Genomic DNA, 57,671 nt, shown 5'->3' on the forward strand with positions numbered 1-57,671 from the left:
ACATACCAATAACTGTTCAGTCCTTGATTATTAAAACTTCCTGCGTAATTAATATTGCTGCTATCTGTAAAGTTTGTAATGCTTCCTGTCTTTTGATCCCACGTTACAGTAACCTTTCCATTTGAAATACTATTATTAGTAACAGAAAAAGGTTTTAAAGAAGACGGTTTAGCTTTTACAATGGTATAGCTTGCTGATCCTAATGGCGGAATATCCTTTGCGATAAACACCATAGCTCCGTCTTCAAGTCTTTGTAAAGGAATTTGATGACCTGCAGCATCTTGAATAGCATTCCCCAATGTTGTTACCGGAATGGTCACCGGACCAGTACGAACCCATGATGAGGTATTGAAAACTGCAATGGTTTTGGATGCAGGATTGGTTATAGGTTGTAATAAATTCGTTTCCAGCTTGTCTGCAAGGGAGCTACCATCTAGAGAAAATTGTTTTTTAACCTGCCATTGGTCTTTCACGAAAGGAAGATCAGGAGCTGTAATACTGTTAAAAGCACCCCACGTATGCTCGTGGAATAAGATCACATTTCTCCATGCTTCATAAAAACTTTGACTGTCATATTGGGTAGGATTGAGCATCGAGTAGAGGGTCGTCAGTTGTTGTAGTTTCAGACTGCTATTTCTGTTAATTCCTTCTTCTTTCGCAGTGGACATCGCTCCATCTTCCCAATGTGGGCTGATATCTCCTTTTACTACTGGAATTTGATTACCATATTTCTTTTCAAATACTTCAAACATTTTTTCATTGGTACTGAGTACAATTTTTGGTGAAGTATATTTTTTATTCCATTCATCTACGAACTTAGATATTGAAGGATCTATAGGACCATTATCAGAAACAATATTATATCGCCACTGTACCATATCATAGGGATAATTGGTTTTAGTGAGATCATCGAGATATTCGGCTATTTTTCTCTGTCCATTTTCAAATACGCCTCCAGGATGAATACCATGCCATGAAGAATAGCCTCTACCGGCTGTCCAGAAAAGTATCTTTTCCTTACCAGATGGTGATTGCCACCATACAGGTTTGTCGCCCCAGTTTTTTACAAAGTTTCCGACACGGTCACCTAAATAAGGATTGGTTTTCCCCAGATAGTTCGGTCCACTTGAAAAGTATTTTACACCTGAAGAAGTAAGTGCCGGTACTAAAGACCATGCAAAGCCCGGAACGTCTGACATCATGGCGCTGTTGATCTTTAATCCATATTCTTTTTCGAGCTTTTTTGCATACTCTGTATAATGGTAAAGCTCCTCCGGTTGACTAAGCCCTGTTAAGATATTACCATACATTGCCGAAAGGCCAATATTTCCTTCTTTCACTGCTTTTACAAATGATTTTTTATCCTCAGGAGTTGCTTTTCGCATGAAATTTTCTACATCCCATAATGCTTCGACATTATATTTGAAACGGGCTTCTTCCGGCAGATTTTGGGTTTCCCCGATCATTTTCAGAGCATCGTATATATTTTGGGTATGGATCCTTTCAACTTCTGACTGTAAATGGGAATATCCCACATCGGTATGAGAATGATGAATAAAATATAACGTTCGGGGAACAATGGCTCCGGCTTCAATGGTTTTACGAAGAAGTTCTTTTTTACCGGAAGTAACCGTTAGCTGTACATTTCCTCCTTCTTGTGCTAGTTCTACAGGAATATCAAAAGTTTTAATACCATCCGGCATAACAAAAGAAAAAGAATCGTTGTTATTTATTTTTGCCGTAATTTTTTCCTCAGCACCAAAATGTAAGGTGGTCAATGTAATAAGGCGCTTGCCATCTTTTAAGATAAAAGGGGTAGGAGAAGCATCCATTTTCTCCTGAAAAGTAAATTTATAAGTCATGAACCAATCCCTGCTATCCTGTGCCTGCCCAACAAGCTTCAGACGTAATGGTTTTCCAGGTGTTACTTTATTTGATGGAACCCTGAGATAAGCAATACCATAAGAATCTTTCAACCCATCCATTTTGGTCTGATGAAATACGAATGCCGTACTATCTGTCGCTTTGGAAATCCAGTCCGGGTGTTGATTGGAAGGGTAGGTAGTAAGTGTTACCGCTTTTTGATCGTTAATATATAAATCAAAGTGACGAATACCTCCGCTGCTTCCTGACGAATGGGAGACCAGCCAGCTAAAATAGACATATGGACTATTGTTTTTTTGTGGAGCAGGTGCCGTTTCCCACTCAATGGCTTTGGCGCCATCTGTTGTACGGGTGAGCAAAGCACGCGTTGCATGATCGGGGAAAGCTGAGAAATAATCAATATTCTCGCCACTTATTTCTTTAGCATAACCATTGATCGTTGGTATACTACCGAAATAGGGCGTTTTTTTTTGGCTAAACACAAAATTGCCTGTCATAAGAAAGGACATCAGCAAAAGAAGATACTTGTTGTACATGGACTTCATTTTATGGTTGTATGTTAGAATGTTTGAACATATTAATATTTAAAAAAATAAATCCTGAACTAAGAAGATTTATTAATATCTATAGTGTAGGTAAATTTGTCTGAACGGTAGTAACCGATATTGTATTCTACGGGCTTTCCATTGATGTCATAAACAAAACGTTCACGCTTCAGAACCGGAAAAGTAGCTGGGACTTTCAGTTTTTTTCCGATCACAGTTCCTGCCTGACAGGCGCTGATATTTTCCCGGGACCGATGGACTACAACTCCATGGTTTTCCTGTAACATGCTGTATAATGGCAAATCAAAATTATCACTTTTATCCACACCAATTCTTGGATGAAAGTAACTCTCAAAATAAACGATCGGATCACCCGATTCTTCTCCTTTTAATTTAGAAAGCCTAAATACTTTCTTATCAGTAGAGCAATTAAAAAAGTTGCATAATTCTTCATTAGGCTGTACACTATCTGTCTTCAGGGATTGATTGATCACATGAATTCCTTTCTCCTGCATTTCCCTTGTAAAACTGTACCAATGATCCAGTCCTGTTGTCAGACTTTTCTTTTCAGCGACTTTTGTTCCTACTCCTTTTTTTCGGATAATCAATCCCTCATGCTCCAGCTTATTGGTTGCTTGGCGGATGGTATTCCGGGATACTCCCCAAAGATTAGCCAAGTCAACTTCCTTCGGTAATAATGCTCCTTTTTTATAAGCCTCAATCTTGATAAGCTTACGGAAAAGTTCTTCTACCTGTACATGTAAAGGAAGTTTGCTGTTATGATCTATAGTGAAATCCTGAGTTGGTATGTTCATACATATAAGAAAGTGTAAATATATAAATTTTTTAATGTAAATGGTTTTTTTTGTTGTGAAATTGCAAAATCGCGGATTTGTAAAACCGCTATCGGCAACATTTAACAAATATCTATATTGCCAGAGTGTCAGGACTTTTTCAAAACAAAAGCAGCATCGATATCGATGCTGCTTTTGTTTTGAAAAAGTCAGTAATATTCTAGAAGGTCACATCCAGACCAACATAAAAATTAGCCTTCATGATAGGAGCATATACCATTCCGCCATCAAAATAATTTCCAAAAGGGTTTTTAAAATCTACAATCGCATTCTTCTGATAGTAAGACGTTAAGTTTTCACCTCCAAGATAAGCTCTCAGTTTTTTATTGAAATTTCGGGAGATCTGTGCATTTAAAATCGCATATGATTCAGAGTATCCAGGCAGTCGGAATTCAGATGGATTGCTGGATGTATCGGGAAGCCTTTGTTTTCCAACCCAGTTTATAGTCGTATCAAAGCTCCAGAAACCTCCTTTTTCACTCTTGTTGGTAGAATAGGCTAGATTCACGAATCCACGGTTTTTAGCCATAAAAGGGATTTCTCTTCTTCCGCTAAGATAATCAGCCTGAACATCATAATACTTGTAAGCCGCTTTTACCTCAAAGTTTTTTAAAGGAATGAAATCCCATTGCACTTGTAAACTGTTGGCAAAAGATTTTCCTTCAAGATTGTAAAATAACAACTGTTGAGGTGATCTGTCAAGGTCGACCATTACCTGATTCTGAAAATCTGTTCTGAAAAAATCAGCGACGATAGAAGACTTTCTTCCGAAAATTTTAAACTCCTGTTGTAAGCTTGCTCCATAATTCCATGCGATTTCTGGCTTTAACCCATAAATATCTCCACCATTCTGTATGATTTGGATGGTACGGTTCGAAGCGAAATACTGTTGATTTTCGGCAAAAACAGAAGCTGTTCTGAATCCTCTTCCCGCTGACAATCTTAAAATCGTCTGTGGAGTGAAATCGTATTTAAAATTAAGTCTCGGCGTAAATTGGGTTCCCGCGAGATTATGAAAATCTATCCTTGCGCCTGCTACTAAAGTATATTTTAATCCTGTTAAAGTATATTCAGCAAAAGCCCCTGGTACGATTTCATTTCTTTTATAGGGAGTGGTAAGATAAGTTTCATCATAGCCATCGTACATAAAACTCGCTCCGGCTTTATACTTATGGTTCGTGTTTCCGATGATACTTTCAAAAATTAAATTAGAATAAAAAGTATTCTGCTTACCTGAATAATTTCTCAATCCGAAAAAACTATCCTGCTGATGATATACATATTGATTCATCCAGCCTATGCTTTGATAAGGTTTTCCTTTAAAAACATAACCAGTCTTATTCCATACCTGAAACCTTGAAATATCAATTCCTACTCCATAAGCATTTTGCTTGTCCTGAGCCAGTCTTTTATCAAAATCAGTCTGTCCTGCAGTTCTGTTATCTTTCACAAAATTAATTCCGAAGTGAGAGCCAAATCCGGACTTTTCAAGATCATTATAATTAAGAAGGTAAGCAGCATTGATCTGTGTTCCTTTTGGGCGATCAAGGAATCCGTCGTCATTCATGTCTGTATTTCCAAAAGTTCCGTTTCCATGCAAGAGGAAGGTTTGTGACCATTTCTCGTTGATCGGGGAAACACTTGTAATATTAGCTTCTGCTCTTCCATTGAAATCAGAAAAAAGATTCAGAGATGTTTCAGGAGTTTTTGCATTTTTCAGAAGTTCCGTATTGATTTGTCCGGTAATACTTTCGTATCCGTTAGTTACGGTACTTCCTCCCTTGGTTAATTGGATACTCTCGATCCATCTTCCCGGAATAAAATTTAATCCATAAGCAGATGCCAGGCCTCTGATTTCCGGTAAAAGCTCTTTGGTTAAGCTCGTATATTTCTGATCAAGACCCAACATTTTAAGTTGTTTCGTACCTGTAACGGCATTGCTGAAAGAAACATCTACTGTAGCATTGGTTTCAAAGCTTTCAGATAAATTACAGCAGGCCGCTTTCAATAATTCTTTCTTATCAATATTAAAAACCAAACCTGCTTCATTTTTACTTAATGAAGTCGAAGCTTTGGAGGCCGATAACTTTATTTCTTCAATCTTTTTCTCATGATTCTGAACCTCTATGGATGTATTATTTGAGGAAGAGGCTATTTTTGTTTCTTCTTCAAAATGTACATTCGGACCCTTTTCTCCTAATGCGACAGTTCTGTCATAAAGGCAGCATGACGGCAGGCCATTATACACACTGTCGGTGGAGGTATATTTTTCGTTGTCATGCCCAACGTCAGCGATCTTTTTTAAAATTTTATCAGCTGAGGTTTTATTGCTGTCAAAATTTAAAACAACAGTTTGTGTTTCGGGGCTCCATTCTGCAGAATTGGCTCCGGCGTCTTTTGCTGCTTTTTCAATTCTTGCTTTACATGAGGCACAGTTTCCTTTGACATAAAATTCATTATCTGCTTTAGATTTCTGAACCTCTGTATTTGTATTTAAATGGGAAGGCTGAAGTGTTCTTTCATAATGACAGCACTCAGGAAGACTCTGATATACGTCATCAGATGCTTTGAACTTCTCATTGTCATGTCCTGCCTCTGCTACTTTTTTTAGAATCTCATCCGCTGAAACATTACCTTCAGTTTCTAAAGTTAAAGTTTGAGAATCGATAGAATATCTTGCTGCTTTTGCGCCTGCTTTTTTGGCTGTAGTTTCTATTCTTTCTTTACACATTTCGCAGTTTCCTTTTACCTGAAACTGGCTTTTAAGATTTTGGGCGAATATAAAGGGTGCAGACAATAAGCATAATCCAAGAACGAGCCTGGAAATAAATAATTTCATTTTGTTTAAAATTTAGATTAATTAAAAAACAGTCCATTAGCAGTCTAATGAACACACGTGTATTTAATTAAGCTAGCTTGGGCGGTTCCCAAATCTCTTTTAAACGATCCGAAAGATGAGGATCACAATATTGGAAAAGTAATTTTTTATTGGCTTTGTAATAGGATAACTCAAATAGAAAGGCTTTTGAAAAAGGAGTTTCTATATATGAAAAACAAGCCACACAAGTTGAACAGCAATCATCGTCACATGATGATTTTGATTTCTCATGCTGTTTGGTAGATTTAGATTGATGATTTTTGCAACAATCCTTCTTTTTAGAATCTGATTTACAGCAAGTTTCCTGAGTCGCTTTTAGTAAGAAGTTATCTTTAGGAATTAAGAAAATCCCTAGACAGAAAATAATGGTTAAGATCTGAACTAACTTCACGAGGGCAAAATTACAAAAATTATGGTAAAGGATCGCCTACTTTTACAGAACAATTATGGAAAGGTTCTCCATGGGCAGGATTTAACTTTGGTTTATCACCACTTGCCAGAGTTTGTTGTGGTGCGGGAGTAGGAGTATTCTGTATAACATTCTGAACCGGTTGAGGAGCTGGTGCTGGTTTGCTATTTAAGGGCTGTCCTACGGGAATATCACATCTGTGACCAGGTTGTCCATGGGGTGGATTCATCCCCGGAGCTGTTTTTACCGCTTTTCCGGTTTTACTATCCACAGTAAATTTTCCAGGTTTCATAGAATTTGGATCGATCTGGATCGTCTGGGATCCATTATTATTTACAACAACATTTTGAGTGGCCTGAGCTTGGGCCTGGGCCGGTTTGCTATTTAAAGGCTGCCCTACAGGAATATCGCATCGGTGTCCCGGTTGTCCATGGGGAGGATTCATGCCTGTAGCACTGACAGGAGCTGGTGACGCTGTATACTGTGGAGTACTTTTGATACCTGCCTGATCCAGAATTGAAGTTTTTGGTGTATTATTAACGGCAACAGCCGGTTGTTGAATAGCTGCCTCTTCTTTAATGTAAGTCGCTCTTTCATCTTTTTTACAAGAAACTGTACATAGAGAAACAGCAATAAGACCTAAATATATATTTTTCATATCCTTTCGTATGAAACAAAATTAGCAAAACATTTTCAATTGTTTTGCTAATTTTATATTTATAATCTTGTTTTAGAATTAATTCTTAACCAAAAGTCTGAATCCTTCTCCGTGAACGTTGATGATCTCTAAACCTTCATCGTCTTTCAGAAGCTTACGAAGTTTAGCAATATAAACGTCCATACTTCTTGCTGTAAAGTAGTTCTCTTTTTTCCATATCTTTCTTAATGCCAGGTCTCTAGGCATAAAGTCATTTCTATGGATGCAAAGAAGTTTCAGCAATTCATTTTCCTTAGGAGAAAGTTTGTATTCTTTGTCACCTACTCTTAATTGTCTTAGCATAGAATCAAAAAAGATATTACTGATCTTAAATTGCTCCTGCTCTTCATTTTCAAGGGTAGAACTTCTTTGAAGGATTGCTTTGATTTTGTATAAAAGCAATTCGGTATCAAATGGCTTTGTGATATAATCGTCTGCTCCCAGTTGATATCCTTTTAAGATATCTTCTCTCATGTTTCTCGCAGTCAGGAAAATGATAGGTGTATTTTTATCTATTTTTTTAACATCTTCTGCTAATGAAAACCCATCTTTTTTAGGCATCATAACATCGAAAATGCAAATGTCAAATTCATTTTCTGTGAATTCTTTGAGCCCCTGCTCTCCATCGGTTGCAAGAGTTACTTCAAAATTATTGATGGTTAAATAATCTTTCAATACAGCTCCAAAACTCTGATCGTCTTCTACTAATAATATTCTGTTGCTCATAATTTTAAAAATTAAAAATTAATAATAAGAATGAACTTACTCACTCTCTCTTCTTTTATATTTTGTTATTTGGTTTGTCTTTTTATTTGTTCCAACTGTTCTTTTAAGTCATTGGAAGTTTTATCGTAAACATACTTCCTTCTCCTTTGTGGGACTCCACGATAATTTGCCCTTTATGGAGTTCTACAATTTTTTTCACGTATGATAATCCTAAACCTTGTCCTTTTACATTATGGATATTTCCGGTTTCTTCCCTGAAAAACTTCTCAAAAATTTTTGTCTTATTCTGGGTTTCCATTCCCATTCCTTTATCAGAGATTTCGATCACATAGAAGTTCCCTTCGTTCTTTGTTTTAATCTTGATATCCGGTGTGTCAGGAGAATATTTATTGGCATTATCCAGTAAATTCACCAGCATATTGGAAATATGGAATTCATCAATTTTAAAGGTGTATTTATCGGCTGTAAACTCCTGTGTTAGCGAACCATTTCTTTGCGCAACAATGAGGTTGAAAGATTCTGTTGTTTTTTTGATCAGTTCCCTTACATTCGTTTCCTTTAAAAACAGGTTAACTTCATTTCTTTCAAGCTTGGACATATTGAGGACATTCTCCACCTGTTTTTTCATTCTCAGGTTTTCCTGCTTGATGAGGGTGGAATAATACCTTACTTTTTCCGGATTGGTAGCAATTTTGTCATTCGCTAAAGAATCTGTAGCCACGGAAATAGTAGCCAGCGGAGTTTTAAACTCGTGAGACATATTATTGATAAAGTCGGTTTTTATTTCTGCCAGCTTTTTTTGTCTCATCATATAGTTAATAGAAATAATATAGATCCCTAATATGGTTAATAAAGAAAGAAAGGTTCCCAGTAACATGGGCCAGTTATTCATAGCCAAAGAGTACTCTTTTTTAGGAAAAACCAAAGCAAGACTATACAAGGTTCGTTCTTTTTTATCGGTAAATAGGGGATAGCTATACGTGTTACTATCCTTTTTGTCTTTATAAACTTTATTGAAAACAGTGGTTAGTTTATTATTTTTATCGGTAACACCAAAGCCAAATTTAGCCGTAATCCCTTTCATTCTCAGTTCCTTTGCCAAAACAGAATCTAATATTTTATCATCTACTCTTTTTGTGATCGGGAGATTGTTTCCATATACTTTGGCGAACTCTTTCATAGAATAATCACCACTTTCTATATCCTGGTTGATATCAGCGGTAAGAAGTTCACGGTTGGTGGTGTCTCTTTTTAATTTGTATGCTGCTTCATCAGTATATAAGGTGGTCAGATTGAGCGAATCCCCTTTTTTAGAAATGGGAAGCTGTGTTTTTTCGATAATATTTTTGGAATAAATAATCTGTCTTTGAGCGCCGGAATCTTCAACTTGCTGAATAGTCGTTAAAGAAGGCTGGTTATTATTTGAAACGACATTTTTTCTGAAATTTTTAAAATCATCATTCAGATATTTTTCCACTTCAATTTCGGAGATATTCTTAGATGTACTTTCTAATGCAGCATACACTTTGTTGGAAAAGTCCTGTTCTAAAGCTCCATAATACCCTTTCAGCCAATAAAATTGGAGTGTAACAAAAACAATCAGTGAGATTGTCATAAACACTGAAATTATTGGGATGAATTTGTTATTCATTATCTTATTTTAAGTTGTTCGGAATGATGAGTGTTAAAATTAATTGTTTTAAGACTTGATAAACAAAAAACGAGCCAAAAAATTGTATTTTTTTTCTTAAAACGATGTTTTTTAACATTTTTTTATAAATTCAAAATTATTTGTCCTATGGAAAGCCTCATCCACAAATAAAGAAGTAAGTTTGTTAAAAATAATTACGTATGGAATCAGGTATCATTTTTAACAAAGATTTTGACTCAAGTAGTGTTTATGTCATGAATATTTATAACACCGATGTTTCAAAAGTGTGGGATTATTTTACCAAATCTGAATTGTTAGATCAATGGTGGGCTCCAAAACCATGGAGATGTGAAACCGTTAAGATGGATTTTAAAGAAAATGGGATATGGCATTATGCAATGGTAGGTCCTGAAGGGGAAAAAATGTATGGACAGGTGAAATATGGAGAAATTATGGAGCACCGAAGTTTTGATGGAGTTGATGCTTTTTGCGACGAAAACGGAAAGATTAATGAAGATTTCCCTCAGTCACAATGGTTATTCGGATTCACAGGAATAGAGGAGGGAACAAAAGTGACCATCAATATTCATTTCGCTTCACAGGAGGCCATGAAAAAGCAGCTTGAAATGGGTTTTGAAGAAGGATTTAAAATGGGACTGTCTCAATTATCAGAAATTTTAAAATAAGATAACCGTATCAAAGGAGCTATAGCTAGAATAAAAAATGTGGCAATTAAGATCATTTTCAATTGCCACATTTTTAGTTTTCAGCTCTAAAGCAGTTCTTCATCCTGAAAATATTGAATAATTGCCTTTTTCATCAGCAATGTCTGTTCATTCGTTCTTAATTCCGGAAGATCTTCCAGTTTTTCAAACTGTGGCCACCCATCTTCATAATGTGTAAATTTGTAATAACCAAAAGGTTCTAATAATCTGCAAACAGCAATATGAAGGATGTTTAATTTATCATCTTTTGAATATTTCTGATGACCACTTCCCAATTCCTGAAGACCAATTAGAAATAATAAAGTTTCAATCGGTGGGTTGGCTTCAGTCTCGAAGTTATCTATAAAAAACTGTTCTATCTTTTTCCAATATCCGGCTTCGTTAATCATAATTTATAATTGATAATTTATAAATGATGCAAAAACTAGGTCTTTAGCATCTTTCTGTATGAAGAAGTTGCTTTTAGGACTTCTTCTGTTTTTATTTTTAAATTTAATAAAATTTCAGGTTTCACATATCCAAGCTCTTCAATCATTTCAAGCCAAAAGAGAGTTTCATCTGTTTCCTCTATCACAATTGATATTTTGGAATATCTTTCTGCGTTTGATCTTAGCTCTACACATTGCTCTGTAATTGGCCGCCATTGACGTAGAAGAGCGATATATCTGTTTTCTGATTATGGCAAAAGCTTCTTGATAAGGAAGGTTTGATAATTCATTGATAATGCTAATGGCTAATTGTTTTGTTTTTGAGGCAAAAAGTTGATTGTAATCTGCATTATCCATCATTTATCATTTATGAATTATCAATTATTTTTATCAATCATCAGTAAAAACGCATATTCTAATGCGTCCTCTTTAAGGGATTCAAATCTTCCGCTTGCTCCACCATGTCCTGAGCTCATATCTGTTTTGAAAAGTAAAAGATTGTCATCGGTTTTTAACTCTCTTAGCTTTGCGACCCATTTTGCGGGCTCCCAATACTGAACCTGTGAATCATGAAAACCGGTTGTGATCAGCATGTGTGGATAGTCTTTTGCTTCTACGTTATCGTATGGAGAGTATTCTTTCATATAATGATAGTATTCTTCGTCATTTGGATTGCCCCACTCATCATATTCTCCTGTTGTTAAAGGGATGGTTTCATCAAGCATCGTTGTTACAACATCTACAAAAGGCACCTGTGCAACAATACCATTGAATAAATTTGGCTCATAGTTTACAACAGCTCCTACTAATAATCCACCTGCGCTACCACCCATAGCATAAAGATGCTTTGAGGAGGTATAATTTTCCCGGATCAGATATTTTCCGGCATCTATAAAGTCATAGAATGTATTCTTTTTAAACAACATTTTTCCATCTTCATACCATTCTCTTCCCAAATATTCTCCACCGCGGATATGAGCTATAGCATAAATAAAACCTCTGTCCAAAAGAGAGAGTCTTACATTTGAAAAGCTTGCATCTACAGTGTGCCCGTAACTTCCATATCCATATAATAACAATGGAGTATTTTCAGATTTTTTAGTATCTTTATGATAGACCAATGAAATAGGGATCTTTACTTCCCCGTCTCTGGATTCAGCCCAGATTCTTTCTGAAATATAATTTTCAGGAAAGAATTTCCCACCCAAAACTTCTTGTTGCTTTAGAAGAACAGTAGTTTTGTCTTTCATATTATATTCATAAGTAGAGCTTGGCTGTGTTAAAGACGTGTATCCATAACGTAGAATTTCCGTGTCAAACTCCAGATTGATTCCAATATAGGCAGTGTAGGTAGGATCTGAAAAAGGAAGATAATAAGAGGCTTTGGTTTTTTCGTCTATAATTTTTATTTGCAACAATCCCTGCTCTCTTTCTTCCAGCACAAGGTAATCTTTAAATATCTCAAAACCTTCCAACAGGACTTCAGCGCGGTGGGGAATTACATCCACCCAGTTTTCCATTCCACAATTGTCAATTTTAGCTTTTACAATTTTGAAATTAAATGCGTCATCAGCATTGGTAATGATATAAAATTCATCTTCATAATGCTCAACCGAATATTCCAGATCTTCTATTCTTGGCTGGATGACCTTCCAGTCTGCAAAAACATTATCAGAAGGGATGAAGTGATGCTCATCTGAAATAGTACTGGAGCTGGCAATGAAAATATATTTTAAAGATTTGGTTTTGAATACATTGACGTCAAATGTGTCATCTTTTTCGTGGAAAATTAAAATATCTTCTGAAGATTCCGTTCCTAATTTGTGTCTGAAGACCTGAAATGCACGTAAGCTTTCATCTTTTCTGATATAGAAAACATGTTGATTGTCATTAGCCCAAACTGCTTTCCCGGTTGTGTTCTCAATTTTGTCAGAAAGAATTTCTCCTGTCTCCAGATTTTTAAAATTGATCGAATAGATTCTTCTTCCCACGTTGTCAGATGAAAAAGAGGCTAACTTATTGCCAGGGCTTACCGCTACGCTGCCAACTTCAAAAAAGCTTTCTCCTTCTGCAAGGATATTGACATCAAGTACAATCTCCTCCGGGTTTTCCAGGCTGGTATGTTTTCTGCAAAAAATAGGGTATTCCTTTCCTTCTTCATAGCGAACCATATACCAGTATTCATTAAAAAAATAAGGAATTGATTCATCATCCTTTTTATAGCGGGATTTCATTTCTTCATAAAGTTCTTCCTGAAAAGTTTCAGTTTCCTTCATCATGAAATCTGCATAAGCATTTTCTTGTTCAATATATTGTGTGACTTCAGGATTTTCTCTTTCATTGAGCCAGAAATAACTGTCAGTTCTTTTATCTCCGTGTTTCTCGAGTAGTTTTTCTATTTTTTTTGGCTGGGGAGCTTTCATCCTGATATTTAATTTTTATTTGGTCGTATTGAATGCTGTTATATATTTCTTTTTAATAAAGAATTTTACAAAGACATTTTATTCAATATTAATTTTTGTTCAAATTTAGCTAAAAAAAAGCCATCTTTTCCTTTATTGAAAAGACGGCTGTTGTATGTAAGATATTAAAAACTATTTATGAAGGCTTTTAATATATTTTTCAAGTGCCATTGTCATGGATGGGGTTTCCTTAGTAGGAGCCATTACATCTACTCTTAACCCTGCTTCTTCAGCTGCATTTAAGGTAGTGTTTCCAAAGACTGCAATTTTGGTTTCGTCCTGTTTAAAATCTTCAAAGTTCATTTGAAGTGACTTAATTCCTTGTGGACTAAAGAATATCAGCATATCATAATCTTTGATTTTGATATCGCTCAGATCACTGCACACCGTTCTGTACATAATCGCTCTTGTCCAGTCAATATTCGCAGTATCCAATGTTTTGATCGTATCAGGACTTAAAACATCTGAAGATGGTAGTAAATATTTCTCTGTTGGGAATTTTTTGAAAAGAGGTAAAAGATCTGAGAAGTTTTTCTCCCCAAAGCTGATTTTTCTCTTTCTGTACACGATGTGTTTTTGAAGATAGTTGGCAATTGCTTCAGACTGGCAGATGTATCTCATCGTATCAGGAACCGCAAAACGCAGTTCTTCAGCGAGTCTGAAATAATGGTCTATTGCATTCTTGCTGGTAAATATAATGCCAGTGTACTGCGTTAGATCTATTTTTTGTGTTCTAAGTTCTTTATTGTCAACCCCCTCTACGTGGATAAACGGACGGAAGTCGATCTTTATTTTTTCCTTCTTCGCAATATCCAGATATGGAGAAGACTCACTAGGCGCTGGTTGAGAAACCAATATAGACTTTATTCTCATCATTGACTTTTATTAAAAAAATAATAATTTCCAAAGCAACAATAATGGTGCGATTTGGAGGGTGCAAATATACAAAAATTTATAATACCATTTTTCAGGTAAGATGTTGTTCTTGTGAAATAAATAGAAAAAAACCTTAAAAATAAACACAAAAGAAAAGAATCCTAAATAATAAAAAAAGATTTTATTTCTGTCAACTGGGAAATAATAGTGGGTTACACATAAAATTATTAATAAAAATGACAAAATGAAATAAAATTTGGTAGAGGTGAAGTAAAAAACAAGCCATTTTTTGTTATCACCTATACTTTGATAAAATAAAAAGCCTAAAGTGGATTTTACTAAATAAAAAATACTGATTGCGGATAAACAATATCCAAATTTATTAAGTTGATACCCTAAAACCTGCAAATCAGCAATGTATTTGGGAACAATAGGAATGTATTGTGAAAGTAATACAGCGAGAGTAAGCGTAAGTACACAGGATGTAATGATCCAGCTCGCTAAATTATTACTGGCATCAAAATATTTTTGAAGCAGGAAATCCTTTAGATTGGCTCCTCTTTCTACAATATTCATCATAAAAAGATATAAAAATATACAAGCCAGCAATATAAAAATTACCCAATCGTTGTTTTCAGGAATCCTTACATGGTTTACGAAGTTTTGTGATAATAGCAATTGAATTTTTTTGCAAAATTATAGAATATTTTGTATAAAATAAAAAGGTTAAATAAACTATCTTTGCAAACTGAAATGAAAAAACTTGTCATTATTCCGACTTATAACGAAAAGGAAAATATTGAAAATATTATTTCCGCAGTTTTTGCATTGGAAGAAGACTTTCATATTCTTGTTGTAGATGACTCCTCACCAGATGGAACATCCGAGATTGTAAAAGATCTCCAAAGGAGGTTCCCCCATACTTTGCACTTATCTGTAAGACATGTAAAGGATGGTTTAGGAAAAGCATATATCCATGGATTTAAATGGGCTCTCCAGAATAATTATGATTATATTTTTGAAATGGATGCCGATTTCTCCCACAATCCAAGTGACCTGCCTAAATTATATGAAGCTTGTTTAAAGGCTGATATGGCTATTGGTTCCCGTTATTCAAAAGGAGTCAATGTAGTAAACTGGCCAATGGGGAGAGTATTGTTGTCGTACTTTGCGTCAAAATACGTGAGATTCATTTTAGGTTTGCCTATTCATGATACAACGGCAGGGTTCGTTTGTTTTTCAAGAAAGGTCTTGGAAAGTATTGATTTGGATAACGTCAGATTAAAAGGATATGGTTTCCAAATTGAAATGAAATTCAGAACTTTTAAAAAAGGCTTCAAAATTGTAGAGGTACCTATTATTTTCACCAACCGTATTTTAGGTGAGAGTAAAATGAATGGAGGGATTATCCATGAAGCGGTTTTTGGAGTTTTAAATTTAAAATGGAAATCATTAATTAACAGGCTATGAAACGGAGCAGGAATAAATATTTTTATATACAGAAACATTTATGTGCGAAGTTCCATCAGGCGATTAAAAATATAAGAATAAACTGATGAGAAAATTAATTTTTCTTTTTGTTTTGATGTTTGTATTTTCTTGTAAAGAATATATTGACAAGCCTAAAAATCTTGTATCTAAAGATAAGATGTCGGAGATTCTTGCCGACCTGGCCGTCAATGACCAGGCAACTTTTATGTTTCCGAATACAAACCTGGAGAGTGGGACAAGATTTGTCCTTAAAACACATCAGGTAAAGCCAGATGATTTTGTAGCAAGTTTTAAGTATTATGTCGTTGAGCAAAAGATGAATGATATTGCGGATGAAGCACAGAAATTGGTGTTAAAAAAAGACCCTAAGGCAGATCAGTTTGTAAAAGATAAAATCAAGAAGAATCTCAATCCGCCTAATGTATCTAAATAATGTAGAAAGTGTTCCATTGGAAAGAATATCCAATCTAATGGCAATGAATTAATAAAATATACGAATGAAATTTTTTAATATAGAAAAAAACTCAGAGGGAAAGGCAAGGGCTGGAGAACTAATTACCGACCATGGTAAAGTTCAGACCCCTATTTTTATGCCTGTAGGAACTGTTGCCAGTGTGAAAACGGTTCACCAAAGAGAATTAAAAGAAGACATTAAAGCCCAGATTATTTTAGGGAATACCTATCACTTATATCTTCGCCCGACAATGGATGTCATGCAGGAAGCAGGTGGCTTACATAAATTCATGAACTGGGATCTTCCTATTCTTACAGATTCAGGTGGTTTTCAGGTGTTTTCTCTTTCCGGAAGCAGAAAAATGTCTGAAGAGGGAGTGAAATTCAAATCACATATCGACGGAAGTTATCATCTTTTTACACCAGAAAAGTCTATGGAGATCCAGAGACAGATCGGAGCTGATATTTTTATGGCTTTTGATGAGTGTGTGGCGTATCCTTGTGAATACAATCAAGTGAAAGCTTCTATGGAAATGACACATCGATGGTTGAAAAGATGCATCGATTGGAATGAGAAAAATCCTGAATTATATGGGCACAAACAAAGGTTTTTTCCTATTGTTCAAGGTTCTACCTATTCAGATCTAAGAAAAATATCAGCGGAAGTTATTTCGGAAGCAGGAGCGGAAGGAAATGCAATTGGTGGACTTTCTGTAGGAGAGCCGGAAGAAGAAATGTACAGAATTACAGATGAGGTAACGGATATCCTGCCAAAAGATAAACCAAGATATTTAATGGGAGTGGGTACTCCTTGGAATATTTTAGAATCTATCGGATTGGGAATTGATATGATGGATTGTGTAATGCCGACGAGAAATGCAAGAAATGCAATGCTGTTCACATGGCAGGGTGTAATGAATCTGAAAAATGAAAAATGGAAGAAAGATTTTTCGCCTTTAGATGAGTTTGGGACAAGTTTTGTTGATAAAGAATATTCAAAAGCGTATGTTCGTCATTTGTTTGTTTCTAAAGAATATTTGGGTAAGCAAATCGCATCAATCCATAATTTGGCTTTTTATTTAGATTTGGTGAAAGTTGCGCGAGAACATATTATTGCGGGTGATTTCTACGAATGGAAAAAATCCGTTGATCCTATTCTTAGACAAAGATTATAAAAGAAAGTTATGTTTACAATTATAGATCGGTATATCATCAAAAAATATCTTGGAACTTTTGGTTTCATGCTTATATTATTGTCTATAGTTGTATTGGTCATAGATGTTCAGCAGAAAATCCCGAGGATAGAAAATGCAACGGCTATTGATGCAAAACTCAATCTGACCTATTTTCTTGTTCACTTTTATCCGTTCTGGATTATCAATCTGGTTATGACCTTCTTGTCTATCCTGGTATTTATTTCGGTAATTTACTTTACCTCCAGGATGGCAAATAACACAGAGATTGTTGCTGTGATCAGTAGTGGCGCGAGCTTTCACCGCTTTGCTAAACCTTATTTACTAACCTCACTTTTTATTGCATTTCTGTCCCTGGTTATCAATCATTTTGTATTACCATGGGCAAATATTAAAAAGAATGAGCTGGAGGCATATACTTATAACGCGGCAAATAAAGAAAAAGTTCTGGGAACAGCTCCTGTAACGGCTCAGCTAAGCAGGACGGAATATATTTTTATCAATTCGTGGAATAAAAGGGAACGACGAGGTTCCGGATTTATATTTCAGAAATTCGATAAAAACAGAAAGATGCTTTATGAGCTAAAAGGATCGGACGTGTATTGGGATGTAGCTAAAAAACAATTTGTTTTGAATAATTATTCTGAGAAAATAATTAATAAAAATGATTCCGAGAAGCTTAAAAATGGAGTGGAGTTGAGGAAAAGCTACGGGCATGCTCCTGAAGAACTTTTCCCAAATGAGCTTTTAGGGCAAAATAAGACCACGCCTGAACTTCTAAAATTTATTCAAAGGGAAAAAGAAAAGGGAAACAGTAACCTGAATACCCACTTGAATGAGCTTTATCAAAGGACTTCCATGCCGATTTCCATCGTTATTCTTACTTTTTTAGCGCTTTCACTTTCTTCTCAAAAGAAACGGGGCGGACTTGGAATCAATCTGGCAATTGGGATCTCATTAGCATTTATTTTTGTATTTTCATTTGAAGCTCTAAAGGTGGTGTCTGAAAATAAAAGCATGTCTCCTGCATTAGCCATGTGGTTTCCTAATCTAATCTTTTTTCCTATTGCCTTATATCTGTATCTGAGAAGGGCAAATCAATAGAGAAGTTTGATTTCTTTATGATAAAAGGAACGTAAGCCGTCTTCTAATTCGATCCATATTTCTCCCTTTTCATCGGTGAATTTTATAATGCCATTTTGTCTGTTTTTGTCAATTTCAAAAACCGAAATTTCATCCTTGCGGAATAGATGTTCGTTGAACTTTTTCATTATTTCTTCCTCAGAAGGTATACTTTTAAGTTTTTCAATAAGGAATTCGTGAAAACTTAAAGTGAATTCCTTTAGATCAAATATTTTTCCTGTTAGTGTTAAAAGTGAACCTGCGTTAGATATTTCATCAAATTTTTCCTGAAGAATATTCGTCCCGGCACCAATGATGAAATAGTTTTTTTGATTAATTTTTTTCTTTTCGATTAATATCCCAACAATTTTCTTATTTTTAAGAATAATATCATTTGGCCATTTAATCTTTACATCGCATTCAGTCATATTGGCAAGGAAATCTCTGATGATAATTGCGGTATAATAATTGAACATAAAATCTGAGATCGTGAAATGATCGGTATTCACAGCTAGCGTATACGCTAAGTTTTTTTCAGCTGTTGAAGCCCATGTATTTCCGTATTGGCCACGTCCCTTAGTTTGATTGAAAGTATGTACAGCAATAAAATCTGAATTTTCATAAAGTAAAAACTTAGATATTTCGTCATTAGTAGAAGAGCACTCTTTTAAATAGAACAATTGTGGCATTTATGAAAACTTTAAGAAATGAAAGGGTTAAAAGTAAGGCTAAAGTAAAGAAAAAACAATAAATTTGCAGATTATAGTATTTTTTTAATGAATAAGACAGTAGAAAAGCAAGAATTAATAGATAAAATCGTTGAAGCTATCCAGGATGTAAAAGGAGAAGACATTATGGTCTTTGATCTTTCCAATATTGAAAATTCCGTAGCAGAAACGTTTGTAATATGTAGTGGAAACTCTAATACACAGGTGGCTGCTTTAGCAGGAAGTGTGGAGAAAAAAGTGAGAAATGAACTTCAGGATAGACCTTGGCACGTTGAGGGTACCGAAAATGCAATGTGGGTTTTGGTAGATTATGTTACTGTGGTCGTTCACATATTCCAAAAAGAAGTGCGTGAGTACTATGACATTGAGGAATTGTGGGGTGATGCTAAAATCACCAAAATCGAAAATGAAATTTAATTTTAAAAAGTATAAATGAACAATAAAGGATTTAACTGGTTTTTTCCAATTGCGATCATAGCTCTTTTGTTATTTTTTGGATCCAATTTTTTAGGAGACAATAGTGCAAAAGCTATCGATGAAGATGGTTTCTTCAGAGAAATGCAAACAGGAAAAGTTCAGAATATTATTATATATAAAGACACTGAAAAAGCTGATGTATTTTTGACACAGGCTGCTAAAACAGCAATGGTGAGTAAAACTACCAAAGAAAACAATCCTTTGTCAGCATTCGAAATGGCTCCTAAGGCAGATTACACTGTGAAATATGGAGACCTTCAGCTTTTCCTTCAAAAATTTGATCAGATAAAAGCTGACAATGCAGCTATTAAAACAACCAAAGATTATGGTGCTGGTAAAAATCCTTTTATGGATATTTTATTCTCAGCATTGATCTGGATTGCTATTTTAGGATTATTCTATTTCCTTCTTTTCAGAAAGATGGGTGGAGGCGGAGGCCCTGGAGGTCAGATCTTCTCTATAGGTAAATCCAAAGCAAAGCTTTTTGATGAAAAAGAAAGAATTCAGGTGACATTTAAAGATGTTGCAGGATTGGAAGGAGCGAAAGAAGAAGTACAGGAAGTTGTAGATTTCTTGAAAAACTCTGAAAAATATACAAGATTAGGAGGTAAAATTCCAAAAGGAGTTCTATTAGTAGGGCCTCCGGGAACTGGTAAGACCTTATTAGCTAAAGCTGTTGCTGGAGAAGCAAAGGTTCCTTTCTTTTCACTTTCAGGTTCTGACTTTGTCGAAATGTTTGTAGGTGTAGGAGCTTCGAGAGTAAGAGATCTTTTTGCTCAGGCAAAAGCAAAATCACCTGCGATTATCTTCATCGATGAGATTGATGCAATCGGACGTGCGAGAGGAAAGAATAATTTCTCCGGTGGTAACGATGAAAGAGAAAATACATTAAACCAGCTTCTTACTGAAATGGATGGTTTCGGAACTGACGTTAACGTAATTGTAATGGCTGCGACCAACAGAGCGGATATCCTGGATAAAGCTCTTATGAGAGCCGGACGTTTTGACCGTTCGATCTATGTAGACCTTCCCGAATTACATGAAAGAAGAGATATCTTTGATGTGCATTTGAAGAAGATCAAGCTGGATGACAATGTTGATCGAGATTTCTTGGCAAAACAAACCCCTGGATTCAGTGGTGCAGATATTGCAAATGTTTGTAATGAGGCAGCACTTATCGCAGCGAGAAACAGTCATACCTCTGTAACAAAACAGGATTTCCTTGATGCTGTGGACAGAATCATTGGTGGTCTTGAGAAGAAAAATATGGCGATCAAGCCTTCTGAAAAGAAAAGAGTGGCTTATCATGAAGCTGGTCACGCAACAATTTCATGGTTGGTAGAACATGCTTCCCCACTTTTAAAAGTAACGATTGTTCCAAGAGGACGTTCTTTAGGAGCAGCCTGGTATCTTCCGGAAGAAAGACAGTTGACCACTACAGAGCAGATGCTAGATGAAATGTGTGCTACATTAGGAGGTAGAGCAGCAGAGCAGGTAATATTTAATAATATTTCTACAGGTGCATTATCTGATCTTGAAACGGTAACGAAAAGAGCGCAGGCAATGGTAACGATCTATGGATTAAGTCCAAATATTGGTAATATTTCTTACTATGATAGTTCAGGTCAATCTGAATATAATTTTGGAAAACCATATTCTGAAGAAACTGCAAATAAAATTGATTTAGAGATCAAGTCGATTATTGAAAATCAGTATGTAAGAGCTGTACAGATTCTTACAGAAAATAAAGATAAACTGGATGCTTTAGCGGGTAAACTTTTAGAAAAAGAAGTTATTTTCCGTGAAGATCTTGAGGAAATATTTGGTAAAAGAGCATGGGATCCTGAATTGACAGAGCGACCAGTAACCAATACAATTCCATTAATAAAAGACAAAGAAGAAGAAAGTGAGATTCAGGCTCCTGAGAGTCCTACTCAACTTTAAATTCTTTAAAAAGATAGAAATAAGACCTGGTAATGTCAAAATTGCCAGGTTTTTTCATATTTAAAGCTACATTTTTAGAATCTATTGTAATTTATTTTCTATTTTTGTATAAAGTTGACTAAAAAAACATACGTTGAGTTTATTTAAAAAAATTGTAAGCAAACTAACAAACCAACCTGAGGAGGATGACTCCCAAAGTTTGGAGAAGCTAGGAGATTCGTTGAAAAATGCGGACCTCGATTATAAGTTTGCGCAATTATTTACGCATTCCGGTGGTTTTTTTAATTATTGTGCAGATGAATCGGAGGCTTTACAAACTTTGAATCAAATTATTAAAATAGAAGGAATTCACAATATGTTCTGTTGGGATAAAGAACTGCAGAATTTTTTAAATGTCGTAAAAACTTCAAGTACATCAGAATTGGGACATTCCAATGATGCTGCTTTTATTACCTGTGAATATCTTATTGCCTATGATGGAAGGATCATGTTATCACATAATAATATCCTTCATTATCATTCTTCAAGATTGCCCAACAAAATTATCATTATGGCTAATGTTTCACAGATCGTCAATAACCTTAATGATGCGATGGGTAAGATAAAGAGAAATGGCAATATTAAGAATCTGACTTCTATCAGTGGGAGTCAATCCAAATTAGATACATCTTCTAATTCTAATACAAAACTGTTTTTATTATTGCTTGAAGATTAAGCAATAATTTCTAAATTATACATTTTGGACAAAAATCTTATTCAAAGAACGATTTCGGGGATTGTTTATGTGGCAGTCATTATCCTTTGTGCAACTCCACTTGGCGCACAGCTTATTAATAGCATATCACCAGACCTTGTCAAGCAGCAATACCTTTATTATGGGTTGATAACCTTTTTAATGGTTGTTGGATCATGGGAATGTGTGAAGATTATGAAGTTTGGGAAAGGATATGAAAAATGGGTGGTTCTTCCTGTGATTGCAATTATCTTTTACATGTTTTCAAAAAGATATTTTCACCATGATTTCTTTTTTGATTTTAGGTTGAGTGAAATACTGGCATTGGCCTTAATAGCAATTGCTGTGGTTACTCTATTTAAATATCCGAGTGAATTGTACTACGACAGCGGAAAATTGATTTTTACGGTCATTTATGTCGCTCTGCCATTTAGTTTTGCACTGGGCCTTCCAAAATATTCCAGCTTTAATGATACATTTTCTTTAGAGGTCTTATTTTTATTCATTTTAATCTGGAGCAGCGATACGTTTGCCTATTTAACAGGAAAGTTTTTTGGGAAACATAAAATGGCTCCTAAAATATCACCTAAAAAAACCTGGGAAGGTTATGCAGGCGGTGTTGTCCTGACTTTAGTATTATCTTATTTTATTGAAAAATATCAACATGACCTTCGTGGAAACTGGATGGTTGTCGGTTTTCTGGTTGCTTCCTTTGCTCCTTTAGGGGATTTGGTAGAGAGCCAGCTCAAAAGAAATTTTGGAGTTAAAGATAGTGGAAACATCATTCCGGGGCACGGAGGTGTATTAGATAGACTGGATAGTTTTTTAATCTGCGTTCCTGTCGTATATTTGTACTTTATTTTAGAAAAATTTATTTAAACTCATGAAATTACATAGAGAATCAAAAGGAACGATCACTGTAGCAACAATACTTTTCATTATAATTGGCGCTTTAGCAATTTATTTCCTTAAAATGTGGTCGCTTTTGATCATTATGCCATTACTGGTTGTTTATAGCTTGGTGTTTTGGTTTTTCAGAGTTCCTAACCGTGAAATTCTGGATCACAAAGAGAATGTAATTGCACCGGTGGATGGAAAAGTAGTAATGATCAAGGAAGTGGAAGAAACTGAGTTCCTGAAAGGAAAGGCAATTCAGGTTTCGATCTTTATGTCTCCTCTGAATGTACATATTTGTAGATATCCAGTTTCGGGGGAAGTTATCTATAAAAAATATCATCCTGGAAAATATTTAGTAGCATGGCATGAAAAATCTTCTACAGAAAATGAAAGAACAACAGTTGCTATTGAAAGCTTGACGAATCATAAAGTAGTGTTCAGACAGATCGCAGGATATGTGGCAAGAAGGATTGTTTTTTATTGTAATAATGGAGATCAGGCAAAAGCGGGCCATGAGTTCGGATTTATAAAATTCGGTTCAAGAATGGACGTTTTCTTACCGTTGGATACGGAGATCATCTGTAAAATTGGAGATATTACAAAAGGAGGTCTTGATGTTATAGCGAAAATGAAAGAATAATCAATACTTATTTTAATTTAAAAGGCAGGAGAGAATCGATAAGATTCTCTCCTGCCTTTTTTATAATCATATCCCAGTAAAGTCCTCACTCAATAATATTGCAGGCGAGTATTCTGTCAAGTCCTGGTATAATTAGAATTTATTTGTGTATTTAGTAATGAGTTTTACTACTCATGAGTGAAATTATGTATCTATTATAGAGGTTTTTGGCTTATCTGCATGATATTTTTGCTTTTCAAAATTCAGTAGTGAAATGATGAATAAATTAAAGGATATACATATTGGCAAACTCATACATGACAGAGCAAACAATCTCCAAATTCCAATACAGAGAATTACCAAGTTTTTAAACTGCAAAGAAAATGATGTTGAAAACATGTATGAACAAAAAAGTATGGATACGTTTCTTTTGTTAAGGTGGAGCAAGTTGCTGGAGTATGATTTTTTTAGAATATACACCGGGCATTTAATTCTTTATGCGCCGCCTTCAAAACCGGACAAATCTCCAGCGACAAAAAAAGATGATGATCTCCTGTTTAGAAAAAACATTTATACCGATCAACTGAAGACTTTTATACTTGAAAAAATAAATACAAAAGTAATGACCCCTCAGGAGGTCATTTCAACATATAAGATACCAAAAACAACTCTTTATAAATGGCTTAGAAAATAAGATAGATGATGGGGCCAAACTATAAAAAAATCTATAGCGATATTGTCAGAGAAAAATTTCCGGAAATGGTAAATGACCGGTTTCTCAAAGAAAAAATCAGATCCATTAGGACGGCAATGGATATTATTGATGTTAATGAACTTATTTTTAGAGAAGTAAAAAATAGTACAAAATCCGAAAATCAAAAACTTCGTTCTTATGATAAAGATTCTATTCTGAAAGTTATTGAATTTCAAAGAAAAAATCAGCTCAGTAATGTCCAGACTGGAATGCATTTCAATATCAGCAGGAGGACCATCGGAAAATGGAATCGAATTTTCAAATCTAAATGATAAATTTATTTTCGAAAATTGAAGGTTAAAATTATGCGTAGTTTTAATAAAGGATTGTTGTTTTTTTTACTAAATGATGTAAAATATAGCTTAGGATAAATTAAATATTGATTTGGCCTATATTTTTGATAATTTTTCATGTTTTTTATTGGGAAAACATCATTTACTTTGGCACTTGTTTAGATGGGCATTGGTTTATGATTATGAAGTTTTTTGTATATGTCAAGTAGTATATTTTCTAAGGTAATGGATAACCAATTGACGACCAATAATGATTTTAATCCTTATTATGTGGAACTTATTCATCGTTGCTTTTTATTCCTTTTTTCCCTGTTCTTTTTTTATTCCCTGTTTTACCTATTCTTTTTGGGAGACACCGTAGTTTCTATTATTTTCGTCTTTCTTACTCTTTTTTTTGCGTCTTTAATGAATTTTAGAAAGACCATAAGCCGATCTCATAGAATTTTAAAACCTTTAGCTATTGTCGTATTTGTCCTCCTTACATTTATAATCGATTTTTTTTATGTGTATACATGGAAAAGCACTGGGGTCGAATATTTCTATTTTTCCCTGTTATTTGCAGTGCCTTTTTATTTTAGATATAGAGAGGATTATTATTTTATTTTGGGTCTGGTAATTTTTATTGTTTTTAGTTTTGTAGGCTGCCAATATTTCGAGATAAGTTTTTTACCTAAAAGCCGGTTTATAAAGAGTTCTGATTTTGAATTATTACGGTCAATCAATATCATTTTTACCCTCATCATTTGTTTGATGGAAATGAAATTTTTATATCGTAAAGACAGACTGATCTATGGGTTGATAAACGATCAAAAAGCTAAAGATTGTACTATAGAGGATCTTGTAAAAGTGAATAATGACTTGATGAAAAACAAAATCAATGACTTAACTGAAGAAGATATTGCAGAAATTTTAGCCCTTGCTGAAAGTGGTTCTTCTGTTTTTCTCGAAAAATTCCACGCTCATTTTCCTGATTTTATTCCAAATGTTTTAAGCATTAATTCATCACTTATTGCCTCTGAGCTCAATATTTGTGCTTTGATGAGATTGAATTTTGATACAAAAAAGATTGCTTTATGTACGAATAGCAGTGTCCGGGCCATTGAAAGTAGAAAGTACAGAATACGTAAAAAGCTGGATATTCCCTCTGATATGAATATCAATTATTTTATATTTAAAGTATAGCGTGGAGATTAGATAATAAAGTAAGCAGATGTTTGTGGTGACCGTATATTTTCCAATTTAATCGATATGCCAGATTTCAGGATATTCCATTTGCTAAAATATCGATGTAGAAATCTGCATATTTTTTTGTTTGGCAAAAGGCTAGCCTTTAATGTGTTTTTTCACCTCATTAATGAGGTTTAAAATTAAATCGACAGGTAAATCCTCTTCCATGTCGATTAAGAGTATTTTAAACTTTTTTCTGCCCTCCTGAAGTAATTCGGGAGCATTAATTCGATCTCCGTGATAAAAACTGATATAATGCTTTTTATATTTTTTGCTGTAATAAATATAACAGAGCATTTTCTTTTTATACTTAAAAAACGGAAGACCAAAACTTAATGTTTCGGTAATGTATTCTGTATCAGATTTTAAGATCTTTTCCCTTAAAAACAAAAGAGTACTTCTGTCAGGTTCTTTAATTCTGTAGAAGTACTCTTGTATAGGATTCATTTTAAAAATTAATTTAAAAAGATTTAATCAAAATTTTGAAGCTCAACGAGTTTGTGATAAACCCCTCTCTTTGCAATCAGATCATGGTGGCTTCCTTGCTCCACGATATCGCCTTTTTCCATAACGACGATCCAGTCTGCTTTTTGTATCGTTGAAAGTCTATGGGCGATAACCAATGACGTTCTGTTTTCCATCATTTTCTCAAGAGCATCCTGTACAAATTTTTCAGATTCTGTATCCAAAGCTGAAGTAGCTTCGTCAAGGATCATAATAGGTGGGTTTTTAAGGACTGCTCTAGCGATCGAAACCCTTTGTTTCTGCCCTCCGGATAATTTACCGCCATCGTCTCCGATATTGGTGTCATACCCATTTGGGAGTTGATTGATAAAAGTGTCTGCATTAGCTACTTTAGCCGCTGCAATCACTTCCTCTTTGGTGGCTTCCGGCTTACCCATTAGGATATTATTGTAAACAGAATCATTAAATAATACAGATTCCTGAGTTACCATACCTAGCAGTTTTCTATATTCCTGTAGTTTTAAATGCTTAATGTCAACATTATCGATCAGGATTTCTCCTTCAGAAACATCATAGAAACGTGCAAGGAGATTGGCAATTGTTGTCTTTCCACTTCCACTTTGTCCAACCAAAGCAACCGTTTTTCCTTTTGGAATTGTTAAATTAAAATTTTTGAGAATCAAATTATCTTTGTCATAATAAAACCCAATGTCTTTAAAGTGGATATTATTTTGAAGGGTAGATATTGAAACAGGAGCAGCCACTTCTTCAATTTTAACATCTGCATCCAGGATTTCCAATACTCTTTTTAGAGAAGCTTCTCCTTTCTGAACGTTAGAAATAGAGGTTGACAAACTTTTTGCAGGGGGCAATATCTGGAAGAACATTCCTAAGAATACCAGGAAGTCTGCCGGTGAAATACTTTGTTCGACAATAATTTGCTTTCCACCGTACCATGCAATGATCAAAAAAGTAATTGAACCTAGAAATTCGCTCATAGGCGATGCGAGTTCTTTTTTTCTTCCTAAACTTATGGAACTGGAAATCCATTTGCTCATAGATTGCATGAATCTATTATCCATTATTTTCTCTGCATTAAAGATCTTAATAACCTTTGAGGATTTCAGGGTCTCATCTACAATAGAAAATATGTTTCCCATTTCGTGCTGGGCTTCATGAGAATCTTTTTTAAGGCTTTTTCCTACCAAAGCGATCATAGTTCCCATTACAGGCAGAACAAGTAATGAAAAGAGTGTCATTTCCGGGCTTAAAAAGAATAATGTCACTAAAGTACTTATCAACATAAATGGTGAGTTGATCAAATCGATCAAGCTACCCAAAATATTTCCTTCAACTTCCCCTACGTCATTTGACATGCGGGACATCAGATCTCCTTTTCTGCTTTCGGTAAAAAATGAAACAGGTAAAGAAAGTATTTTTCGGTACATCGCTCCACGAAGGTCCTTGGTGACACCTACCCGGTAATTAATTAAAAGAAAAGACCCAAAATAACGGAAAGCATTTCTCAAAAGAAACATAAAGGCAGTTATTATACATAGCCATGCAAGTACTTTCAGAGAACCGTACTCGGTAACCATGCTTTGTACAAAATAATTTGAATAATCTTTTATGTAGGAAAAGAAATCAAGCACCTCTCCAGAATAAACAGGTGCAGATTCATATTTCTCTGGTTTTATAGTACCGAAAAGCATTCCCAAAACCGGCAAAATAGTCCCTAAGGAAGCAATCTGAAAAACAGAATACATCAGGTTGAAGAATAAACTTCCATAAATGTATTTCTGATGTGGTCTTGCGAATTTTAATATTTTTTTATATTCGTTCATCAATAAAAAATTGGAAAGGCAAAATTAGGTAATTTTAAAAGAGTAGACGTTCTTAATTGAATTTTACTTTATCATTATACTTGGGAGCAAAATTAGTAGGGTTTAATTTTTCTAATGTTTTTCCAAGATTATTGATGATTTGAGTAAGGTTATTGAAATCTACAACGGATACGTCATCGCTTTCGTTATGGTAATGCGTTGCTTTCGTCATGTCAACTGTAGAAAAGGAATGAGCAATAATTTTCTTCTTTACAAAACTTACATTATCTGATCTGTAGAATAGCTGCTGTGAAGCGTAAGGATCGGGATGTACTTTTAAACCATTAACTGCATTTTGATTGAATAGCTCATCAAGGTCAGAAAATTCATCTCCAGTCATAAAAAGCGCATTTTTCCCAAATTGAGATTCTGTAGCAACCATTTCAAAATTGAAAAGAGCAGATAAATTATTATAGATAGGATCTAAATTCTTATCCTTTGAAATAGCTATTGAGCCCAACATTCCTTTTTCTTCCCCATTAAAAGCGATAAATGCCATTGAAAATTCTGGCGTTTTATTTTTGAAATAATCTGCAATTCCAACAAGGGTAGTAATTCCGCTTGCATCATCGTCGGCACCATTGTAGATATTGTCACCACTTTTTTTGCTTGTTCCGATGTGATCGAAATGTCCCGAAAAACCTAAGTATTTATCGGTTTTTCCTTTTTTAATCCCACAAACGTTATACACTGTCTTCCCCTTATATTCAAATGGAACGAGATAAGAGTTTCCTGTACAGTATTCTAAATTATTTTCTTTAAAAAGTTTAGCTATATAATTGGCTGCATTGTCATTTTCAGGGGTTCCTATTTCACGACCCTTCATTTCATCTGATGCTAATGTAGAAAGAACAGTATTGATTGTACTGGTTGGAACCTCCTGAGCAAAAGTAATTATTGAGAATAACGAGAAAGTAAGATAAGCTAGTTTTTTCATTGTGACTATTTATATTGATATATGTCGCGTAATTATCGGAAATGTTGCACTCATTATTAAAAAAGATTTAAAAGAGTGAGGCCTACAATTAAATTACACCTGTTCATGGTGGTTTTAAAATAAAAAACAGCTCCAAAAGAAGCTGTTCTTACTCAAAAAATCGTTGTAAGGTTATCGAAGTCTGTCCACAGATTTTACGAGCCTCTCATCTTTACGGATAAAGATGTTTGAAATAAACAAACATATTATCGCGATTAATGGGAAAACAGGCTCAATACCCTTCTCAGGAATTTGGATTCCTCCGGGTAAGTTTAGTAACCAGTAAATCAATACACCAATCAACAAAGCGTTTATAATGATGCTGATCTTATTCAGCAAAATTTGTCTTTTTCTATTTTTAAAACTGAATACACTCAGTAATCCAACTAAAACAAGCACACTAGATGCAATATCTATAACAGGAATATTACCAAAAACCACCACATCCTGTCCTGTGATGAAAAGAAAAACAGCAGCTAAAACTGCCAGAAAAATCCATATGGTCTGTATTCTTTGTAGCATCGAATATTAAATTCTGGGCAAAAGTAGCATAAATTTTGCACAATTCAAAAATAAGTGTAGATTTGCATTATACAATGTACTTGAAAACAAAAGTCACCGGACTTACTTTTCTTACTCACAATTAATTACATTTTTACATACATATGTTTAACATTGAAACGTTAAGGTCAAAATCCGTAACGGAATTGACTAAAATCTTAAAGGATTTAGGCGTTAAAGTTGCAAGAAATAGCACTGAAAATGATAAAATTTTTGCTGTTCTTGATTTTCAAGCTTCTAACCCTAAAGTTACAAAAGATTATTTCAACACCACAGAAAGCAGTATGAATACTGAAGACAAAGAGGTGGAGAAAGAAATTAAAGCCCCTGCCAAGAAAGCTGCTCCCAAGAGAACGGTAAAACCTAAAACGGAGGTAAAGGCTCCAACTGAGACAATAGAAAACGCTGAAGAGAAAATAGAAGAAAAAGAAATTGTCGCTGAAACTCCAAGGCAGGAAGAAGTTACAGCTTCAGCAACAGAAGAAAATCTTACTTCGCAACAAGCACAAGCAAAGAAAAAAAGAAAAAGAGTTCTCCCAAATCCTAATACGACTGAAGCTTCTGCTCAGGAAAGAACGGAAGTTCAAAAAAATACTGAGACTCAGAAATCTGCTTCAACAGAAGAAAAGCCAGGTAATTCTCCAGGTCAGGCAAGACCTCAAAAAGGCCATAATCATCCACAAAACGGTGGAAATTCTCATAAAAATCAGAACCCCAATCAAAATCAGAATTCAAACCAGGGTAATAACCAAAACCAAGGTCAGAATCAAAACCAGGGGCATAATCAGAACCAAAATCAAAACAGACATTCTGATAAACAGGAAGAACATCACGAGTCTAAAAAAGAATTCCATTTTGATGGGATGGTAAGTATAGAAGGTGTATTAGAAATTCTTCCGGATAACTACGGTTTTTTACGTTCGTCAGATTTTAGCTACATTTCTTCTCCGGATGATGTGTATGTATCTACTGCTCAAATCAGAAATTTTGGATTAAAGACTGGAGATACTGTAAAAGGTATCGTAAGACTTCCGAAAGAAGGCGAAAAATACTTTTCGTTATTAAAACCTACAGAAGTTAATGGACGTGATTTAGCATTTATCAAGGATAGAGTAGCTTTTGAATATCTGACGCCGCTTTTCCCTGAAGAAAAATTTAATCTTACAGGAAGCAATTCAACTATTTCTACAAGGATTGTAGATCTTTTTGCACCTATTGGAAAAGGACAAAGAGCAATGATTGTTGCACAGCCTAAAACAGGTAAAACAATGTTGCTTAAAGATATCGCCAATTCTATTGCAGCCAACCACCCGGAAGTTTATATGATGGTTCTTCTTATCGACGAACGTCCTGAGGAGGTGACTGATATGGAAAGAAGTGTAAATGCAGAAGTAATTGCTTCTACATTTGATGAAGCCGCAGAGAAACATGTGAAAGTTGCAAATCTTGTTTTAGCAAAAGCTCAGAGAATGGTGGAATGCGGACATGATGTGGTTATTTTATTAGACTCCATTACTAGACTGGCAAGAGCCTATAATACTGTGACACCAGCTTCAGGAAAAGTTCTTTCAGGAGGTGTAGATGCTAATGCTTTACATAAACCGAAAAGATTCTTTGGAGCAGCAAGAAAAATTGAAGGCGGAGGTTCTTTAACAATTATTGCGACAGCTCTTATCGATACAGGTTCTAAAATGGATGAAGTTATCTTTGAAGAATTTAAAGGAACCGGTAACATGGAGCTTCAATTGGACAGAAAAATTGCCAATAGAAGGATTTATCCGGCTATCGATCTTGTTTCTTCCAGCACGAGAAGAGATGACTTACTTCTTGATGAAGTAACTTCTCAGAGAATGTGGATCTTCAGAAAATACCTTTCTGAAATGAATCCTGTGGAAGCTATGGAATTTGTAAATAAAAACATCAAAGGAACTCTTAATAATGAAGAATTCCTGATGTCTATGAATAGATAGATTAATTTAATATTGTTAAGTAAAAAGCACAGATTGAAAAACTGTGCTTTTTATGTTTAAACAGAGCTTTTGAATCTAATCTGTCAATGTTAAAGATTTATTAAAATAATCCGCTATTTTTGATAATCGATCAATTAATGGCTAACTTTGGAATATAACATTAAAAAATAAAATTATGTCATTTGAATTACCAAAACTAGGATATGCGTATGATGCATTAGAGCCTACTATTGATGCAAAAACAATGGAAATTCACTATACAAAGCACCACCAGGCTTATATAGATAATTTAAATAAAGCAATTGAAGAGACTGACCTAGCTGGAAAGACGATTGAAGAGATCTGCAAGACTGGTACAGATAAACCTGCAGTAAGAAATAACGGTGGAGGACATTTTAACCACTCTTTATTCTGGGAAATTCTAACTCCTGGAGGAAGTAACGAGCCTGTTGGAAATGTAAAATCAGCAATCGAAAATTATGGGGGTCTTGAGAAATTTAAAACTGATTTTTCTGACGCTGCTAAAACAAGATTCGGTTCTGGATGGGCTTGGTTGGTAAAAAATGCAGATGGTTCTGTTTCTGTATCTTCTACTCCAAATCAGGATAATCCATTAATGCCTGTAGCAGATGTTAAAGGAACTCCGGTATTAGGATTAGATGTTTGGGAGCATGCTTATTATTTAAACTACCAAAACAGGAGACCTGACTATGTTGCAGCATTCTTTAGCGTAGTAAACTGGGATAAAGTAGAAGAATTATTCAATAAATAATTTTTTAACTTCGATAAATAAAAAGGGTTCAGAAATTTCTGAACCCTTTTTATTTTATTGTCTCGTAACATCGCTGCCACTTAAACCATTCATTCTTAATCCATATTTCCAGTTTACATACGCAAAAACCTGATAGAGCTTATATTCAAACTTTAATCCATAATTTTCTTTCGGATCATAGCTGATAGACGATTCAATCACATTTCGGTATTTTCCAGAACTGAAATAAGAATTCCATTCATTGACCAGGAGTATATTTCTTGATTTTAAATAAGATTCTGAATATTGATTCATCGGTTTGGCAACAGCATTTAAAAAATAATCATATTGGGTATCTATCACAGTAATGTCCCATTCTCCATCATCATTTTTTGAAGGTTTTATTTCAGACTTTTCTTTATCTGTCTTAGTATTGCTTTGTGATGAGCAGCTAAAAGGAAGAAAGAATATCAGTAAAATTAAAATCAGATTTTTCATGCTAATAAAGTTACGTAAAAAAGTATTTGGTACTAGGGTTCTTTTTGGAGAACTACAAATGCCGGAAAGTGATCACTATACCCTCCGGTAAACTGATCACCATTCCAGGACCTGAACGGATACCCCTTATAGTTTCCTTCTTTATTGACCAGATAAGCAGGGGCATAAATTTCAGCTTTATAAACAGAATAGTCTTTGGTTACTTGCTCAGAGATCAGGTTTTTAGAGACTATGATCTGATCGAATAAATTCGGAGCATCCTGATATGCCAGAGAAGCAACTCCTTTTTTATACAAAGGATACATCAGGTTTAGATAAGGTACACTTTCATTGAGATCCCTGGGATTCCCGACAGCCTTTAAATGATTCTTTAAGCTTGTACTGACGGGATCATCATTAAAGTCTCCCATTGCAAAAAGTTTTGTAGTAGAATCCATCGCTCTTACACTATCCATTTGCTGCTTCAAAAGAGCAGCTGCAGCATTTCTTTTAGGTAATGAAATTGCTTCTCCTCCTCTTCGGGAAGGCCAGTGATTCATAAAAAAAGCTACTTTTTCGTTATCTAAGAATCCTGTTACGATCAGGATATCCCTTGTATATTCTCTCTTTCCATTTTCATTAAAGATTTTTAATTCTTTTTTTAAAGAATTGGTCACGGTGAATCTTCTTTTCTGATAGATGAGGGCGACATCAATTCCTCTATAATCGTAGGAGTTGTAATGAATGATTCCATAATCATATTTAGCCAATGCAGGTTCTTTAATAAGATCCTGTATTATCTGTCTGTTTTCAACTTCAATAAGTCCGACAACGGCAGGAGCTGTTTTGGTATATTGTGAGCCTAGTTCGGAAATTACCTTTGCTTCATTGGCCAGTTTGGTTTTATAAACCTTGGTGTTGTAATTTTTGGGGCTTTTGGGAGTGAATTCTCCGGATCCGCTTTGATATCTTACTACCTTTTTCCCTTTTAATAATCCATCACTCCATTGTCCATCATATTTTTCTGCTTCCAAAAATTTAATGGAATCAATGGGTATACTTCTATGGAATGCAGGATTGCTGATAGCTTTGGTTCCGTCAATATAATCCGCAGATTGAATAGTGTCCCACAGGTTTTCAACATTTAAAAAACCGATTGTAGCTACTTTTCTTATTTTCCCTTGCTGTGCAAAAGTTAGTGCTGAAAAAAGAAAAGTAAAAAAGAGTATACGTTTTTTCATCTTGTGTTCAATTAGTCGTTATCCTTAATTTTTAAACTCCTTTGTTTTCTAAATATAAGTAAATTTAAAGTAATGTGATGGAGTAATTTTTATGTTTTATTTGAAGGTTTCAGTGTTAAGATAATATAATCTTAAAAATTATTTGAATTATAAAATTTTGTTAAATTTATAATTCTCTACATTTTTAAGACATTGAAAATTAAGAGAGAACAACTACAAAAAAACATAAACGTATGATGAAAAAATTATCATTAGTCTCTTTGTTTACTTTGTTTCCTGCATCGTTTTATTTTGCGCAAACAACCGTGTTTGCCTATCTGAAGGATGCTGATGGAAAACCCATAGAAAGGGCAGAAGTAGATTTAAAAGGGGGCGGAAATGATGTGGAAGCTGACAAAATTGGCTATTTTCAATTTGTCGATTTAGCAGCCGGCCACTATCAGATTGTAATTACGAAATCCAATTACGAAACGAAAGTCATGGAATTCGATGTTTCTGGTGAAGAGAAGCGAAAGGACTTAGGAATTATTACTTTGTATTCTAATTTATCCTCCAGTGTGGATCAGGGCTTAGCTATTATTGATAGCGATGGTGATGACGATAATAATCAGACATCAACCGTAGGATTACTCCAGTCATCTCAGGATGTGTTCAGTAGGATTGCAGCATTTGACTTAGGTTTCTATTGGTTTCGTCCCCGTGGGATCGATGGTAGAGCTGGCGAGACTATGCTGAATGGTGTTTCTATGATCAAATCAGATAATGGTAATGTAGATTTTGGAAATTGGGGAGGTCTCAATGAAGTGACCCGGTATCCTGAAATTGCAGTGAATCATTCCCCTTCTGAATATAGTTTTGGAGGCAACAGTTCTGTTATTTATAAGAATATGAAGTCCAGTGAATACAGAAAAGGATTTCAGTTTACCCAATCTTTAACCAACAGAAATTATAGAAACCGTACATCTTTACGGTACAGCTCAGGAATGAATAAGAATGGCTGGGCATTTACTGTAATGGGTGCAAGAAGATGGGCTAATGAAGGAATACAGGAAGGTACCTTTTATGATGCGTATAGTGCTTATCTGGGGGTTGAGAAAAAACTCAGTGATCAACACAGTATTACATTCAATTTTATAGGTGCACCTTACAGAAGATCAACGGCAAGCCCAAGCACGCAGGAAGTATATGACTATAGGGGAGTGCATTACAATTCTTATTGGGGATATCAGGATGGCAAGCAAAGGAGTGAAAGAGTAAGACAGGGATTTCAACCTATATTTCAGATTCAGGATTTCTGGAAAATTGGTAAACAATCAAGTCTTTGGACTTCTGTATCCTATCAGTTTGGAAAAGATAAAAGTTCGCGTTTAGATTGGCAGAATGTACAGAATCCATCACCTACCTATTATAGAAACCTTCCAAGTTATTATGATTCTTTAGATCCTAATGCCTCAGTGCCTGCAGGATCCGGGGGAATAATGACTACTGTTCAGGATGCTTATCACACTTCTTTGAATGCATGGACCTCAGGAGATCCTAATATTACTCAGCTAAACTGGGATAATCTTTACAGGAGAAACAGCCAACAATCTGCTGGAACATATTATGGACAAACCGGAAAAAGAGCTTTATACTATCTGGTCAATGATGTCAGTGATGATAAAATTTTTAATGTATCTACTCATTTCATTCACAACTTTAATGACACTGCTAAATTTTTGCTTAATGTGTCTTATCAAAACTATCGTTCCGAACTATACCGTGAGGTCAAAGACCTTTTGGGAAGTGATTTTGTTTTAAACAGAGATCCTTTTGCGGCAACAAATCAGCCCGGAAAATCTGGATTATTTAATGATGGTGAACAGGATGTGACTAAAAAGGTTGGAGATAGAATGACTTATGACTACATCTTTCGAAGACAAGAGGTGAAAATAAATCCGGGACTGAAATTTTCAGTTGGAAAGTTTGACGTATTTGTTTCTGGACTTGCAGGATACTCTTCCTCCAGTAGAGAGGGGCTGTTCAATCATTATCTCTATAAAGACTCTAAAGGGAAAAGTGCAGATTACAACTTTTGGAATTATGGTTTGAAAGGACAGGCTGTTTATAAACTGAACGGAAGGAATTTCTTTGTATATAATGGAGCTTATTATTCCCAGGCCCCCTACTTAGAAGACCTGTTTATTAATCCGAGGGTTAATGGTTCAGTAGCTCCCAATATCAAAAATATGATCATTAATGCAAATGATTTGAGCTATATTATTTCTTCTCCATTTTTGAAATTAAGAGTAACAGGATATTTAGTTGATACAAGTAATGAAACAATGGTGCAAAGATTCTTTGCAGATGGTATACAACTCAATAATTCTGATGATCAGGGAAATGAAACGCTGGTTCAAAGCGCATTTGTAACTCAGGTAATGACGGATGTCAAAAAAAGGAATATGGGAGCCGAATTGGGATTTGATGTAAAAGTTACCCCTACATTATCTTTACAAGGCTTAATGAGCTATGGACAGTTTACCTATCAGAATGATCCGGTTACTTATTTTGCTTCGGATGCTGCCGGTGTTTTCTCTAATGGTCTTTCTTACATGAATCTTGGAAAAGCATATATTAAGAAATACAGGCAGGGTGGAACTCCCCAACATGCTTATTCGTTAGGCTTTAGATATAATTCTCCTAAATATTGGTGGTTTGGAGCCAATTGGAATTATTTTGATGAAAATTATTTAGATCCTTCAGCATTGGTCAGAACAGAATCATTTGTTCAAAATAATAATTCTTCTACTCCTTATTATAATCTTACAGAATCTGAATTAAGAAGAGTACTGCAACCGAATAAATTACCCTCTTCCTTCTTTATTAATGCTAATGCAGGGAAATCCTGGGTGATTGGGAAGTATTATGTATTACTTTCTGCGTCCGTTAATAATATTTTAAATAACAAAAGATACATTACCGGAGGTTTTGAACAAACAAGGAATGCTAAATTCCCAAGTTTTGTCCAGGATAATGATCGTGAGTTTACTCTATTTGGACCAAAATACTGGTATACTCAGGGACGGTCTTATTTCATTAATCTACAGTTTAGATTTTAATTTTTACCACTTTAAAAACAACAAAAATGAATATAAAGAAATACTTTAGTTTCGTGACAGGAATTGCTTTTGCTGTAATTTCTATTACTTCTTGCGTACAAAAAGATGATTGGGAAACTCCTCCAGTTAAATGTATGAATAAATTTCCCTCTCCCACCATAACAATGGCTGATTTCAAAGCCCAGGCTCCGGCAAGTGGTTTTATTTTGATCAATACGGATCAGATTTTTGACGGATATGTTGTTTCTTCTGATGAGAATGGTAATTTTTACAAAACAATTTCTTTTCAGGATAAACCGGAAAATCCGACGGTAGGACTACAAATTGAAGTGGACAGATCAAGCAACTATGCTGATTTTCCTGTAGGTGCGCACATTAGAATCAATGCTAAAGGTTTAAGATTAGGACTTGACAGGGGAGTAGTAAAGATAGGTTCCGTAGATGCTAATTTTGCTATTGGACGGATTCCAGGAATTGTATTGAACAGATATCTTTCAGGAGTTTGTAATGGTTCGGGATTGGATATTGCAACCATAAAACCGGTAGAACTAGCTAATCTCAAACTTGCTCAGAATACGGATTATTTAAATATTTTAGTTAAAGTGCCCAATGTCCAGTTTGCTGTATCGGAATTAGGTAAAACTTATATTAATTACGTCGGAGGAGCAGGTGTTGATACAGATCGAAGTATTGTAGATGTTACTGGAAATGCTACTGTTCTTAGAAATTCAGGATTTTCTACATTTGGGGCAACAGTGCTTCCTGAAGGAAAAGGAGATCTGACGTTTGTTGTAAGCCGGTATACTTCTTCTTGGCAAATGTTAATAAGGAGCCTTAATGATGTGAAATTTACAGGGAAAAGATTCTTTTTTGAAGGGTTTGATAGTGGAAACCTTGATAATTGGTTCAATGTGAGTGTAACAGGAGCTCAGGTCTGGAATATCCAACAGTTTGGAAATCCAAAACCTTGTGTAGTAATGAATGGCTTTGCTGGGGGAAACAATGCGAATGAAGACTGGTTAATTTCCAAACCAATTTCTTTACAGGGGCTTGCTTCTGCCGCTTTGTCTTTTGATACGGATGTGAGATATAACGGTAATCCTTTAGAGGTTTTTGTCACTGAAAACTATAGTGGAGATCCTTCTACAACAGTATGGGTACCGCTGTCTGCTATATTGGATCCTGATTCGGGCACTTTTAATACGTGGACGTACTCCGGAGATATTAGTCTGAATGCCTACGTCAATAAGAATATTACTGTTGGCTTTAAATACACATCTACAACATCTGCTGCTGCAACATGGCAACTGGATAATGTGAGAGTGGTAGGAAATTAAAAATAGAATGATTTAATAAAAAAAGCCACTACTGATGTAGTGGCTTTTTTTATTAAATTTATTCTTTTAAAAAGAAACTTCGTTCACTTCTTTCCCTCGCTGGAAGTTCATTACTTTCTGACTTCCTTTATAAGATACGGTAACAATGTTACTCTGCTTTGGAAAAGCGCTTAGAAGAATCGTATTTTTTATTTTCAAGGTATTGATATCCGAAACACCTCCTGTTTCAAAATATACCCATACAGTTTCTCCGCTTACCTGACTTCCTGTAAATGTTATTGTCTTTGGAGAGCCATTGACGTACACATCAAAATTATTATTTACATATTTTTTTACTTCTGCTTCAAATCCTGCAGTATTAGGATTTATTTTGATCGCATCGGAAATATGATTTGTATTCATTTTCGTGGTGAACTTCAATGTTTTGCTTCCATCAATATAATCAACTTTGGTCATTGAAGAGAAAAAGTCTACATACATAAAACTCATTAACACAAAAAATGTTAAAATTCCTGATATATATAAAAGTTTTTTCATCTTAATTAATAGATTTACAATCATAATTGTTTGTTATAAGTCACAAATAATATGCCAATTAAAAGTTCACATTCACCGCATACTTGTCATAAAATGCTTTAATGTGTGCTACAGCCTCATCAGCGGTATCTACCACTCTGTACAGATCCAAATCATCCTCGGCAATCATCCCTTCTTTTAATAAGGTTGCCTTGAACCATTCCAATAGGCCATTCCAAAATTCAGAACCTACCAGGACAATTGGGAATCTTCCTATTTTATTTGTCTGGATCAGGGTGATCGCTTCTGTAAGTTCATCAAGAGTACCAAATCCTCCTGGCATTACCACGAATCCTTGAGAATATTTTACAAACATTACTTTTCTTACGAAAAAGTAATCAAAATTCATTGAATAGGATTTATTGATATAGGGATTAAAATGTTGTTCAAAAGGAAGGTCTATATTTAAGCCAATGGATTTACCTTTAGCATTGAAAGCTCCTTTATTTCCAGCCTCCATGATACCTGGTCCTCCACCTGTAATAATACCGAAGCCTATTTTTGTTATTTTTTCAGCAATTTCTACTGCCATTTCGTAGTATTTGCTCTCCGGCTTTAATCTTGCAGATCCGAAAATAGAAACACAGGGTCCTATTTTTGCTAATTTTTCATACCCATCAACAAACTCGGCCATCACTTTGAAAACCATCCAGCTGTCTTTGGTGATGATTTCATCCCAGGTTTTTTGTCTTAAACTATTTTGTAGTTTTGTTTCATTAACATCAAATTCCGGATTTATTAAACTCTCATCCTTAGTTCCATCAATTTCCATTGCAAAATTATTTAAAGTATTTTTCAGCCTCTGTTATAGATTCGGGTCTTCCAACGTCTATTAAAACATTGTCATGTACAAAACCGTGGATATGTTCTGTTTGCATCAGATCCAGGTATTCTTCCATAACAGAAAATTTGCCTTTTCTTTTTATTTTTTCAAAGATAGAAGGGTTGATGCAATGTACACCGCTAAAAGCTAATGCTTTAAATCCCTTGTTGAATTCTGCAAGCCTTTGCTCCCCGGTTTGTACATTTAACCAGCCTCTTAAAACCAAATCATCATTAAAAAGCAGTTTTCTTGAACTTTCTCTATCCGAAACAGCTAAAGTAGCAAAATCTTTTATCTTTTTGTGATAACTAACCAGATCATTGATATTTATCTCGGTTAGAATATCAGCATTCATGATTAAGAAATCTTCTCCATGATCAAGGAATCTTCTAGCAAAAATTAAACCACCTCCGGTTTCAAGCAACTCCTGGCTTTCATCAGAAATTTCAATATTACAATTGAAATTGTTGTTTTCCTTTAAAAAATCAATGATCTGATTCCCAAAATGATGAATATTAATGACGAAATCGGTAATCCCAAAATTTTTAAGGTATTTGATATTTCTTTCTAATAAGGGAACATCATTTACTTTTGCCAGTGCTTTCGGATGGTGATCGGTAAAAGGCTTAAGACGTGTTCCTTTACCGGCTGCAAAGATTAAAGCTTTCATGTAGTATAATGGATATATAATGAATGATCATTGATAAAATATGGACCGTGTAAATTAATCATTTATAATGAATCGCTTATCAATTATGAATTGAGTTGGTGCTGTTCATCGTGATGTAGGCTTATTTCGGTTCCTTCAGGATATTTTTTCTGAATGTATTCTGCTATTTTTATGGCAGAATATACAGATCTGTGCTGGCCACCTGTACAGCCAAAGTTAATCTGAAGGTTTTCAAATCCCCGGGAAAGATAATTATCTATATTAATTGATATAATGCCTTTTACTAACTCTAGAAACTGAGGCATTTCAGTTTCATTCTCTAAAAACTCCTGCACACCGATGTCATTTCCGGTCTGAATTTTAAACTCTTCGAGCCTTCCTGGGTTAAGTATCCCTCTGCAGTCAAAAGTAAAACCTCCTCCATTTCCGGTTTCATCTTTGGGGATTCCCCCTTTTTTATATGAAAAACTGTGGATGTCTATGTGTAGCATATTTAATTATTTTTTTGTTGTAACCATTGCGGTTTGATTGATTAAGGCCGATTACCTAGAATATTTACAATTGAGTGTTCAGTATTTTACTAATTTTTATGGTCGTTTTTTCCGAAGGTAACTGCTGTATGATCTTTTGAAGTTCGGGGTAATCTTTTATGTCTTTCCAGGTTTCAGCAAATTGTACAATATTCTCAATTCCTTGTTCAATGCTTGAAATAAAATGTTGTTTTCTTTGAATAAGTCCCCTTAATCCATAGGCTCCCAAAACCTGAAGGAATCTCATCAACTGAATTGGTTGTACTGAATTTTTCAGTTGCTGTCTTGTCTCTTCACTTTCAAATTGTTGAATGTAAAATTCAAGCATTTCATTTTTGAAATCTGCAGGGAAGTTAGCTTTAGCCTGAAAAAGAAATGAAATAACATCATAGATCAGAGGTCCTCTCATTGCCGACTGGTAATCGATAAAGGAAACCTCATTGTTTTCGTTTACCATAATATTTCTCGCCTGAAAGTCTCGGATCATTATTCCTTTTGGTTCCAGGTTCTCAATAAGAGAAGCGATGCTTTTGAATTCTTTGAGTAGGGTAGATTTGTGATATTCCAGTTCAAGAACATCCCCAATAAAATTTTTGAAATAGTACAGATCATGAATCACAGGAAGCTCATCATAATTTTCATATTCAAATGTTTTTGTGAAATCAATTTTCCCCTGGGTTTGGGTTTGTAACTGAAAAAGTTTTTCTAGGGTTTGCTTGACAAGGGATCTTACCCTATCTGATAAACCCTCTGCTGAAATGATTTCTGAAAATGTGTTTTCTCCAAGAAACTCCTGGACATACATCTTCTTATCTTCCGAAATAATAAAAATTGTTGGAGTGTTAAGATGCAGTTGAGTGAAAACTTTTGAATAATAAAAAAAACTTTCATTTTCCTGAACATTTTCATTATAGGTAATAATATACTTTTTATCATCCACTTTTGCCCAAAAATTCACCCTTGCAGATCCGCTTTGAGCCAATGTGACAAACTCAGAAGATTTTTTACCACTATAGTTTTCAAAAAATCGTTGTGCCTTTTCAGAAGTCATAATATGGAAACAAATATAATAAATTTCCTGAAAGCAAGCAGGAGGTAGAAAGAAGGAAGTTTTAAATCCAGAATCGGTCTCCGGATTTGTTAGAGAAATTGTAATGCAGAACTCTTTTAGAATGTGAAAAGGTATGGAAGAAGGGTATTGAATTCGGATTATTTTTAACTAAAATGTGTTAAAGTTCAGTACCTGTATAGAAACTCCAGATTTCACATTTTTCACTTTCTGACTTTTCTTTATCTTTGTAACTATGCTAAAGGATTTTAAGCCTGTTTTAAGTATTCTGTTGAGGTTCATCATCATTTACCTGGTGCTGCTTTTGGGCTATCAGTTTTACCTTAATAACTACAAGGAATCGGGATTGGACCCTTTTTCGAAAATGGTAGCTGAACAGGTGAGTTCCATTCAGAATGCTTTACATTATCCTACCCAGCTCTATAATGATGTAGCAAAAGAGCAGGTATGGTTTTATGTAAAAAAAGTATATGTAACTCGGATGGTAGAAGGGTGTAATGCAATTTCAGTGATGATCTTGTTTGTCTCTTTTGTCTTCGCATTTTATAAAGGGTTTAAAACTTTTATTTATGCTTTTATTGGCCTTTTGATACTGTATGTGATCAATGTATTAAGAATTGTGGGAATTAATCTATTGGTAAGCGATTACAAAGAATATGAGAGAATGGCTCATGATTTCCTTTTTCCTGCGATTATTTATGGGACTGTAGTAATACTCTGGCTGGTCTGGATTAAATTCTTTGCTTTAAAAAAATGAAAATACTTAGTTGGGTTTTAGTAATATTAGGAATTTTGGGGCTTATGAGTGTACGGGTACTCGAGAATAAGCTGTTTTATGACCCCTTCCTAAAGTACTTTCATGAAGCTGATAAAAGCATAGCTTTTCCTTCTTTTGAATGGGGACAGCTTATTTTAAGCCATTTATACAGATTTATTCTGAATTTATTTTTCTCATGTTTAATTATTCACTTTATGTTCAAAAATAAAACATGGACAATGCAGGGCGCCGCATTGATCGTTATTGTATTTCTGATCACTTTTCCTATATATCTGTACTGTATCTATGACCGTTTTCAAATTGGATATCTTTTTTCTTTTTACATGAGACGCTTTGTGATACAACCTTTGATCATTCTGCTTATTATTCCAATGTTTTATTACAGGAAAAAAATGCTCCAAAAATAATTTCCCGGGGTCTATTTATTCGACAGAGTGTTTCACTTCAAGAGTTATATTTTCAGAAGTCCATTCTACCCGTTTTATAAAATCTCTTTCGCGTACAGGGCAATCTTTTATCTGACAAACAGGGCATGAAATGGTTTTACAATCATCCATATGGAAATTGAACTCAATAGTACGTTTGATGTTTTTAGCTAAAAGAATAATCACATTTTCCATTTCCTTATGAGCATCGCGCAAGCTGTAATACCAAGGGAGTGTAATATGGGCATCAATATGGAGCGATGCCCCGAACTGTTGGATTTTCATATTGTGAACATCGATCCATTCGTCTTTTCTGTTATTTTCGAGAATGTGAACAATCTGAACGAGTATTTCCGGGTCTTGTTCGTCCATAATTCCACTTAATGACTTACGGATGATCTTATACCCCACAAAGATGATGTAGGCACCAAAAATCAAGGCTACAACCGAATCCAGCCAATATATTTTTGTAAAGAAGACAATGACTAAACTGAGAACAACTCCTAGTGTAGTTATCGTATCAGATTGTAAATGTTTTCCGGATGATATAAGAACTAGAGAATTATCTGCTTTTCCTTTTTTAATGGAAATATATCCAAGTAAATAATTAATTACAGCGGTAGCGGCAATAATAGCGATTCCCCAGTCCAACTGGTTGAGTGTCTTGCCAACGATTAGACTATTAATACCTTCATAGATGATCATAATTCCTGCAATGGCAATTAAGGCACCTTCTATACCTGAAGTTACAAATTCTACTTTTCCGTGTCCGTAAGGGTGGCCTTCGTCTTTTGGCTTTGCTGCCAAATGCAATGAATAAAGACCCATAAAGGCACTGATAACATTTACAACGCTTTCCATCGCATCTGAAAATACGGCATCTGAATTGGTGAGTTTCCAGGCGATCAATTTGCCGATGAACAAAATGACTCCAAAAACAGCAATCCATCTTTGAAAGCCTATCTTATTTTTATTCATATTCTATAATCTTCGTAGTTTGATAAAAAAAAGAATCTCAATTTTGAGACTCTTTTTTATTTTGTTAGTTTAAACTAAGTTATTTGATACTAAGTATTCTGCGATCTGTACTGCGTTCGTTGCAGCTCCTTTTCGCAGATTGTCTGCTACGATCCAGAGATTGAGCGTTTTCGGCTGGGAGAGGTCTCGTCGTATTCTTCCAACGAAAACTTCATCTTTCCCCTCAGAGTTCAGAGGCATAGGATACAGATTGTTTTTGACATCATCTATTACCACAACTCCCGGAGTTTCAGATAATATCTTTCTTACTTCATCCAAATCAAATTCATTTTCAAATTCGATATTCACACTTTCAGAATGGCCACCCTGAACCGGGACTCTTACTGCAGTTGCTGTTAAATTAAATGTATCATCACCCAATATTTTCTTAGGCTCTTTCATTAATTTAATTTCCTCTTTGGTATAGTCGTCATCACTGAAAACATCACAGTGTGGCAATGCATTTTTAAAGATCTGATAAGGGTATACTTTTGCTACCGAATCATCACCTTTAATTTCAGAGTTTAACTGATCAACAGCAGCTTTCCCTGTTCCTGTTACCGACTGATAGGTAGAAACGACCACTCTTTTAAGATCATATTTCTTGTTTAATGGCCCTAAAACCATTACCAATTGAATGGTAGAACAGTTAGGGTTGGCAATAATTTTATCTTCAGCAGTTAAAACATCAGCATTGATCTCAGGAACAACTAATTTTTTAGTAGGATCCATTCTCCAAGCGGAAGAGTTGTCAATTACTGTAATTCCTGCTTCAGCAAACTTAGGAGCAAACTCCAAAGATGTTGATCCTCCTGCTGAGAAAATTGCAATATCAGGTTTGGCAGCTATAGCGTCGTTTATGCTTACAATCGTATATTCTTCCTGTTTATACTTCACCTTCTTACCAATAGATTTTTCCGATGCTACCGGAATTAATTCTGTGATAGGGAAGCTTCTCTCCTCCAAAACTTTAAGCATAACTTGTCCAACCATTCCTGTTGAACCGACTACAGCTACTTTCATCTTAATGATTACAATTATTTAAGTTAATATATTATGCCCCGAAGACTCTTGTCCAAGGGAACGCGAATGCAAATAAGCCAACTGCAATTAATCCCATAATGACAATTCCTAAAGAAATAGTGTCATTGGATTTTACTTTTTTATTGATGATCGTCATCAATACAGCCGCAATCAGCATAGAAAATGGATGTTCTACATACTGGAATCTTAGATCTGCATTTTTCATTACTGATCCCATATCCAATCCTTTTGTAAAATTGATAATCAACATAATGATTCCAATCAGAAACTGAACGTGGAAGAAAATCATCGTGAAGAGGGTAGTCTTCTTTAAAAATTTATTTACTTTTCCACTGAAACCAAACATCGTTCCTAAAAGTGCAATAATGAATAGCGCTACTAAGAGAAGCTCTAAGTACCCAAATCCTTTATGGGCACTCAATAAAATCTTGTAAAAATCCATATCCTAATTTTTCTATTTTTCTAATGAACAAAGATAACAAAAAATCCCGGCGAAAGCCGGGATTGATATTTATAAAATCTAAATTTATGTTATTAGAAGTTGAAAGATAATGTTGCAGACCAAGTTCTTCCGAAACCAAAGTATACACGGTTTCCATCAGCAATACCTTTGTACATTCTACCTGCCTGCTCATAAGTTTTCCCTTTGTCAGGATCGTTATTAGCAGTAATTTTATCACTACCAAAAGTATTTGTAGCACCATCAGCGATATAAGTAGTATCAAATAGGTTATAGATATTTGCTCCTACAGTAAAGTATTGGCTGCTATCTCTTAATCTGATTTTGTATGATATACCAATATCTGTCAGATTATAATCAGGTAATTGTAATACCCCTCTATCTTGATTCGCAATATTTGAGAATGTAGCGATATCAATAGAAGAATATAATTTACCAACAAATCTCCAACCACCGTAAATACTCAAGTCTTTTACAGGTTTAATCGTTGCTCCTAATGACGCAGTCATTTGTGGAATACTGTTGTTGCTTGTTCCTCCTACTTTCACTTTATCGATATAAAGTGTTGTTACATTTGAATCTCCCGCAACTGTCAAAGGTTGGTTATTTCCGTCGAATGTTGATCCGGTTGCATTTCCTTTGTAGTAATAATCTCCCCAAGAGAACATCCCGTTAAACTCTACAAAGTTATTAAGTTTGTAAGTTGCATCAACTTCAACTCCCTGGTGGATTTCTGTAATACCATTCATTTCTGCATAAGCATCTGTTACGTTTGGTACCGTAATATTTCTTCTTAATGCTCTGTCTTTCCATTGTGTTCTATAAAGGTTAACATTAGCATTAAATTTAGAAGATCTGAATCCGTATCCAACTTCTGCAGAGAATATTTTCTCGTTAGTTAACTGAGGGTTAACAACTTGCTGGTTACTTGGGTAAACTGCATTCATGAAAGGCTGCTTACTGTAGTAACCAATGTTTCCGAATACATTATGATTTTCGTTAATGTTATAGTTAAGTCCCCCCTTAACATTGTATCCAAATAAATTTTTGAATCCAGTCTTTCTATTAACGATTTGATCTCTCTGTTTTGTAACTCCATCAATTACAAACTCATCAATTCTTTGATAACCTTGGTTTGAAATTGACCCTTGTAAGAAAGCAGAAATTTTATCGTTGGTATATTCTACCTGACCAAATCCACTGTACCATAGAACTTCACCGTCATTACTGAAAGCTAATCTGTTCTCTAAAGGAACCTGGCTTCCTCCAAACGGATTCCATACCAATTTTTTATAATCATAAGTCTGATTAATGACATTAGGTGGAATGTTTTTATTGGTATTATCCTTGTAACCACTTGCTCCATATAGGTCAGAAGCAACCTGATAGTGGTATCCATAGTAGTATCTGTCATCAGTTCCTACTGAGAAGTTCCAGTTGTCATTGATCTTATGTTGGAAGTTAGCTAAAATACCATACCAGTTATGAGAATTGATACTTGATCTACGAATTAAAGTTTGTCCGGCTCCTGCTGTATTTACATTGATAGCGGCATTTTCTTTAAAAATCTGGTCATAATTGTATAAACCTTGTGCATCTCTAAAGTAAGAATTGCCATTTGCATCAAAACCGTTAATTGTTTTGTTGTTTACTCTACCAATATCAGCAGTTCCTCCACCTCTACCGTTAGACATGTATGCAACAGTACTCAACTTGGATTTTTCACTCATTGTCCAATCCCAGTTAAACATAATTACTGGTTTTGAATAGTAATTAGATCTGTTGGCAAGTGCAATTCTTCTACCTTCACCATTTGTATAATATCCCCAGTCTGAGTTATACGTTCTGTCTGGTTTTCCGTCCTTATCTGGATTATACTTAATATAATCAGAAATAGAAGGAGCAAAAGATCTCTGATCATGCCACTGAGGAGATGACGTAATCATAAATTGGAAGTTATGTTTTTTACTTGGCTCCCAACCTAAAGCAAAATAATATGCATAAGATTCAAAATCTGTATTTTGAATATAAGTACCACCAGCTGTTCTGCTTATTAAGAAAGATGAAGACCATCCGTTGTTTAATTTTCCTGTATTATAAGCAAATGATGTTTTTAAGTAATCATTATTACCAACGCCTAATCTTATTACACCTCCTTTCTTCATATCTGCTGCACGGGTAATGAAGTTAATTGTTCCCCCCACAGAAGCGATTCCTAATTTAGATGAACCTAAACCTCTTTGAGTTTGGATGAAACTTGTAACATCAGATAAACCTGTCCAGTTAGAATAGTATACAGTACCCCCTTCCATATCGTTTACTGGCATACCATTTACCATTACGGCGATATTTCGAGATTCAAAACCTCTCATAACGATACCTCCGTCACCAAAACCTCCTCCAGATTTAGTTGCATACACCGAAGGTGTAGAATTTAAAATTTCAGTAAGTTCTTGGTTCCCTAGTCGTTCGATAATCTGTGCTGCTTTAATAGTAGAAGCTGCAACAGGTGTTTTTCTATCTTTAGCGATATCGGTTACACCTTGTAAAATTACCTCCTCAATGTCTTTGGACCTTTTGATCGTGTCCTGTGTTTCTTGAGCGTAATAAACACTAGCTGTAGACAATGTAATTACTACAGTCAGTATCGATTTGTTGATTAATTTCATAATCGTTAGTAATAGTTAGATTTAAATTTTATGCAAAAGTCGCTAAATAAAATTTAACCAATATTAACTCAATGTTAATTTTTAACTAATATTAAGAATTATTAAACTGTTGATTTGTAGCTATTTAAGTAAAAAAGGTGTTTTTGTGTTAAAAAAATGCATTGCATAATATGTAAAAAAGCATAGTTATTTTTATTAAAAATACAACACTACTTCACGGCTTTGAGGCTTAAATCAATGTTGTCAGCCGAGTGTGTGAGGGCTCCGACAGAAATGTAGGTCACTCCAGTAGAGGCAATTTCTTTAAGTTCATCTCTTGTAATTCCACCTGAAGCTTCAGATTCACAAACTCCATTAATCATTTCAACTGCCTGCTTCATTGTTTTAACATCCATATTATCAAGCATAATTCTATCTACTTTCGCCTTAATAGCTTCCTGAACCTCCTCAAGGTTTCTCGTTTCTACTTCTATTTTAAGCTTTTTCTTATTCTTTTTGATGTAATCTTTGGCCATTTTTACGGCATTGGTAATGCTGCCGTTATAATCTATGTGGTTGTCTTTCAGCATGATCATGTCGTAAAGTCCATATCTGTGGTTGGTTCCACCTCCAATAGCAACTGCCCATTTTTCACATATCCTAAAATTAGGAGTTGTTTTTCTGGTATCTAATAATTTAGTTTTTGTTCCAACTAATCTGGCATCCCATTCGTGAGTAAGCGTTGCAATTCCACTCATCCTTTGCATACAATTCAGGATCAATCTTTCAGTGGAAAGTATAGATTGAGCACTTCCTGTAACGGTAAAAGCGATGTCACCTACCTTTGCGGCTTCTCCATCTTTGATGAAGGTTTCAACTTTTAAGTTTTTATCAAAAGTTTTGAATATAATCTCAGCTAGTTCTACTCCTGCAAGAATACAATCTTGTTTTACCAGTAGTTTGGCACTTTGCTTCAGATCTTTAGGAATTGTAGATAAGGTAGAATGATCACCTTCTTGGATGTCTTCTTCCAGAGCTGATTTTATAAATAATTTAAGTGCTTTATCTGTTACGTAGTTTGGCTTTTTCATGTTTTGTATACTTTTAAGCTAGATCTTTATTATAAAATGCTCCTTTGTTCTCTGTCATTTGCATGGACTGCGTAATGATGAGATGTGCAACGGTGGTTAAATTTCTCAGTTCGGATAATTGAGGAGAAAGAATAGAGTAGCGGTATATTTCATCAACTGCTTCTGCAATTTCATGATGTTTTTGTAAAGCCATCTTCAATCGTCTGTTGCTTCTTACAATACCAACCAAATCGCTCATCATTTCCTGGAGCTGTTTTCTTAAATAGCTCACAATGACCATTTCGTCAATAATCTTCATCCCCTCTTCATTCCATTCGGGGACAGCCTTTAAGTCGTCAAAATTAAAGTTGTTGTGATTTAATAATTCTGCCGTTTTCATAGCAGCGTTGTGACCAAATACAAGGCCTTCAAGTAAAGAGTTGGAAGCTAGTCTGTTGGCTCCGTGTAATCCGGAGTTGGTACATTCTCCTACTGCAAATAGGTTTTTAATAGAAGATTGACCATCCCTATCTACTTCAATCCCCCCCATTAGGTAATGACAGGCTGGAACTACTGGAATTAGTTGTGTAAAAGGATCAATTGCTTCTTCTTTGCATTTTTTATATATATTCGGGAAATGATCTAAGAATTTTTCCTGGTTCATTTCTCTGCAGTCTAAACCGACATACTCATCACCGGAAATTTTCATTTCATTATCAATAGCTCTGGCAACAATATCTCTGGAGGCAAGCTCTTCACGTTCATCATATTTATGCATGAACTTTTCGCCTCTTTTTGTTCTAAGCTTTGCACCATCACCACGCACAGCTTCAGAAATTAAAAATAGCATTCCATCAATTTTGCTGTATAAAGCAGTAGGGTGGAACTGATAATATTGCATATTGGAAACATTACCTTTCGCACGGGCAACGAAAGCGATTCCGTCACCTGTTGCAATAGTTGGGTTGGTTGTGTTTTTATAAACGTGACCTGCTCCTCCCGTAGCAACAAGAGTTATTTTTGAAGTAATTTTTTTAATGGCTTTAGACTTTTCATCTAAAATATAGGCCCCGTAACAGTGGATATCACCTTCATTTAATTCTTTTCCGGGAACATGGTGCTGCGTAATGATATCGATAACATAATGATGATCCAGAATCTCAATGTTTGCGCTGTTTTTAGCGGTAAGCAAAAGTGCTCTTTCAATCTCAAAACCTGTAATATCTTTATGATGAACAATTCTGTTTTCTGTATGTCCTCCCTCTCTTCCTAAAGCAAATTCTCCATTCTTCATGTCAAAGTTTGCGCCCCATTCTACAATTTCATTAAATCTTGCAGGAGCTTCTTTTACCACCATTTCTACTACATCACGTTTGCTTTCTCCGTCACCAGCGCGCATGGTATCTTCAATATGCTTGTCGAAATTGTCTTTCTTGAAATCGGTAACAACGGCTAAACCGCCTTGGGCATATTTTGTATTGCTTTCATCCTCATCAGATTTCGTTACTATTATTATTTTGGCATCAGGAAGTTGTTCAGAAACTTTAATTGCATAAGAAAGTCCGGAGATTCCGGAACCAATTATTAATACATCCGCTTTTATCATATGCTTGCTTTAAGACCGTGGTCTAATCATTAAATAAATTTAAACAATTTTTCGTTTGGTTTCCTCACTTTTTTCATATGTTGGAAGAGGTCCTCTTCAGATCGGTAGCCCATTGCCAGGGTAACGGTTACTTTTTCTATGTCCGGATTAAGACCTAAAATGTTTTCAATCAGATCTTCACGAAAACCTTCCATCGGACAAGTATCAATATTTTCAATAGCTGCAGCATACATTAGATTAGCTAAAACTATATAAGATTGTTTTTCTGCCCAGTTGAAGACTTCTTCATTTTTTTTCTGAGTAATATGTTGATTGATACTCTTTTTAAAAAGATCAAGCTGTTCTAAAGGGATATCTCTTACTTCAGAAATATGATTAAAATAACCTCGGATATAGTTTTCATCGATTGTTTTTTTTGAAACAATGACTATAAGATGGGAGCAAGTGGAAATTTGAGAAGGATTATAAAAAGCGGGTATCAGCTTTTGTTTCATTTCTTCGCTTTCAACAATTAAGATTTTGTAGGGCTGAAGTCCCAAAGAACTTGCAGACAGTTTTCCTGACTCAAGAATGTTATGAAGTGTTTCCTGAGGAATAATTTCTTTATTGAATTTTTTTACAGAATATCTTCTGCTTAAAGCTTCCAAATAATTCATATGACAAATTTAAGAATTGAATATGAATAAAATAGAGTTATCCTAAAATATCTCTGCAAATAGTATAAAAAAGGATTGCTTCATCAATGAGGCAATCCTTTTTCTTTAGAATGAATATTTTACATTACTCCCTATTTTTTACCAATATCCATCCGGAATATTTAATAGCTGTACTCTTTTTATCATTTTCATTCCAGGTTACAGAAAACCAGTAGCTTCCTGTGGATACTTTTCTGCCGACAATCGTTCCGTCCCATCTGTATTTATTGGATTTATCACCCTGGTAAATTTTAGCTCCATACCGGTCGAAAATACTGAAAACCAGGTTTTGTTTAATAGCTAAAGCTGAATAATCGATTACATCATTTACTCCATCTCCGTTAGGGGTGATCACGTTGATCAGATTTGGAACAGTTACAGTAATATCAATAGGTTCACAGTCATAGGCATCTTTTACAAATATGTTGCTTTCCCCTCTTGGTATATTGTTAAATACATTAGAGTTTTGCCAATTGATATTATCTAAAGAATATTGATAAGGCGGTGTTCCACCTGTTACATTCACTGTGATTGAGGTGCTTGTAATATCCACACTGTTAATTACCGGTTGTTCTGAAGGGAATACTTTAACGTTTTGAGTGGCAATACACTCACCTGTCTTTAGTTTTACCCAATAAACCCCTACACCTACATTGGTGATTGTTTGAGTTGTAGCTCCGGTACTCCAAAGGTATGATGCAAATCCAGGACCTGCATCCAGAGTGGTCTTATCCTCAATACAGATTGTTTTGTCTTTTAATACTGTTGAAAGCACAGGGGCAATTACTATGAGTGTTACTTTGGCTATGGCATAGCATCCGTTTGAGTTGGTTACTCGGACATAAACGACTCCATTAGGGGCGATGTATGCTGCGGGTGTGCTGATTTCGTTGGTTCCGTTTGTAGCATCTGTTAGTGATGGGTAGTATTTTTTTGTTAGCCCTAAAGGAGCGGTAGGTGTTACCACAGCAGCTGTCAGGTTAAATGAAGCCAGTGCTGGGGTCGCTTCTATAAAACAGGATCTTAATGTTGCCTCATTCACGGTAACGGTTGGAGCAACTTTTAAGACGACCGTTGCATCGTTATTGTCACATAAAACAGATGTTGGGTCTTTTATGACAACAGAAATATTTGTGGTCGTATTATATTGGAAATTCGTGGGATTTGGAATTGGAGTTCCACTTCCTGTAATATAATATGTAAAATTATAATTGCTGGGAGTTGCGGTAAACTGTGAGTTCAATGTCGTTAAATCAATACTAGCCATGCCTGCTAGATCCGGGCAAATGGTTTTGGTGATCGCAGTTTGTAAAAGAGGAATTTTGTCTACATAAACCTTTACGTTTTTAATAGAATGTCTTGATCTGGCCCCTCCTGTAGAAGCTGAGAATCCGAAATATCCTACGGTCATTGCTGCCGCAGCGCCAGCAGGAGCGAAGGATTGGTTTACGATTAAGTTACCGTCGAGAGTTATTTTTACAATCCAGTTGGCGGGAGCAGCCGGATCAACTTCTCCACTCACTTCAACATGTTTATAGTTGGTTCCCTGAAATGGTTGTGTAACATTCAGATCTGCTGAGTGAAAAGAACTTCCGGGAACATTGAAAAACTCAACATTATTGGTGTCCGTGGTATTTTGAACCTGTCCGTACGCAACATGTACTTTACTCATTCCTGAGCTTCCTGTAGCATTGTTGTACGTGTCAAAAGCTGTAATAAAGCCAATTGCATTTTGAGAAACACCCAATCCGGAACCTAAAATACTTGCAATCGGAGGATTGGCTAAATACCAGAATGCAATACCATCTCCGGTGTATGTTTGGTTTGAATCCATCCTAAAATCGAACTCTACTCTCCATTTGTCACAATATTTTAAGTTGATGGGTTCGTTTAATCTTATGGAACCTGATTGGTCATTGGTATCTGGAGTGAGTTGAACAAAATCGGTATTCACTACAGTTGGAGCAACCATTGTCCATCCTGTTGTGTTCACTGGATTCCCTGTTAGCTGATAAGTTTGTGAGATAAGCTGTAGGGGAAAACAGAGCAAAATGAGAAGAAAATAAAAGGGTATAGTTTTTTTCATAGTTTTTGAATTGTTTATTTTGTAGCGTTATGCTTATAATCAATAGGCTTGTTTATATGTTGTTGTTGATAATTAGTATTTTTTTCTGATGTGGTAAAAAGAATCACTTCAATTTTTTGGAGTGATTCTTTTCTATCATTTCAGTAATGAGCTTAATTACTCTCTGTTTTTCACTAAAATCCACCCTGAATATTTAATGGATGTATTTTTTTTATCATTTTCATTCCATGAAACAGAGTACCAGTAACTTCCTGTAGGTACTTTTCTTCCGCTTAGGGTTCCATCCCATCGGTACTTTGTAGATTTATCCCCCTGGTGAATTTTAGCACCATATCGGTCGAATATATTAAATACAAGGTTTTGTTTATTTGCTAAAGCTGAGTAATCGATCGCATCATTTACTCCATCTCCGTTAGGGGTGATCACATTGATCAGGTTTGGAACAGTTACAGTAATGTCAATAGGCTCACAGTCATAGGCATCTTTTACAAATATGTTGCTTTCCCCTCTTGGTATATTGTTAAATACATTAGAATTTTGCCAATTGATATTATCTAAAGAATATTGATAAGGCGGTGTTCCTCCTGTTACATTCACTGTGATTGAGGTGCTTGCAATATCGACACTGTTAATTACCGGTTGTTCTGAAGGATAAACTTTAACGTTTTGAGTGGCAATACACTCACCTGTCTTTAGTTTTACCCAATAAACCCCTACACCTACATTGGTAATTGTTTGAGTTGTGGCTCCGGTACTCCAAAGGTATGATGCAAATCCAGGACCTGCATCCAGGGTAGTTTTATCCTCAATACAGATTGTTTTGTCTTTTAATACTGTCGAAAGTACGGGGGCAAGTACTATTAGCGTTACTTTGGCTACGGAATAACATCCGTTTGCATTGTTCGTGACCCTAATGTAAATCACTCCATTAGGTGCAATATAAGCAGCTGGTGTTGTGATCTCGTTTGTGCCGTTTAAAGCATCAGTTAATGATGGGTAGTATTTTTTGCTGGTTCCTGCCTGGGTCGTTACTGAAGCAGCTGTTAAATTGAAAGAAGCCATTGCAAGATTTGATTCTAAGAAACAAGATCTTAAAGTAGTATCATTAACGACAACAACAGGGTTTATATTTAATGTGATTTTAGCTACATCCACACACCCCTGAGGAGTTGTTACTTTTACAAATACCGCACCTGTAGGAGAAGCATAGGCAACTGGGTTTAATATTTCATTCACTCCTGCATTAAGGTCAGCCATTGAGGGGTAATATTGTTTGGTAACACCAGGGACAGTGGTAACTGCAGCGGTAGTCAAATCAAATATTGCAGTACCTGCATTGTTATTGTTACACCCTGTAAGTGTTACATCATCAGCTGCAAAAGGGGTTGGGTTCAGCTTAATGACACCATCTCCATTATCACACAGGGTTGAAGAAGGATCTTTAACGACAACGGTGATCGTGGTAGCTCCCGTGTATTGAAAGCTTGTTGGATTGGCAATAGGGGTTGAACTGCCTAGAACATAATAAGTAAAAATGTAATTGGCGGGAGTATTTACAAATTGAGTATTATAAGATGTTAAGTCTACAGTTCCGTTTCCTGTAGCAGGATTTACACACACAAAAGGTGTAATTGTGCTCTGTAAAATAGGGACCTTATCTACGAAAATTTTCGCATTTTTAATAGAGTGTCTTGCGCTTGCTCCACCGGTAGCAGCGGAAAATCCAAAATATCCCTGGGTCATACCTATTGCGCCTCCTGAAGGGGCGAAAGATTGATCAGCGATTAGTACACCATCAATTCTTACCTTAATAATCCAGTTGGTGGGATTGGTAAGATCTGTTTCCCCATTTACTTCTACATGCTTATAGTTGGTTCCCACAAACGGTTGGGTCGCATTAAGATCAGGAGAATGGAATGTGCTTCCTGGAGTATTATTGTATTCAATATTGTTATTGAGTGAGTTGTTGGTTCCATATAAAATATGAACTTTGCTCATCTGGCCCTCAGTGGTGTTGTTGAAGATGTCAAATCCTACCATGAGTCCGGAAGCGTTGGCCGGAATTCCTAATCCTCCACCAGAAACAAATCCTGTTGGTGGATTAGCTAGGTACCAAAATGTAAATCCATCTCCTCTGCCAAATTGAGCAGTTCCGTTTCCATCGATTCTAAAATCAAATTCCACTTTCCATTTATCACAATATCTTAAATTGATAGGATTAGCAAGCTTTATGGCACCATAAAGATTTCCTTGGTCCGCAGTAAGCTGTACAAAATCCGTATTTACATTCGCACTTGAAACAAGATCCCAGCCTGTTGTGTTTACAGGGTTTCCTGAAAGCTGGTAGGTTTGGGAAAAAAGGAAGCCAGGTAGATTTATTACAATAATAAGGAGAACGAGTACTAAAGTTTTTTTCATTGAAGTGAGTGGGATAAAAGTTAATGTTAATTCATTTATTTAGTTTCAAGTGTTTCTTCTAAGTGTTATCTAAAAAAAAGACCACTACCAGTAAATTGAGTGATCTTTTTATATATTATTCTCTATTTTTAACCAATACCCAGCCGTTGTAATTTGTTTGAGTATTGTTTTTATCATTTTCATTCCAAGAGATAGTGTACCAATATGTGGCAGTAGATACTTTTTTGCCGCTTGCAGTACCATCCCATTTGTAATTTCTTAATTTATCAGCTTCATAGAGCTTGTTTCCATATCGGTCATAAACAATGAATACCAAATTCTTTTTGTAGGCTAATGCAGAGTAGTCGATATAGTCATTCACGTTGTCTCCATTTGGAGTAATTGCATTGATCAGATTTGGCACTGTGATTTGTACATCAATAGGGTCACAATTATAAAAATCTTTGACGAAAATCTTATGTTCTCCTCTTGATAAGCCTGTAAATACATTGGAATCTTGCCAGGTAACACCATCTAATGAGAATTTATAAGGTGGAGTGCCGCCATTTACATTAATTGTTATGGTACTATTGGTAATATCAATACTTGTAATAACAGGTTGTGGAGCTGCATTTACTTTTACAATCTGGTTTGTGAAACAGCTTCCGGTTTTTAATAAAACAGAATAAATTCCTACCGGGACGTTTTGAATAGATTGTGTCGTAGCTCCTGTGCTCCATAAATAACCGTCAAAACCAGGTCCCGCATCTAACGTTGCCGTTTCATCGATGCAAATGGTTTGATCTTTAAGGACAGTTGAGCTTACCGGAGGTAGCACAACAAGATTAATTTTTACTATCGTATAGCAATTATTACTGTCAATCACTTTAACATATACTACGCTATTGGTAGAAACGTATGCTGCAGGATTTACAATTTCGTTGGTGCC

The 57,671-nt window shown here is 35.2% G+C and carries 53 protein-coding genes (2 of these 53 running past the window's edge); 19 read left to right on the top strand and 34 right to left on the bottom strand.

The genetic code is table 11. The annotated features are described in order from the left end of the window. The 6 genes from CEY12_RS15675 to CEY12_RS15705 all read right to left on the bottom strand — a co-directional run. A protein-coding gene (locus CEY12_RS15675; RefSeq protein WP_228409709.1) for a glycoside hydrolase family 38 C-terminal domain-containing protein crosses the window boundary here: on the bottom strand, nucleotides 1–2,420 show its 5' portion. The gene continues 910 nt to the left of window position 1, outside the view; the window shows 2,420 of its 3,330 coding nt (coding positions 1–2,420); the start codon lies at nucleotides 2,418–2,420; its stop codon lies beyond the left edge, outside the window. Nucleotides 2,421–2,488: 68 nt separating this feature from the next. Next, a complete protein-coding gene (locus CEY12_RS15680) occupies nucleotides 2,489–3,244 on the bottom strand; it encodes a GntR family transcriptional regulator (RefSeq protein WP_089028583.1) in 756 nt (251 codons plus the stop codon). A 199-nt stretch (nucleotides 3,245–3,443) separates the two neighbouring features. After that, nucleotides 3,444–6,122, bottom strand: a complete 2,679-nt coding sequence (locus tag CEY12_RS15685; RefSeq protein ID WP_089028584.1) for a TonB-dependent receptor domain-containing protein — start codon at nucleotides 6,120–6,122, stop codon at nucleotides 3,444–3,446. A 449-nt stretch (nucleotides 6,123–6,571) separates the two neighbouring features. Continuing rightward, nucleotides 6,572–7,228 (bottom strand): hypothetical protein, encoded by a 657-nt coding sequence (locus tag CEY12_RS15695; RefSeq protein WP_089028586.1) that lies wholly within the window; start codon nucleotides 7,226–7,228, stop codon nucleotides 6,572–6,574. A 78-nt stretch (nucleotides 7,229–7,306) separates the two neighbouring features. Continuing rightward, nucleotides 7,307–7,993 (bottom strand): response regulator transcription factor, encoded by a 687-nt coding sequence (locus tag CEY12_RS15700; protein ID WP_007842513.1) that lies wholly within the window; start codon nucleotides 7,991–7,993, stop codon nucleotides 7,307–7,309. Nucleotides 7,994–8,096: 103 nt separating this feature from the next. Then, nucleotides 8,097–9,644 (bottom strand): sensor histidine kinase, encoded by a 1,548-nt coding sequence (locus CEY12_RS15705; protein WP_089028587.1) that lies wholly within the window; start codon nucleotides 9,642–9,644, stop codon nucleotides 8,097–8,099. A 200-nt stretch (nucleotides 9,645–9,844) separates the two neighbouring features. Here CEY12_RS15705 and CEY12_RS15710 point away from each other — a divergent pair, with 200 nt between their 5' ends. Continuing rightward, nucleotides 9,845–10,330 carry an SRPBCC domain-containing protein gene (locus CEY12_RS15710; protein WP_089028588.1) on the top strand — a complete coding sequence of 162 codons (486 nt, stop codon included), beginning with the start codon at nucleotides 9,845–9,847 and terminating at the stop codon, nucleotides 10,328–10,330. An 86-nt stretch (nucleotides 10,331–10,416) separates the two neighbouring features. Here the strand turns inward: CEY12_RS15710 and CEY12_RS15715 are convergent, their stop codons facing one another. From CEY12_RS15715 to CEY12_RS15735, 6 genes are all read right to left on the bottom strand, one after another. Then, nucleotides 10,417–10,758, bottom strand: a complete 342-nt coding sequence (locus CEY12_RS15715) for a hypothetical protein (protein ID WP_089028589.1) — start codon at nucleotides 10,756–10,758, stop codon at nucleotides 10,417–10,419. Between the two features lie 35 nt (nucleotides 10,759–10,793). Next, nucleotides 10,794–10,943: a hypothetical protein gene (locus CEY12_RS22755; protein ID WP_262484838.1), complete on the bottom strand. Its 150-nt coding sequence runs from the start codon at nucleotides 10,941–10,943 to the stop codon at nucleotides 10,794–10,796. Beyond that, on the bottom strand, nucleotides 10,924–11,157 hold the full coding sequence (locus CEY12_RS22760) for a four helix bundle protein (RefSeq protein WP_262484839.1): 234 nt from the start codon (nucleotides 11,155–11,157) through the stop codon (nucleotides 10,924–10,926). Before CEY12_RS22760 ends, CEY12_RS22755 begins: the two co-directional genes overlap by 20 nt. 17 nt (nucleotides 11,158–11,174) lie before the next feature. Then, nucleotides 11,175–13,220, bottom strand: coding sequence for a S9 family peptidase (locus CEY12_RS15725; RefSeq protein ID WP_089028590.1), 2,046 nt, complete (start codon nucleotides 13,218–13,220; stop codon nucleotides 11,175–11,177). Nucleotides 13,221–13,391: 171 nt separating this feature from the next. Beyond that, a complete protein-coding gene (locus tag CEY12_RS15730) occupies nucleotides 13,392–14,132 on the bottom strand; it encodes a uroporphyrinogen-III synthase (RefSeq protein ID WP_089029898.1) in 741 nt (246 codons plus the stop codon). A gap of 12 nt (nucleotides 14,133–14,144) precedes the next feature. Continuing rightward, nucleotides 14,145–14,813 (bottom strand): DUF4271 domain-containing protein, encoded by a 669-nt coding sequence (locus CEY12_RS15735; RefSeq protein WP_089028591.1) that lies wholly within the window; start codon nucleotides 14,811–14,813, stop codon nucleotides 14,145–14,147. A 75-nt stretch (nucleotides 14,814–14,888) separates the two neighbouring features. Here CEY12_RS15735 and CEY12_RS15740 point away from each other — a divergent pair, with 75 nt between their 5' ends. The 4 genes from CEY12_RS15740 (at nucleotide 14,889) to CEY12_RS15755 (ending at nucleotide 18,376) form a co-directional block, all read left to right on the top strand. After that, on the top strand, nucleotides 14,889–15,605 hold the full coding sequence (locus tag CEY12_RS15740; RefSeq protein ID WP_089028592.1) for a polyprenol monophosphomannose synthase: 717 nt from the start codon (nucleotides 14,889–14,891) through the stop codon (nucleotides 15,603–15,605). A gap of 85 nt (nucleotides 15,606–15,690) precedes the next feature. Further along, nucleotides 15,691–16,059: a DUF4296 domain-containing protein gene (locus CEY12_RS15745; RefSeq protein WP_089028593.1), complete on the top strand. Its 369-nt coding sequence runs from the start codon at nucleotides 15,691–15,693 to the stop codon at nucleotides 16,057–16,059. Nucleotides 16,060–16,123: 64 nt separating this feature from the next. Beyond that, nucleotides 16,124–17,254: a tRNA guanosine(34) transglycosylase Tgt gene (gene tgt, locus CEY12_RS15750; RefSeq protein WP_089028594.1), complete on the top strand. Its 1,131-nt coding sequence runs from the start codon at nucleotides 16,124–16,126 to the stop codon at nucleotides 17,252–17,254. 9 nt (nucleotides 17,255–17,263) lie between these two features. After that, nucleotides 17,264–18,376, top strand: coding sequence for an LptF/LptG family permease (locus CEY12_RS15755; RefSeq protein WP_089028595.1), 1,113 nt, complete (start codon nucleotides 17,264–17,266; stop codon nucleotides 18,374–18,376). Here the strand turns inward: CEY12_RS15755 and CEY12_RS15760 are convergent. Beyond that, nucleotides 18,370–19,083, bottom strand: coding sequence for a biotin--[acetyl-CoA-carboxylase] ligase (locus tag CEY12_RS15760; protein ID WP_089028596.1), 714 nt, complete (start codon nucleotides 19,081–19,083; stop codon nucleotides 18,370–18,372). The two genes, CEY12_RS15755 and CEY12_RS15760, sit on opposite strands and share 7 nt — an antisense overlap. A gap of 87 nt (nucleotides 19,084–19,170) precedes the next feature. Between CEY12_RS15760 and rsfS the strand changes: the two genes are divergently transcribed. The 8 genes from rsfS (at nucleotide 19,171) to CEY12_RS22665 (ending at nucleotide 26,021) form a co-directional block, all read left to right on the top strand. Beyond that, nucleotides 19,171–19,539 (top strand): ribosome silencing factor, encoded by a 369-nt coding sequence (rsfS, locus tag CEY12_RS15765; RefSeq protein WP_089028597.1) that lies wholly within the window; start codon nucleotides 19,171–19,173, stop codon nucleotides 19,537–19,539. Between the two features lie 15 nt (nucleotides 19,540–19,554). Further along, complete coding sequence (gene ftsH, locus CEY12_RS15770) at nucleotides 19,555–21,543, top strand: ATP-dependent zinc metalloprotease FtsH (RefSeq protein WP_089028598.1); 1,989 nt, start codon at nucleotides 19,555–19,557, stop codon at nucleotides 21,541–21,543. Between the two features lie 133 nt (nucleotides 21,544–21,676). Beyond that, entirely contained in the window at nucleotides 21,677–22,258 is a 582-nt protein-coding gene (locus CEY12_RS15775; RefSeq protein ID WP_089028599.1) for an LUD domain-containing protein, read from the top strand. 24 nt (nucleotides 22,259–22,282) lie between these two features. Beyond that, entirely contained in the window at nucleotides 22,283–23,155 is an 873-nt protein-coding gene (locus CEY12_RS15780; RefSeq protein WP_089028600.1) for a phosphatidate cytidylyltransferase, read from the top strand. A 4-nt stretch (nucleotides 23,156–23,159) separates the two neighbouring features. Continuing rightward, nucleotides 23,160–23,813 carry a phosphatidylserine decarboxylase family protein gene (locus tag CEY12_RS15785; RefSeq protein WP_089028601.1) on the top strand — a complete coding sequence of 218 codons (654 nt, stop codon included), beginning with the start codon at nucleotides 23,160–23,162 and terminating at the stop codon, nucleotides 23,811–23,813. A gap of 253 nt (nucleotides 23,814–24,066) precedes the next feature. Beyond that, nucleotides 24,067–24,486 carry a transposase gene (locus CEY12_RS15790; RefSeq protein WP_317043928.1) on the top strand — a complete coding sequence of 140 codons (420 nt, stop codon included), beginning with the start codon at nucleotides 24,067–24,069 and terminating at the stop codon, nucleotides 24,484–24,486. Between the two features lie 5 nt (nucleotides 24,487–24,491). After that, complete coding sequence (locus tag CEY12_RS15795; protein ID WP_228409710.1) at nucleotides 24,492–24,818, top strand: helix-turn-helix domain-containing protein; 327 nt, start codon at nucleotides 24,492–24,494, stop codon at nucleotides 24,816–24,818. 777 nt (nucleotides 24,819–25,595) lie between these two features. After that, the gene (locus tag CEY12_RS22665) at nucleotides 25,596–26,021 is read left to right on the top strand and encodes a helix-turn-helix transcriptional regulator (RefSeq protein ID WP_228409711.1); all 426 of its coding nucleotides are present in this window, start codon (nucleotides 25,596–25,598) and stop codon (nucleotides 26,019–26,021) included. Between the two features lie 141 nt (nucleotides 26,022–26,162). On the opposite strand, the gene CEY12_RS15805 is transcribed toward CEY12_RS22665, so the two are convergent. The 4 genes from CEY12_RS15805 to CEY12_RS15820 all read right to left on the bottom strand — a co-directional run bounded on the left by CEY12_RS15805 (nucleotide 26,163) and on the right by CEY12_RS15820 (nucleotide 29,912). Next, nucleotides 26,163–26,513, bottom strand: coding sequence for a DUF1801 domain-containing protein (locus CEY12_RS15805; protein ID WP_089028604.1), 351 nt, complete (start codon nucleotides 26,511–26,513; stop codon nucleotides 26,163–26,165). A gap of 23 nt (nucleotides 26,514–26,536) precedes the next feature. Next, entirely contained in the window at nucleotides 26,537–28,375 is a 1,839-nt protein-coding gene (locus CEY12_RS15810) for an ABC transporter ATP-binding protein (protein WP_089028605.1), read from the bottom strand. A gap of 52 nt (nucleotides 28,376–28,427) precedes the next feature. Beyond that, complete coding sequence (locus tag CEY12_RS15815) at nucleotides 28,428–29,351, bottom strand: M28 family peptidase (protein WP_089028606.1); 924 nt, start codon at nucleotides 29,349–29,351, stop codon at nucleotides 28,428–28,430. Between the two features lie 171 nt (nucleotides 29,352–29,522). Continuing rightward, nucleotides 29,523–29,912: a DUF4293 family protein gene (locus CEY12_RS15820; protein ID WP_089028607.1), complete on the bottom strand. Its 390-nt coding sequence runs from the start codon at nucleotides 29,910–29,912 to the stop codon at nucleotides 29,523–29,525. Between the two features lie 143 nt (nucleotides 29,913–30,055). On the opposite strand from CEY12_RS15820, the gene rho reads away from it, so the two are divergent. Further along, complete coding sequence (rho, locus tag CEY12_RS15825; protein ID WP_089028608.1) at nucleotides 30,056–31,921, top strand: transcription termination factor Rho; 1,866 nt, start codon at nucleotides 30,056–30,058, stop codon at nucleotides 31,919–31,921. 175 nt (nucleotides 31,922–32,096) lie between these two features. Further along, nucleotides 32,097–32,693, top strand: coding sequence for a superoxide dismutase (locus CEY12_RS15830; RefSeq protein WP_089028609.1), 597 nt, complete (start codon nucleotides 32,097–32,099; stop codon nucleotides 32,691–32,693). A gap of 54 nt (nucleotides 32,694–32,747) precedes the next feature. Here the strand turns inward: CEY12_RS15830 and CEY12_RS15835 are convergent, their stop codons facing one another. Next, nucleotides 32,748–33,170: a DUF6146 family protein gene (locus CEY12_RS15835; protein ID WP_089028610.1), complete on the bottom strand. Its 423-nt coding sequence runs from the start codon at nucleotides 33,168–33,170 to the stop codon at nucleotides 32,748–32,750. A gap of 32 nt (nucleotides 33,171–33,202) precedes the next feature. Then, a complete protein-coding gene (locus CEY12_RS15840; protein ID WP_089028611.1) occupies nucleotides 33,203–34,390 on the bottom strand; it encodes an endonuclease in 1,188 nt (395 codons plus the stop codon). Nucleotides 34,391–34,623: 233 nt separating this feature from the next. Between CEY12_RS15840 and CEY12_RS15845 the strand changes: the two genes are divergently transcribed. Then, nucleotides 34,624–37,491: a carboxypeptidase-like regulatory domain-containing protein gene (locus tag CEY12_RS15845; protein WP_089028612.1), complete on the top strand. Its 2,868-nt coding sequence runs from the start codon at nucleotides 34,624–34,626 to the stop codon at nucleotides 37,489–37,491. Nucleotides 37,492–37,517: 26 nt separating this feature from the next. Further along, nucleotides 37,518–38,828: a DUF5689 domain-containing protein gene (locus CEY12_RS15850; RefSeq protein ID WP_089028613.1), complete on the top strand. Its 1,311-nt coding sequence runs from the start codon at nucleotides 37,518–37,520 to the stop codon at nucleotides 38,826–38,828. Between the two features lie 66 nt (nucleotides 38,829–38,894). Here CEY12_RS15850 and CEY12_RS15855 read toward each other — a convergent pair whose 3' ends face one another. The 5 genes from CEY12_RS15855 to CEY12_RS15875 form a co-directional block, all read right to left on the bottom strand. Next, nucleotides 38,895–39,365 carry a DUF6702 family protein gene (locus CEY12_RS15855; RefSeq protein ID WP_228409712.1) on the bottom strand — a complete coding sequence of 157 codons (471 nt, stop codon included), beginning with the start codon at nucleotides 39,363–39,365 and terminating at the stop codon, nucleotides 38,895–38,897. 58 nt (nucleotides 39,366–39,423) lie between these two features. Continuing rightward, entirely contained in the window at nucleotides 39,424–40,176 is a 753-nt protein-coding gene (locus CEY12_RS15860) for a TIGR00730 family Rossman fold protein (protein ID WP_089028615.1), read from the bottom strand. A gap of 7 nt (nucleotides 40,177–40,183) precedes the next feature. Beyond that, on the bottom strand, nucleotides 40,184–40,897 hold the full coding sequence (locus CEY12_RS15865) for an NDP-sugar synthase (RefSeq protein ID WP_089028616.1): 714 nt from the start codon (nucleotides 40,895–40,897) through the stop codon (nucleotides 40,184–40,186). Between the two features lie 83 nt (nucleotides 40,898–40,980). Continuing rightward, on the bottom strand, nucleotides 40,981–41,388 hold the full coding sequence (locus CEY12_RS15870; RefSeq protein ID WP_089028617.1) for an RNase adapter RapZ: 408 nt from the start codon (nucleotides 41,386–41,388) through the stop codon (nucleotides 40,981–40,983). A gap of 64 nt (nucleotides 41,389–41,452) precedes the next feature. After that, entirely contained in the window at nucleotides 41,453–42,478 is a 1,026-nt protein-coding gene (locus CEY12_RS15875) for an aminoglycoside phosphotransferase family protein (RefSeq protein ID WP_089028618.1), read from the bottom strand. 253 nt (nucleotides 42,479–42,731) lie between these two features. On the opposite strand from CEY12_RS15875, the gene xrtF reads away from it, so the two are divergent. Both xrtF and CEY12_RS15885 read left to right on the top strand, forming a co-directional pair. After that, complete coding sequence (gene xrtF / locus CEY12_RS15880; protein WP_089028619.1) at nucleotides 42,732–43,253, top strand: exosortase family protein XrtF; 522 nt, start codon at nucleotides 42,732–42,734, stop codon at nucleotides 43,251–43,253. Next, nucleotides 43,250–43,681, top strand: coding sequence for an exosortase F system-associated membrane protein (locus CEY12_RS15885; RefSeq protein ID WP_089028620.1), 432 nt, complete (start codon nucleotides 43,250–43,252; stop codon nucleotides 43,679–43,681). The genes xrtF and CEY12_RS15885 overlap by 4 nt, the downstream gene beginning before the upstream one ends. 15 nt (nucleotides 43,682–43,696) lie before the next feature. Here CEY12_RS15885 and CEY12_RS15890 read toward each other — a convergent pair whose 3' ends face one another. The 10 genes from CEY12_RS15890 to CEY12_RS15935 all read right to left on the bottom strand — a co-directional run. Then, nucleotides 43,697–44,677: a cation diffusion facilitator family transporter gene (locus CEY12_RS15890; protein WP_089028621.1), complete on the bottom strand. Its 981-nt coding sequence runs from the start codon at nucleotides 44,675–44,677 to the stop codon at nucleotides 43,697–43,699. Nucleotides 44,678–44,746: 69 nt separating this feature from the next. Then, nucleotides 44,747–45,739 (bottom strand): aspartate-semialdehyde dehydrogenase, encoded by a 993-nt coding sequence (locus tag CEY12_RS15895; protein ID WP_089028622.1) that lies wholly within the window; start codon nucleotides 45,737–45,739, stop codon nucleotides 44,747–44,749. 31 nt (nucleotides 45,740–45,770) lie between these two features. Further along, on the bottom strand, nucleotides 45,771–46,202 hold the full coding sequence (locus tag CEY12_RS15900; RefSeq protein WP_089028623.1) for a hypothetical protein: 432 nt from the start codon (nucleotides 46,200–46,202) through the stop codon (nucleotides 45,771–45,773). Nucleotides 46,203–46,294: 92 nt separating this feature from the next. Next, nucleotides 46,295–48,889: a TonB-dependent receptor gene (locus CEY12_RS15905; protein ID WP_089028624.1), complete on the bottom strand. Its 2,595-nt coding sequence runs from the start codon at nucleotides 48,887–48,889 to the stop codon at nucleotides 46,295–46,297. Between the two features lie 209 nt (nucleotides 48,890–49,098). After that, nucleotides 49,099–49,959 (bottom strand): carboxylating nicotinate-nucleotide diphosphorylase, encoded by an 861-nt coding sequence (gene nadC, locus CEY12_RS15910; protein WP_089028625.1) that lies wholly within the window; start codon nucleotides 49,957–49,959, stop codon nucleotides 49,099–49,101. A 13-nt stretch (nucleotides 49,960–49,972) separates the two neighbouring features. Next, the gene (gene nadB / locus CEY12_RS15915; protein WP_089028626.1) at nucleotides 49,973–51,544 is read right to left on the bottom strand and encodes an L-aspartate oxidase; all 1,572 of its coding nucleotides are present in this window, start codon (nucleotides 51,542–51,544) and stop codon (nucleotides 49,973–49,975) included. A 29-nt stretch (nucleotides 51,545–51,573) separates the two neighbouring features. Then, nucleotides 51,574–52,200 carry an NAD(P)H-dependent oxidoreductase gene (locus CEY12_RS15920; RefSeq protein ID WP_089028627.1) on the bottom strand — a complete coding sequence of 209 codons (627 nt, stop codon included), beginning with the start codon at nucleotides 52,198–52,200 and terminating at the stop codon, nucleotides 51,574–51,576. Nucleotides 52,201–52,324: 124 nt separating this feature from the next. Continuing rightward, nucleotides 52,325–54,325, bottom strand: coding sequence for a T9SS type B sorting domain-containing protein (locus CEY12_RS15925; protein WP_089028628.1), 2,001 nt, complete (start codon nucleotides 54,323–54,325; stop codon nucleotides 52,325–52,327). A 156-nt stretch (nucleotides 54,326–54,481) separates the two neighbouring features. Continuing rightward, nucleotides 54,482–56,743, bottom strand: a complete 2,262-nt coding sequence (locus CEY12_RS15930; RefSeq protein ID WP_089028629.1) for a T9SS type B sorting domain-containing protein — start codon at nucleotides 56,741–56,743, stop codon at nucleotides 54,482–54,484. Between the two features lie 115 nt (nucleotides 56,744–56,858). Further along, nucleotides 56,859–57,671: the end of a T9SS type B sorting domain-containing protein gene (locus CEY12_RS15935; RefSeq protein WP_089028630.1), read on the bottom strand. Its footprint extends 1,449 nt past the window's final position; the window shows 813 of its 2,262 coding nt (coding positions 1,450–2,262); the start codon falls outside the window, past its right edge; the stop codon is at nucleotides 56,859–56,861.

Source organism: Chryseobacterium sp. T16E-39 (assembly GCF_002216065.1).
Classification (GTDB): Bacteria; Bacteroidota; Bacteroidia; order Flavobacteriales; family Weeksellaceae; genus Chryseobacterium.

Excerpts from the sequence above, each read along its gene's own strand:
- CEY12_RS15680 (WP_089028583.1), bottom strand. The coding sequence starts at position 3,244 with ATGAACATACCAACTCAGGATTTCACTATAGATCATAACAGCAAACTT.
- CEY12_RS15685 (WP_089028584.1), bottom strand. The coding sequence starts at position 6,122 with ATGAAATTATTTATTTCCAGGCTCGTTCTTGGATTATGCTTATTGTCT.
- CEY12_RS15695 (WP_089028586.1), bottom strand. The coding sequence starts at position 7,228 with ATGAAAAATATATATTTAGGTCTTATTGCTGTTTCTCTATGTACAGTT.
- CEY12_RS15700 (WP_007842513.1), bottom strand. The coding sequence starts at position 7,993 with ATGAGCAACAGAATATTATTAGTAGAAGACGATCAGAGTTTTGGAGCT.
- CEY12_RS15705 (WP_089028587.1), bottom strand. The coding sequence starts at position 9,644 with ATGAATAACAAATTCATCCCAATAATTTCAGTGTTTATGACAATCTCA.
- CEY12_RS15710 (WP_089028588.1), top strand. The coding sequence starts at position 9,845 with ATGGAATCAGGTATCATTTTTAACAAAGATTTTGACTCAAGTAGTGTT.
- CEY12_RS15715 (WP_089028589.1), bottom strand. The coding sequence starts at position 10,758 with ATGATTAACGAAGCCGGATATTGGAAAAAGATAGAACAGTTTTTTATA.
- CEY12_RS22760 (WP_262484839.1), bottom strand. The coding sequence starts at position 11,157 with ATGATGGATAATGCAGATTACAATCAACTTTTTGCCTCAAAAACAAAA.
- CEY12_RS15725 (WP_089028590.1), bottom strand. The coding sequence starts at position 13,220 with ATGAAAGCTCCCCAGCCAAAAAAAATAGAAAAACTACTCGAGAAACAC.
- CEY12_RS15730 (WP_089029898.1), bottom strand. The coding sequence starts at position 14,132 with ATGAGAATAAAGTCTATATTGGTTTCTCAACCAGCGCCTAGTGAGTCT.
- CEY12_RS15740 (WP_089028592.1), top strand. The coding sequence starts at position 14,889 with ATGAAAAAACTTGTCATTATTCCGACTTATAACGAAAAGGAAAATATT.
- CEY12_RS15745 (WP_089028593.1), top strand. The coding sequence starts at position 15,691 with ATGAGAAAATTAATTTTTCTTTTTGTTTTGATGTTTGTATTTTCTTGT.
- tgt (WP_089028594.1), top strand. The coding sequence starts at position 16,124 with ATGAAATTTTTTAATATAGAAAAAAACTCAGAGGGAAAGGCAAGGGCT.
- CEY12_RS15755 (WP_089028595.1), top strand. The coding sequence starts at position 17,264 with ATGTTTACAATTATAGATCGGTATATCATCAAAAAATATCTTGGAACT.
- CEY12_RS15760 (WP_089028596.1), bottom strand. The coding sequence starts at position 19,083 with ATGCCACAATTGTTCTATTTAAAAGAGTGCTCTTCTACTAATGACGAA.
- rsfS (WP_089028597.1), top strand. The coding sequence starts at position 19,171 with ATGAATAAGACAGTAGAAAAGCAAGAATTAATAGATAAAATCGTTGAA.
- ftsH (WP_089028598.1), top strand. The coding sequence starts at position 19,555 with ATGAACAATAAAGGATTTAACTGGTTTTTTCCAATTGCGATCATAGCT.
- CEY12_RS15785 (WP_089028601.1), top strand. The coding sequence starts at position 23,160 with ATGAAATTACATAGAGAATCAAAAGGAACGATCACTGTAGCAACAATA.
- CEY12_RS15790 (WP_317043928.1), top strand. The coding sequence starts at position 24,067 with ATGATGAATAAATTAAAGGATATACATATTGGCAAACTCATACATGAC.
- CEY12_RS15795 (WP_228409710.1), top strand. The coding sequence starts at position 24,492 with ATGATGGGGCCAAACTATAAAAAAATCTATAGCGATATTGTCAGAGAA.
- CEY12_RS22665 (WP_228409711.1), top strand. The coding sequence starts at position 25,596 with ATGAAATTTTTATATCGTAAAGACAGACTGATCTATGGGTTGATAAAC.
- CEY12_RS15805 (WP_089028604.1), bottom strand. The coding sequence starts at position 26,513 with ATGAATCCTATACAAGAGTACTTCTACAGAATTAAAGAACCTGACAGA.
- CEY12_RS15810 (WP_089028605.1), bottom strand. The coding sequence starts at position 28,375 with ATGAACGAATATAAAAAAATATTAAAATTCGCAAGACCACATCAGAAA.
- CEY12_RS15815 (WP_089028606.1), bottom strand. The coding sequence starts at position 29,351 with ATGAAAAAACTAGCTTATCTTACTTTCTCGTTATTCTCAATAATTACT.
- CEY12_RS15820 (WP_089028607.1), bottom strand. The coding sequence starts at position 29,912 with ATGCTACAAAGAATACAGACCATATGGATTTTTCTGGCAGTTTTAGCT.
- rho (WP_089028608.1), top strand. The coding sequence starts at position 30,056 with ATGTTTAACATTGAAACGTTAAGGTCAAAATCCGTAACGGAATTGACT.
- CEY12_RS15830 (WP_089028609.1), top strand. The coding sequence starts at position 32,097 with ATGTCATTTGAATTACCAAAACTAGGATATGCGTATGATGCATTAGAG.
- CEY12_RS15835 (WP_089028610.1), bottom strand. The coding sequence starts at position 33,170 with ATGAAAAATCTGATTTTAATTTTACTGATATTCTTTCTTCCTTTTAGC.
- CEY12_RS15840 (WP_089028611.1), bottom strand. The coding sequence starts at position 34,390 with ATGAAAAAACGTATACTCTTTTTTACTTTTCTTTTTTCAGCACTAACT.
- CEY12_RS15845 (WP_089028612.1), top strand. The coding sequence starts at position 34,624 with ATGATGAAAAAATTATCATTAGTCTCTTTGTTTACTTTGTTTCCTGCA.
- CEY12_RS15850 (WP_089028613.1), top strand. The coding sequence starts at position 37,518 with ATGAATATAAAGAAATACTTTAGTTTCGTGACAGGAATTGCTTTTGCT.
- CEY12_RS15855 (WP_228409712.1), bottom strand. The coding sequence starts at position 39,365 with ATGAAAAAACTTTTATATATATCAGGAATTTTAACATTTTTTGTGTTA.
- CEY12_RS15860 (WP_089028615.1), bottom strand. The coding sequence starts at position 40,176 with ATGGAAATTGATGGAACTAAGGATGAGAGTTTAATAAATCCGGAATTT.
- CEY12_RS15865 (WP_089028616.1), bottom strand. The coding sequence starts at position 40,897 with ATGAAAGCTTTAATCTTTGCAGCCGGTAAAGGAACACGTCTTAAGCCT.
- CEY12_RS15870 (WP_089028617.1), bottom strand. The coding sequence starts at position 41,388 with ATGCTACACATAGACATCCACAGTTTTTCATATAAAAAAGGGGGAATC.
- CEY12_RS15875 (WP_089028618.1), bottom strand. The coding sequence starts at position 42,478 with ATGACTTCTGAAAAGGCACAACGATTTTTTGAAAACTATAGTGGTAAA.
- xrtF (WP_089028619.1), top strand. The coding sequence starts at position 42,732 with ATGCTAAAGGATTTTAAGCCTGTTTTAAGTATTCTGTTGAGGTTCATC.
- CEY12_RS15885 (WP_089028620.1), top strand. The coding sequence starts at position 43,250 with ATGAAAATACTTAGTTGGGTTTTAGTAATATTAGGAATTTTGGGGCTT.
- CEY12_RS15890 (WP_089028621.1), bottom strand. The coding sequence starts at position 44,677 with ATGAATAAAAATAAGATAGGCTTTCAAAGATGGATTGCTGTTTTTGGA.
- CEY12_RS15895 (WP_089028622.1), bottom strand. The coding sequence starts at position 45,739 with ATGAAAGTAGCTGTAGTCGGTTCAACAGGAATGGTTGGACAAGTTATG.
- CEY12_RS15900 (WP_089028623.1), bottom strand. The coding sequence starts at position 46,202 with ATGGATTTTTACAAGATTTTATTGAGTGCCCATAAAGGATTTGGGTAC.
- CEY12_RS15905 (WP_089028624.1), bottom strand. The coding sequence starts at position 48,889 with ATGAAATTAATCAACAAATCGATACTGACTGTAGTAATTACATTGTCT.
- nadC (WP_089028625.1), bottom strand. The coding sequence starts at position 49,959 with ATGAAAAAGCCAAACTACGTAACAGATAAAGCACTTAAATTATTTATA.
- nadB (WP_089028626.1), bottom strand. The coding sequence starts at position 51,544 with ATGATAAAAGCGGATGTATTAATAATTGGTTCCGGAATCTCCGGACTT.
- CEY12_RS15920 (WP_089028627.1), bottom strand. The coding sequence starts at position 52,200 with ATGAATTATTTGGAAGCTTTAAGCAGAAGATATTCTGTAAAAAAATTC.
- CEY12_RS15925 (WP_089028628.1), bottom strand. The coding sequence starts at position 54,325 with ATGAAAAAAACTATACCCTTTTATTTTCTTCTCATTTTGCTCTGTTTT.
- CEY12_RS15930 (WP_089028629.1), bottom strand. The coding sequence starts at position 56,743 with ATGAAAAAAACTTTAGTACTCGTTCTCCTTATTATTGTAATAAATCTA.